Source organism: Bacillus sp. FSL W8-1127 (assembly GCF_038006725.1).
GTDB lineage: Bacteria > Bacillota > Bacilli > Bacillales > DSM-4216 > Bacillus_O > Bacillus_O smithii.
In genome coordinates this window covers 1,845,490-1,903,160 of record NZ_JBBOVU010000001.1, presented here as the reverse complement: position 1 = coordinate 1,903,160, position 57,671 = coordinate 1,845,490, and the positions used below count along the sequence as shown (strand labels likewise).

Annotated in this window: 49 protein-coding genes and 3 other annotated features (2 of these 52 only partly in view); of the genes, 40 read left to right on the top strand and 9 right to left on the bottom strand. The window is 42.0% G+C overall.

What is annotated here, in order from left to right:
• From NST12_RS09020 to NST12_RS08965, 12 genes are all read left to right on the top strand, one after another.
• Positions 1–577, top strand: the end of a protein-coding gene (locus tag NST12_RS09020) for a homoserine dehydrogenase (RefSeq protein ID WP_327797260.1). Its footprint begins 725 nt before the window's first position; 577 of the gene's 1,302 nt are visible here — the last part of the coding sequence; its start codon lies beyond the left edge, outside the window; its stop codon occupies positions 575–577.
• Positions 574–1,635, top strand: coding sequence for a threonine synthase (gene thrC / locus NST12_RS09015; protein ID WP_327797259.1), 1,062 nt, complete (start codon positions 574–576; stop codon positions 1,633–1,635). Before NST12_RS09020 ends, thrC begins: the two co-directional genes overlap by 4 nt.
• Positions 1,632–2,555 carry a homoserine kinase gene (gene thrB, locus NST12_RS09010; RefSeq protein ID WP_004439849.1) on the top strand — a complete coding sequence of 308 codons (924 nt, stop codon included), beginning with the start codon at positions 1,632–1,634 and terminating at the stop codon, positions 2,553–2,555. The genes thrC and thrB overlap by 4 nt, the downstream gene beginning before the upstream one ends.
• A 423-nt stretch (positions 2,556–2,978) precedes the next feature.
• Positions 2,979–4,229 carry an MFS transporter gene (locus tag NST12_RS09005; RefSeq protein ID WP_341100974.1) on the top strand — a complete coding sequence of 417 codons (1,251 nt, stop codon included), beginning with the start codon at positions 2,979–2,981 and terminating at the stop codon, positions 4,227–4,229.
• A gap of 290 nt (positions 4,230–4,519) precedes the next feature.
• Positions 4,520–5,872, top strand: coding sequence for an Nramp family divalent metal transporter (locus tag NST12_RS09000; protein WP_327797256.1), 1,353 nt, complete (start codon positions 4,520–4,522; stop codon positions 5,870–5,872).
• Positions 5,873–6,406: 534 nt separating this feature from the next.
• Positions 6,407–6,648, top strand: a binding site (T-box leader).
• A 44-nt stretch (positions 6,649–6,692) separates the two neighbouring features.
• Positions 6,693–6,929, top strand: a binding site (T-box leader).
• Between the two features lie 68 nt (positions 6,930–6,997).
• A complete protein-coding gene (gene trpE / locus NST12_RS08995) occupies positions 6,998–8,392 on the top strand; it encodes an anthranilate synthase component I (protein ID WP_341029690.1) in 1,395 nt (464 codons plus the stop codon).
• Positions 8,393–10,000, top strand: a complete 1,608-nt coding sequence (locus tag NST12_RS08990) for a bifunctional anthranilate synthase component II/anthranilate phosphoribosyltransferase (RefSeq protein WP_341029689.1) — start codon at positions 8,393–8,395, stop codon at positions 9,998–10,000.
• Complete coding sequence (trpC, locus tag NST12_RS08985; RefSeq protein WP_341029688.1) at positions 10,001–10,783, top strand: indole-3-glycerol phosphate synthase TrpC; 783 nt, start codon at positions 10,001–10,003, stop codon at positions 10,781–10,783.
• Positions 10,784–10,788: 5 nt separating this feature from the next.
• The gene (locus NST12_RS08980; RefSeq protein WP_004439831.1) at positions 10,789–11,403 is read left to right on the top strand and encodes a phosphoribosylanthranilate isomerase; all 615 of its coding nucleotides are present in this window, start codon (positions 10,789–10,791) and stop codon (positions 11,401–11,403) included.
• On the top strand, positions 11,400–12,602 hold the full coding sequence (gene trpB / locus NST12_RS08975) for a tryptophan synthase subunit beta (protein ID WP_341029685.1): 1,203 nt from the start codon (positions 11,400–11,402) through the stop codon (positions 12,600–12,602). The genes NST12_RS08980 and trpB overlap by 4 nt, the downstream gene beginning before the upstream one ends.
• The gene (trpA, locus tag NST12_RS08970) at positions 12,599–13,384 is read left to right on the top strand and encodes a tryptophan synthase subunit alpha (protein WP_048623441.1); all 786 of its coding nucleotides are present in this window, start codon (positions 12,599–12,601) and stop codon (positions 13,382–13,384) included. The genes trpB and trpA overlap by 4 nt, the downstream gene beginning before the upstream one ends.
• Before the next feature lie 194 nt (positions 13,385–13,578).
• The gene (locus NST12_RS08965) at positions 13,579–14,397 is read left to right on the top strand and encodes a YihY/virulence factor BrkB family protein (protein WP_004439822.1); all 819 of its coding nucleotides are present in this window, start codon (positions 13,579–13,581) and stop codon (positions 14,395–14,397) included.
• A 95-nt stretch (positions 14,398–14,492) separates the two neighbouring features.
• Here the strand turns inward: NST12_RS08965 and NST12_RS08960 are convergent, their stop codons facing one another.
• Positions 14,493–15,290 (bottom strand): ABC transporter ATP-binding protein, encoded by a 798-nt coding sequence (locus NST12_RS08960; protein ID WP_048623438.1) that lies wholly within the window; start codon positions 15,288–15,290, stop codon positions 14,493–14,495.
• A gap of 251 nt (positions 15,291–15,541) precedes the next feature.
• Positions 15,542–16,036, bottom strand: coding sequence for a hypothetical protein (locus NST12_RS08955; protein ID WP_048623437.1), 495 nt, complete (start codon positions 16,034–16,036; stop codon positions 15,542–15,544).
• A gap of 498 nt (positions 16,037–16,534) precedes the next feature.
• Here NST12_RS08955 and sucA point away from each other — a divergent pair, with 498 nt between their 5' ends.
• Together sucA and odhB are read left to right on the top strand one after the other, a co-directional pair.
• Positions 16,535–19,378: a 2-oxoglutarate dehydrogenase E1 component gene (sucA, locus tag NST12_RS08950; protein WP_048624459.1), complete on the top strand. Its 2,844-nt coding sequence runs from the start codon at positions 16,535–16,537 to the stop codon at positions 19,376–19,378.
• A 196-nt stretch (positions 19,379–19,574) separates the two neighbouring features.
• Complete coding sequence (gene odhB / locus NST12_RS08945; protein WP_341029681.1) at positions 19,575–20,843, top strand: 2-oxoglutarate dehydrogenase complex dihydrolipoyllysine-residue succinyltransferase; 1,269 nt, start codon at positions 19,575–19,577, stop codon at positions 20,841–20,843.
• A gap of 969 nt (positions 20,844–21,812) precedes the next feature.
• Here the strand turns inward: odhB and sda are convergent.
• Entirely contained in the window at positions 21,813–21,935 is a 123-nt protein-coding gene (gene sda, locus NST12_RS08940) for a sporulation histidine kinase inhibitor Sda (RefSeq protein ID WP_307190439.1), read from the bottom strand.
• A 274-nt stretch (positions 21,936–22,209) separates the two neighbouring features.
• On the opposite strand from sda, the gene NST12_RS08935 reads away from it, so the two are divergent.
• Positions 22,210–22,605 (top strand): NAD(P)H-hydrate epimerase, encoded by a 396-nt coding sequence (locus NST12_RS08935; RefSeq protein ID WP_341100969.1) that lies wholly within the window; start codon positions 22,210–22,212, stop codon positions 22,603–22,605.
• A 53-nt stretch (positions 22,606–22,658) separates the two neighbouring features.
• Here NST12_RS08935 and NST12_RS08930 read toward each other — a convergent pair whose 3' ends face one another.
• The gene (locus NST12_RS08930; protein ID WP_003355652.1) at positions 22,659–24,026 is read right to left on the bottom strand and encodes an ISLre2 family transposase; all 1,368 of its coding nucleotides are present in this window, start codon (positions 24,024–24,026) and stop codon (positions 22,659–22,661) included.
• A gap of 239 nt (positions 24,027–24,265) precedes the next feature.
• Between NST12_RS08930 and NST12_RS08925 the strand changes: the two genes are divergently transcribed.
• From NST12_RS08925 to NST12_RS08895, 7 genes are all read left to right on the top strand, one after another.
• Positions 24,266–25,384 carry an NAD(P)H-hydrate dehydratase gene (locus NST12_RS08925; RefSeq protein ID WP_341100966.1) on the top strand — a complete coding sequence of 373 codons (1,119 nt, stop codon included), beginning with the start codon at positions 24,266–24,268 and terminating at the stop codon, positions 25,382–25,384.
• A 4-nt stretch (positions 25,385–25,388) separates the two neighbouring features.
• A complete protein-coding gene (locus NST12_RS08920; RefSeq protein ID WP_270584741.1) occupies positions 25,389–25,598 on the top strand; it encodes a DUF6501 family protein in 210 nt (69 codons plus the stop codon).
• A 1,010-nt stretch (positions 25,599–26,608) separates the two neighbouring features.
• On the top strand, positions 26,609–27,976 hold the full coding sequence (locus NST12_RS08915; protein WP_003355652.1) for an ISLre2 family transposase: 1,368 nt from the start codon (positions 26,609–26,611) through the stop codon (positions 27,974–27,976).
• 239 nt (positions 27,977–28,215) lie between these two features.
• Positions 28,216–28,653 (top strand): Rok-like winged helix domain-containing protein, encoded by a 438-nt coding sequence (locus tag NST12_RS08910; protein WP_004439798.1) that lies wholly within the window; start codon positions 28,216–28,218, stop codon positions 28,651–28,653.
• A 417-nt stretch (positions 28,654–29,070) separates the two neighbouring features.
• Positions 29,071–29,943 (top strand): AAA family ATPase, encoded by an 873-nt coding sequence (locus tag NST12_RS08905; protein WP_048623434.1) that lies wholly within the window; start codon positions 29,071–29,073, stop codon positions 29,941–29,943.
• Between the two features lie 8 nt (positions 29,944–29,951).
• On the top strand, positions 29,952–31,862 hold the full coding sequence (locus tag NST12_RS08900) for a vWA domain-containing protein (RefSeq protein ID WP_048623433.1): 1,911 nt from the start codon (positions 29,952–29,954) through the stop codon (positions 31,860–31,862).
• 235 nt (positions 31,863–32,097) lie between these two features.
• Complete coding sequence (locus NST12_RS08895) at positions 32,098–33,801, top strand: ABC-ATPase domain-containing protein (RefSeq protein WP_048623432.1); 1,704 nt, start codon at positions 32,098–32,100, stop codon at positions 33,799–33,801.
• A gap of 30 nt (positions 33,802–33,831) precedes the next feature.
• Here the strand turns inward: NST12_RS08895 and NST12_RS08890 are convergent, their stop codons facing one another.
• A complete protein-coding gene (locus NST12_RS08890) occupies positions 33,832–35,193 on the bottom strand; it encodes an IS4 family transposase (RefSeq protein WP_341029346.1) in 1,362 nt (453 codons plus the stop codon).
• A gap of 390 nt (positions 35,194–35,583) precedes the next feature.
• Positions 35,584–35,811: a binding site (T-box leader), on the top strand.
• Positions 35,812–35,991: 180 nt separating this feature from the next.
• On the opposite strand from NST12_RS08890, the gene brnQ reads away from it, so the two are divergent.
• Positions 35,992–37,320 (top strand): branched-chain amino acid transport system II carrier protein, encoded by a 1,329-nt coding sequence (gene brnQ / locus NST12_RS08885; RefSeq protein WP_341029676.1) that lies wholly within the window; start codon positions 35,992–35,994, stop codon positions 37,318–37,320.
• Positions 37,321–38,220: 900 nt separating this feature from the next.
• Here the strand turns inward: brnQ and NST12_RS08880 are convergent.
• The 3 genes from NST12_RS08880 to NST12_RS08870 form a co-directional block, all read right to left on the bottom strand.
• Positions 38,221–38,499, bottom strand: coding sequence for an acylphosphatase (locus NST12_RS08880; RefSeq protein ID WP_003352441.1), 279 nt, complete (start codon positions 38,497–38,499; stop codon positions 38,221–38,223).
• A gap of 225 nt (positions 38,500–38,724) precedes the next feature.
• Entirely contained in the window at positions 38,725–39,486 is a 762-nt protein-coding gene (gene yidC / locus NST12_RS08875; protein WP_040340837.1) for a membrane protein insertase YidC, read from the bottom strand.
• 12 nt (positions 39,487–39,498) lie between these two features.
• Entirely contained in the window at positions 39,499–39,816 is a 318-nt protein-coding gene (locus tag NST12_RS08870; protein WP_048623430.1) for a hypothetical protein, read from the bottom strand.
• 259 nt (positions 39,817–40,075) lie between these two features.
• On the opposite strand from NST12_RS08870, the gene NST12_RS08865 reads away from it, so the two are divergent.
• Genes NST12_RS08865 through NST12_RS08855 form a run of 3 tightly spaced genes read left to right on the top strand, consistent with a single transcriptional unit; the run spans position 40,076 to position 42,481 of the window.
• Positions 40,076–40,303: a FeoA family protein gene (locus NST12_RS08865; RefSeq protein ID WP_003352438.1), complete on the top strand. Its 228-nt coding sequence runs from the start codon at positions 40,076–40,078 to the stop codon at positions 40,301–40,303.
• Positions 40,300–42,297 (top strand): ferrous iron transport protein B, encoded by a 1,998-nt coding sequence (feoB, locus tag NST12_RS08860; protein WP_341029674.1) that lies wholly within the window; start codon positions 40,300–40,302, stop codon positions 42,295–42,297. Before NST12_RS08865 ends, feoB begins: the two co-directional genes overlap by 4 nt.
• Positions 42,233–42,481: a FeoB-associated Cys-rich membrane protein gene (locus NST12_RS08855; RefSeq protein ID WP_315968600.1), complete on the top strand. Its 249-nt coding sequence runs from the start codon at positions 42,233–42,235 to the stop codon at positions 42,479–42,481. Before feoB ends, NST12_RS08855 begins: the two co-directional genes overlap by 65 nt.
• On the opposite strand, the gene NST12_RS08850 is transcribed toward NST12_RS08855, so the two are convergent.
• Positions 42,468–42,665 (bottom strand): hypothetical protein, encoded by a 198-nt coding sequence (locus tag NST12_RS08850; RefSeq protein WP_040340809.1) that lies wholly within the window; start codon positions 42,663–42,665, stop codon positions 42,468–42,470. The two genes, NST12_RS08855 and NST12_RS08850, sit on opposite strands and share 14 nt — an antisense overlap.
• Before the next feature lie 84 nt (positions 42,666–42,749).
• Here NST12_RS08850 and NST12_RS08845 point away from each other — a divergent pair, with 84 nt between their 5' ends.
• The 14 genes from NST12_RS08845 to yfmH form a co-directional block, all read left to right on the top strand.
• The gene (locus tag NST12_RS08845) at positions 42,750–42,989 is read left to right on the top strand and encodes a YlmC/YmxH family sporulation protein (RefSeq protein WP_040340808.1); all 240 of its coding nucleotides are present in this window, start codon (positions 42,750–42,752) and stop codon (positions 42,987–42,989) included.
• Between the two features lie 261 nt (positions 42,990–43,250).
• Positions 43,251–44,156: a dipicolinic acid synthetase subunit A gene (dpaA, locus tag NST12_RS08840; RefSeq protein WP_328202981.1), complete on the top strand. Its 906-nt coding sequence runs from the start codon at positions 43,251–43,253 to the stop codon at positions 44,154–44,156.
• Entirely contained in the window at positions 44,153–44,752 is a 600-nt protein-coding gene (locus NST12_RS08835) for a dipicolinate synthase subunit B (protein WP_328202979.1), read from the top strand. Before dpaA ends, NST12_RS08835 begins: the two co-directional genes overlap by 4 nt.
• A gap of 165 nt (positions 44,753–44,917) precedes the next feature.
• Positions 44,918–45,964 carry an aspartate-semialdehyde dehydrogenase gene (asd, locus tag NST12_RS08830; protein WP_270583314.1) on the top strand — a complete coding sequence of 349 codons (1,047 nt, stop codon included), beginning with the start codon at positions 44,918–44,920 and terminating at the stop codon, positions 45,962–45,964.
• A 32-nt stretch (positions 45,965–45,996) separates the two neighbouring features.
• Positions 45,997–47,244, top strand: a complete 1,248-nt coding sequence (dapG, locus tag NST12_RS08825) for an aspartate kinase (protein ID WP_341029668.1) — start codon at positions 45,997–45,999, stop codon at positions 47,242–47,244.
• Positions 47,245–47,264: 20 nt separating this feature from the next.
• Positions 47,265–48,137 (top strand): 4-hydroxy-tetrahydrodipicolinate synthase, encoded by an 873-nt coding sequence (dapA, locus tag NST12_RS08820; protein WP_003352428.1) that lies wholly within the window; start codon positions 47,265–47,267, stop codon positions 48,135–48,137.
• 525 nt (positions 48,138–48,662) lie between these two features.
• On the top strand, positions 48,663–49,832 hold the full coding sequence (locus NST12_RS08815; RefSeq protein WP_341029665.1) for an ISL3 family transposase: 1,170 nt from the start codon (positions 48,663–48,665) through the stop codon (positions 49,830–49,832).
• A 174-nt stretch (positions 49,833–50,006) separates the two neighbouring features.
• Entirely contained in the window at positions 50,007–50,216 is a 210-nt protein-coding gene (locus NST12_RS08810) for a hypothetical protein (RefSeq protein WP_048623422.1), read from the top strand.
• A complete protein-coding gene (locus NST12_RS08805) occupies positions 50,213–51,880 on the top strand; it encodes a ribonuclease J (protein WP_341029663.1) in 1,668 nt (555 codons plus the stop codon). The genes NST12_RS08810 and NST12_RS08805 overlap by 4 nt, the downstream gene beginning before the upstream one ends.
• A gap of 100 nt (positions 51,881–51,980) precedes the next feature.
• Positions 51,981–52,730, top strand: coding sequence for a ClpP family protease (locus NST12_RS08800; protein ID WP_341029660.1), 750 nt, complete (start codon positions 51,981–51,983; stop codon positions 52,728–52,730).
• Complete coding sequence (locus tag NST12_RS08795; RefSeq protein ID WP_048623421.1) at positions 52,727–52,948, top strand: YlzJ-like family protein; 222 nt, start codon at positions 52,727–52,729, stop codon at positions 52,946–52,948. The genes NST12_RS08800 and NST12_RS08795 overlap by 4 nt, the downstream gene beginning before the upstream one ends.
• 174 nt (positions 52,949–53,122) lie before the next feature.
• Entirely contained in the window at positions 53,123–55,432 is a 2,310-nt protein-coding gene (locus NST12_RS08790; protein WP_341029656.1) for an FtsK/SpoIIIE family DNA translocase, read from the top strand.
• 495 nt (positions 55,433–55,927) lie between these two features.
• Positions 55,928–57,208, top strand: coding sequence for an EF-P 5-aminopentanol modification-associated protein YfmF (yfmF, locus tag NST12_RS08785; RefSeq protein WP_270583310.1), 1,281 nt, complete (start codon positions 55,928–55,930; stop codon positions 57,206–57,208).
• Positions 57,208–57,671 carry the 5' portion of an EF-P 5-aminopentanol modification-associated protein YfmH gene (gene yfmH / locus NST12_RS08780; RefSeq protein WP_445662328.1) on the top strand. Its footprint extends 823 nt past the window's final position, so only the first 464 of its 1,287 coding nucleotides appear in the window; the start codon lies at positions 57,208–57,210; its stop codon lies off the right edge, out of view. Before yfmF ends, yfmH begins: the two co-directional genes overlap by 1 nt.

The window sequence follows — 57,671 nt, the reverse complement described above, 5'->3', positions numbered from 1 at the left end:
GCTCGGCTATACGATGAAATTAATCGGATATGCCCATCAAGTAGACGGAAAAGCGGAAGTCAGTGTCCAGCCGACGTTCTTGTCCAAAAACCATCCGCTTTCCTCCGTGAACGATGAATACAATGCGGTTTATGTTTACGGGGAGGCGGTGGGAGAAACGATGTTTTACGGACCGGGTGCCGGAAGTTTGCCAACCGCAACATCGGTCGTCAGCGATATCGTGGCAGTTGTGAAAAATATGCGCCTTGGAGTAAACGGGAAAAACACGTTGTTGCCGCAGTATGAAAAAAACTTAAAGAAAGCGGATGAACGTCTTGCCAAGTATTTTATCCGCCTTCATGTCCGTGATGAAGTGGGGGCTTTTTCGGAACTGACAAAATTATTTTCTGCTTATTCGATCAGTTTTGAAAAAATTCTCCAACTCCCGCTGGAGGAAAAAGGGCTGGCGGAAATTGTGATCGTCACGCATAAAGCAACGATGGAAAATTACCAAAGTGTATTGCAGCATATTCGAGATTTATCGGTCGTGAAAGGAATTCAAAGTTTTTATCGAGTGGAAGGAGACGGTTTAAAATGAAATGGGAAGGATTGTTAAAAAAGTATAAAGAATTTTTGCCGGTTACAGATCAAACCCCTGAATTAACCTTAATGGAAGGCAATACACCGCTTATTCCTTTAAAACGTTTGTCCCAACAATTAGATTGCCAGCTCTTTGTGAAAGTGGAAGGGGCGAATCCAACGGGATCTTTTAAAGATCGGGGAATGGTGGTGGCGGTAGCCAAAGCGAAAGAAGAGGGGAGCCAAACGATTATTTGCGCTTCGACCGGAAATACTTCCGCTTCGGCTGCGGCTTATGCGGCAAGGGCGGGATTAAAAGCGGTGATTGTGATCCCAAATGGAAAAATCGCTCTAGGAAAACTAGCTCAAGCGATGATGTACGGAGCCGAGATTGTGGCCATCGAAGGAAACTTTGATGAAGCGTTGAAAATGGTGCGTTCTATGAGTGAAAACTCTCCTATTACCTTAGTGAATTCGGTGAATCCATACCGGATTGAAGGACAAAAAACCGCAGCGTTTGAAATATGCGAACAATTAGGCAAGGCTCCGGATATATTGGCGATTCCGGTCGGTAATGCCGGAAACATTTCGGCCTATTGGAAAGGCTTTAAAGAATTTCATGAGAAACGGAAAACGGGATTGCCGAAAATGCATGGATTTGAAGCGGAAGGAGCAGCAGCGATTGTGCAAAATAGAGTGATTGAACATCCGGAGACAGTCGCGACCGCTATCCGAATCGGGAATCCTGCGAGCTGGGAAAAAGCAGTGAGGGCTCGCGATGAATCCAACGGGAAAATCGATTTTGTAACGGATCAAGAAATTTTAGAAGCATTTCAACTGTTGGCGAAAGAGGAAGGCCTTTTTGCCGAACCAGCTTCAGCAGCATCGATTGCCGGCATCATAAAACAGCGAAAAACGGGTGAAATTCCGGCCGGAAGCACTATCGTTGCCGTTTTGACGGGCAATGGACTGAAAGATCCTGAAACCGCTATTCAACGCATTCAAAAGAAACCGGTCGTCCTGCCGAATGAGGAAAAGGCCGTATTTGAATACATTGAAGGGGTTGTACATGCATGAGTTCTTCGCTGACGATCACTGTGCCTGCCAGCACGGCGAACTTGGGGCCGGGGTTCGATTCTATCGGCCTCGCTCTTTCTAAATATTTGAAAATTCAAGCGAGTAGAGGAGATCATTGGCATTTTGAGCATTTAAGCCCGGAGTTGAAAGAGCTGCCGAATGATGAATCTCATTTCGTTTGCCAAATGGCTCAAAAAACCGCAGCTATATTTAAAGCTCCTCTTCCCCCTTTAACGATCAAAATGCAAAGTGATATTCCGTTAGCAAGGGGATTAGGCAGCAGTGCGGCGGCGGTTGCAGCCGGCATTGAACTGGCCAATCAATTTTGCGGCTTATCTCTCTCAACCGAAGAAAAAATGCAAATCGGTACTCGAATAGAAGGGCATCCGGATAATATCGGCGCCTCGATTTACGGTGGCCTAGTCATCGGCGTCTATGATGGCGAGAAAACAAAATCGGTTCATATCTCCTCATTAGACGTGGATATTGTCGCTTTGATCCCTTCCTATGAATTGAAGACAGAAGAAGCTAGAAAGGTCTTGCCAAATGTATTGGAAAGAAAAAAAGCGGTTCAAGCGAGCGCGCTTTCCAATGTTTTTTTAGCGGCGTTGTTAACCGGGGATTACGAGTTGGCTGGAAATGTGATGGAAAAAGATCTCTTTCATGAACCATACCGAATCCATTTGATTGACTGCTTTGAAGAAATGAGGAAATGCGCCCGCAATAACGGGGCTTTTGGAACGGTCATAAGCGGGGCGGGGCCGGCGGTTCTTTCTTTTGCGGAAAAAGGAAAAGGCGAGAAATTGGCGCAGTCTCTTCAAGCCCGATTTTGGGACTGTGAAATCGAACTGTTATCCGTTGATCAAAACGGAATTCAAGTATCAGAATCAAGCTTTCATTCTGATCGTTTAAGTTCGTAAAAATGGGGCTCACTCGTTGCAAAAATGAGTGAGCCCCATTTTGGTGCGCATGATTATGGGTTATATTGCCACTGCGGAATCTAGGACAAAAGGAAAAAAGCGGCATAAAAACGGCCTTTGATTTTGTTCGTTGATTTGTCATCGGCTGGTTAAGCGATCCGAAGCTTCGTCCTTTTAGTAGGAAGTCCATCAATAGAATAAATAGGATCCGAAAGGAACGGGAATAAAAAGAAACCAGCCTTTTAAAGGGAAAACTTTCATCGAGGAGGCATTTGTTGTTTTAAATGAATAGCCTTTTGGACAGTCATGATGAAATCACTTTTTTATTTTCTTTTTATTCTTTATAATCTAAATTATTGTAAAATAATGTAGTCCATACTTTTTATTATGGTGAAACAAAATTTGTTTGAAAGAGGGAACAAAGTGAATCAAAATCAATCGTTTCGGCTGCTTTGGATTAGCCAATCTATCGCTAACTTAGGGGATTCATTCTATATATTAGCTATTGTGACTTTCATTTATAATCGAACAGGTTCAGCTGCTTTTGCAGGGCTTTTTCCCATATTGCGGGTATGTGCGCAGGCGATAAGCGGCTTGGCAGCACCTTTGCTTATGGATCGCTTGCGGCTTGGCACTCTTTTATGGATGGCTGAAATGGGTCAAACCATTTGTTTCGGATCGATGTGTATTCTCTATTTTTTCTTGCCTTCCCAATGGTTGATTCCAGCGATTCTGTTATTAGTATTCGCCATTTCGATGCTGCATGGCTGGGCCATTCCGGTTAGAAATGCACTTGTCCCTCGCCTGGTTCCTTCTCATTTATTAGTGAAGGCCAACAGTTTACTGGCTACCTCGGATCAAATTGTATTGCTGGTTGGCTGGTCATTAAGCGGGATTTTGGTTGCCGAATGGGGAGTCATACGAGTGTTGGAAATAACTGCCATCATGATGTTTTTCTCTACTTTGGCTCTCCTTTTTGTGAAAGATCCTTCCGCGAACGTTTCTGCCCAGCCAGAAAGTCAAAAACGATGGGATCGTATGAAAGAAGGATGGATCACGATCTGGGGGAATCCAATCCTCCGTACTTTATCTTATATGGAAATCATCAGTGGACTTGGAGAAAGTATATGGGCCGGATCCATTATTTTAGTGTTTGTGAAAGAAGTATTACACAAAGGAGAGGATTGGTGGGGTTTTATCAATGCCAGTAATTTTGCCGGAACCATCCTAGGAGGACTGTTCATTTGGAAACTGTCCAAAAAGATTGAAAATCGAATGTTGTTCACTATGTTGATCAGCTCTTTCAGTATCGGCGTTTTGACAATAGCCTTTACCTACTCATCCAATCCATGGTTTGCCTTAGGAGTAGCTTTGATTATGGGGCCGCCCTATCAGGCGCGAAGCATTGCACAAAGAACTCTTTTGCAATTTCATACACCTGAAGTATTATTACCGAAAGTGTTCGCTGCATTTGGAACCATCCTCTTTGTCACATTTGGATTTTCGGTTCTGTTAATGGGCTGGATGGCAGATCAATGGGGGATTCGTTTTGTTTACATGTCGACAGCCGGATTATATGTTTTATCAGCTTTTTTGACTCTGATGATGATGAAAAAAGCATCCAGGTCGATTCAAACGCAGAAAGAAGAAAGATATATGAATAAGATTGAATGATCGGACGGTTCAGTGGAGGTGAATAACATGATTGATTGAAAAAATATAGACAAAAAAGGGTGAAATGAAATGATGACAATATGAATTGCCTCTTGACGTTAGGCAAGCCTTGAGATACTCAAGATAAAAGTTTCCCTTGACTAAAATTCTTTCTGTAGTACAATAAACACGAGAAACTTTTTCTGTGTGTTTGCATATATTGGGTTCTAAATGTGGAGTAATTTTTTTACCTCAAAAGTTTCCTTTGTGCAAAATGTTTAGTACAAACCAAAAACGAGGTGATGATGATGATGGGTAATGAAGCGAAAAAATTGTCGCTGGCTGCGGATGAAGGCTGGAGAAAGAAAAGGACACAACCGACGTTGCCTGAAGTCTATCGAAGTTTGCGTATTCCAAAAACCGGTTCTTGGATAAAAAAGTTTCTTGCGTTTGCCGGACCAGGATACTTAGTAGCGGTGGGTTATATGGACCCAGGTAACTGGGCGACTGATATTGCGGGTGGTTCCCAGTTTGGATACACGTTGCTTTCTGTGATTTTGCTTTCCAATTTAATGGCTATATTGCTTCAATCATTAGCTGGCAAACTGGGGATTGTAACGGGTAGGGATTTGGCACAAGCGTGTCGAGATCATTATAGTAAGCCTGTGGCCATGATCTTGTGGATTTTATGCGAGTTGGCGATCGCGGCTTGTGATTTAGCGGAAGTGATCGGTTCAGCCATCGCTTTGAATTTATTGTTTGGAATTCCGTTGCTGTATGGTGTCATGATTACGGCCTTGGACGTACTCGTCGTATTGTTATTGCAGAATAAAGGTTTTCGTTATATTGAAACATTGGTGATTATTCTCATTCTAACCATTGGTGCTTGCTTTGCGACTGAATTTTTTCTTTCAAAACCAGATGTGGGGGGCGTATTAAAGGGGTTTGTTCCAAGCAAAGAGATCATAAGCAATCCATCCATGCTCTATATCGCAATCGGTATTTTAGGCGCAACCGTCATGCCTCATAATCTTTATTTGCATTCTTCTATTGTGCAAACAAGACAATACGAACAAACCAAATCGGGGAAACGGCAAGCAATTAAATATGCTACTTGGGATTCAACCATTGCTCTTTTCTTCGCTTTATTTATCAATGCTTCTATCCTGATTGTTTCGGCTGCTACATTTCATAAAGCAGGGATGACGAACGTGGCGGAGATTGGAGATGCTTACCACTTGCTTTCTCCACTGCTTGGAACAACGCTTGGAAGCATTCTGTTTGGGGTTGCCTTATTGGCTTCCGGCCAGAACTCGACGTTGACAGGTACTTTAGCTGGTCAGATTGTAATGGAAGGTTTTCTTAATATCCGACTTCCCGGCTGGTTAAGAAGGCTGATCACTCGATTGATTGCCATTATTCCGGCGGTCATTGTAACGGCCATTTACGGTGAAAGCGGTACGGCTCAATTGCTTATTCTAAGCCAGGTGATTCTTTCTTTGCAGCTCTCTTTTGCAGTCGTTCCTCTTGTTCAATTCACGAGCGACAAAAAGAAAATGGGGGAATTTGCTAACCCATTATGGTTAAAAGTTCTCGCCTGGATCGTTGCGATTGTGATTATCAGCTTAAACGCCTATTTATTGTTTCAAACATTCTTTCATTAAAGACCGGCTTCTAAATTTTCTTTTAAAAGCAAACTGATATACTCTCTTAATATTAAAATCTTTTTTACTAGATAACTCTAGCCATTCTCCTAAACATTTGAATCATCTCGAATTTTTGGGCACAAAAAAAGCCGCTTGATGGCAAGCGGCAAAAAAGAGAAAAGGATGAGGAAACCTACTACTTACTATAATCATAATCAACATATAGTATGAATGCTATATTCTATACTATATGTTGTGTTGATTGAATTGTAACAAATGAATGACAATATTTCAATGTTTTTTCAGATAAATATTGAAAAATTTTTCAATAAAAACTATTAAATTTACCTTTTGATTGTAAATATCCCTATAAGCGGATCTCATCTTGTCCATTTTCAAGTGAGATTCGATTTGAATGGGTCCTGATTATGCGGAAAAGTGGAAATTCAGCCGTTTAAGAGAGAATTTTCTGCTCATATTGGATTTAGGTTCAATTTCTGTTTGACATTTTAAAAGAGTTTTATTAACATATGTCTTAAGAAAAATGAACGGAAATCAGCGATGAGGAAGAAGAGTAGCTTATCGTTTCTGCTCAGAGAACCGGTGGCTGGTGTAAACCGGTGAGAAATGGTAAGTGAATGGGCTTCCGAGCTCCAAACCGAAATGCAGACAAAGTAGGCTTTGGCGGTTTCCACTCCGTTACAGTGGAGGATGGGTAAACGACTGCCCATCCGGTGAGTGGATTGCGTAAAAGCAATCAACAAAGGTGGCACCGCGGGCTCCTCGTCCTTTGTAGATGAGGGGTCTTTTTGTATTTCTCTTTATAAATTGAATAGAGGATAAATCGATGAGCAAGAAGAGTACGTTCAGCCGATTCGTTACAGAGAACCGGGCAAGGTGAGAGCCGGTGCGATACGCTGTTCGGAATGGCCTTGCGAGAGGCGTCCTGAACTTTTAGTAGGGATGCCCGGGTTTCCGCCGTTAAAAGGATAGAGCATCGGAAAAGTTCCTGTGCTCGAAAAGGGGAAGCTTTTGCTTCAATCGAGGTGGCACCGCGGCGTAGTTCGTCCTCCAACCATACAGGCATTCCTGTGTGATTGGAGGACTTTTTTCTTTTAGAAAAGATGAGGAAGGTGAGTCTAGTTGAGTGTAGTGCGAGAAAAGAATTTTGTTATGAAAGAAATTGAGGGGGATCTGCTGACCCCTGTGGCGGTGTTTAAAAAGTTAGATGGGCAGAAAAAGTTTTTATTGGAAAGTTCTTTTAAACATGAAGAGAGAGGCCGTTATTCATTTTTAGGCATGAATCCTTATATGGAATTCATTGCGGAAAATGGAAAAATAACGGTCCGTGATCTGATTGCCAAAGAAACGGAACAATCAGAAGGAGATCCTTTTAAAAAGCTGGAAAGCTATTTTCCAAAACAAGATGACGAGAACCTGCCTTTTCCTTTTATTGGAGGAGCTATCGGATACATTGGCTACGATTCCATCCGTTATGTTGAGAACATTGGAAACGTACCTCGAGATACAATTCAAATGCCGGATATGCATTTAATGTTTTATGAAAACGTCATTGTATTCGATCATCTTCTCCAAAAAGTGTATATTTTGGCAATGAGTTTAAGCCGTAAAAAGAAACCCGAAGAATTGGAGAAAGAAGTCCATCAATTAGAAAAGATGTTGGATCGTCCTGTTTCAGAAGATTCCATTGAAAGCAATGTGAAAGTTTCCTTTACCTCTAATGTGTCCAAAAGTGAATATTGCCGTATGGTGGAACGGGGGAAAGACTTCATTCGAAAAGGAGATATTTTTCAAGTGGTGCTATCCCAGCGCCTAGAGGCTCCATATAAGGGGAATCCTTTCGATTTATACAGAAAGCTTCGAAAGACGAACCCGTCTCCCTATATGTATTATTTGGACTTTTCGGACTATATTGTCGTGGGCATCTCTCCGGAAAGCTTAATCAAAGTGTCCGGACGCAAATTGATGACGAATCCGATCGCAGGAACCCGTCCGCGCGGCGCAACGGATGAGGAAGATAGAAGATTGGAAAAAGAGCTGCTTTCGGATGAAAAAGAATTGGCTGAACACCGTATGCTGGTGGATCTCGGTCGAAACGATATTGGAAAAGTAGCGGAAATTGGTTCGGTACGCGTGACGAAGGATCAAGTGGTCGAACGATACAAACATGTGATGCACATTGTTTCAGAAGTGACCGGTACGTTGAAGAATGAGGTTCATAGTTTAGAAGCATTGAAAGCGTGTTTGCCGGCCGGAACCGTTTCCGGAGCTCCCAAGATTCGAGCGATGCAAATCATCAATGATTTAGAGCCGGAAAAACGTGGATTATATTCGGGAGCGATCGGATATTTGTCCGCAAGCGGAGACTTGGATTTTGCCATTGCCATCCGCACGATGATTGTGAAAGACGAAAAAGCTTATGTTCAAGCCGGTGCAGGCATCGTCTATGATTCGATTCCTGAGAAAGAGTATGAGGAAACGCTTAATAAAGCAAAAGCATTGCTGGAGGTGGAGTAAATGATTTTATTAATCGATAATTATGATTCTTTTACTTATAATCTTTATCAATTAATCTCGGAATTAGGGAAAAATGTTCAAGTTGTTCGTAATGATGAGATAGTTGTCGAAGAGATTGAAAAAATGGAGCCGGAAGCGATTGTGATTTCGCCGGGGCCCGGTACACCGGATAATGCCGGCATATGCCTGGAATTAATCCGCAATTATTACCACAAAATCCCGATTTTGGGCATTTGCCTCGGACATCAAGCGGTCGCTGCCGCTTTTGGAGCGAAGATTATTCAGGCAAAAACGATTAAGCACGGAAAGACGTCGCTTATCCATCATACTGGTCAAAGCATTTTTTCCGGTTTTTCTGAACCTTTGGAAGTCATGCGCTACCATTCTTTAGCTGTTGATGAAAAGACGCTCCCTTCTAAATTCGAGATTTTAGCGGAATCTACGGATGATGGAGAAATCATGGCCATCAAACATAAAGAATATCCTCTTTATGGGCTGCAGTTTCATCCCGAATCCATCGGTACAAAAAACGGAAAAGAATTGATTCGTCGATTTTTCTTGGAAACAAAAAAGGAGCGGAAGATGAATCATTACTTAAAAAAGCTGTCAGAGCGGCAATCTTTGAATCAAGAAGAAATGAGATCGGCTTCTCGGGAATTGCTGTCAGATGAAATTACAGACAGCGAAGTGGCGGCATTTTTAATGGGGCTAAAAGCGAAAGGAGAAAACGCAGATGAAGTAGCGGCGCTTGTGGAAGTTCTCCGTGAACATGCGCTAGGCATCAAGAAAAAAATTCCGAACGTCATGGATAATTGCGGAACTGGAGGAGACGGAGCCCACAGCTTTAATATTAGTACGACCAGTGCTTTTGTGTTGGCGGGAGGCGGCGTGAAGGTCGCGAAACACGGCAACCGAAGCGTCTCCAGCAAAACGGGCAGCGCCGATGTTTTAGAATATTTAGGAATCTCGCTGGATTTGCATGAAGAGGAAGTCGAAGAGCTGTTGGAAGAAAATCATATTGCGTTTCTGTTTGCGCCGCACGTTCATCCGCGCATGAAAAAAATTATGAAAGTGCGCCGCGATTTAAAGATTCCTACGATTTTTAATTTAATTGGGCCGCTGACCAACCCGGTCGATTTAGATAGCCAGCTTTTGGGAATCTACCGAAGGGATATGCTTGAGATGATGGCAGATGTGCTGAATCGTCTCGGAAGAAAACGAGCTGTCGTTCTTAACGGCGCCGGCTTTATGGATGAAGCTTCTCTTTCTGGAGAAAATCATTTAGTTCTTTTGGAAAATGGCCATGTAGAAAAAATGACGGTGACTCCGGAAAAGGTAGACCTGCCTTATTATTCGAATGAAGCTATTGTGGGCGGTGAGGCCAAAGAAAATGCTGAAATTTTAATCGGTGTACTCAAAGGAGAAAAAGGCGCTTATCGTGATACGGTACTGTTAAATGCCGGTTTAGGCTTTTTTGCGAACGGAAAAGCGGATACCATTCAAGAAGGGATTCGACTGGCGAAAGAAAGCATCGATTCCGGAAGGGCATTATCGGCATTGCAATATTTGATCGACTACAGCGAAAAAAGAAAAAGAGTGGTGATCTAAATGAGCGGAACCATTTTAGACAGAATATTAGAAAAAAAGAAGGATGAAGTGAGAAAACTAAAGGAACAATTCGACGCTGGAAATGAAAGCAAATTTCAAAAAATCTCTTTCTATGATTCCTTTATCCATGCAGACAAAATGAATATTATTGCGGAAGTGAAAAGAGCTTCCCCCTCAAAAGGAAATATCAATCTGGATGTAAATCCTGCTAAACAGGCAAAACATTATGAGGCGAGCGGGGCGAATGCCATTTCCGTTTTAACCGACGAACCTTTTTTTAAAGGAACATTAGCAGACTTAAAAGCAGTTCGCGATGTAGTGGGTTTGCCGATTTTGTGTAAAGATTTCATCATCGACCCCATCCAAATAGATGCCGCCAAACAGGCTGGAGCCAATGTGATCTTGTTGATTGCGGCCGCTTTGGATGATGAGAAACTGAAGTCTTTGTACGAGTACGCCTACAAGCAAGATTTAGAAGTTCTACTAGAAGTGCATAACGAGGAAGAAATGGAGCGGGCGCTTGTTTTGAATCCTTCTGTCATTGGCGTCAATAATCGCAATCTAAAAACGTTTGAAGTAGACTTAGGGGTCACGGAACGACTGTTGTCTCGATTTGGAAAGAATCATGACCGCATTTTTATAAGCGAGAGTGGAATCAAGACGGCGAAAGACGTAGAGCGTGTGCAAAAAGCAGGAGCTAAAGCGATTTTGGTCGGGGAAACGTTGATGCTGGCAGATGACATTCAACTAACGATGAATCAACTAAAAGTCCATTTGAGGTGAAACCGATGTTTGTGAAAATTTGCGGAATAACGGATATAGAAACAGCGTTATTTGCCGCTGAATGCGGGGCGGATGCCATTGGCATGGTGTTTGCGAACAGCAAAAGGCGAGTTTCCTTAAAGAAAGCGAAAGAAATATCCAAAAGCTTGCCGAAAAGTGTTTGGAAAATCGGTGTCTTCGTCAATGAAGATCCTGATATTGTTCGAAACATCGCAAAAGAAGCAGATTTGGATTTTGTTCAGCTGCATGGGGAGGAGACTCCGGAATACTCGAGATCTTTAGGTGTTCCTGTCATTAAAGCCTTTGGGTTGAGCAAAGAGACAAACGAACGTGAGATGGCAGACTTTCCGGCTAGTTATTTGTTGGTAGACAGCCCAAAGGGAGCTTATTACGGAGGAAACGGAAAAACATTTGATTGGAGTTTAATAGAAGAAAAACGATTGAAAAAAGAAAATTTGATCATTGCCGGCGGGTTAAATCCGGAAAATGTTCAGCAAGCCATTCAAGCCATACAGCCATTTGGTGTCGATGTGTCAAGCGGCGTAGAGACGGAGGGGCGCAAAGACCGCCGGAAAATCAAATTGTTTATAGATGAAGCAAAAGGAGTGCAAAAAAGATGAGTACGTATGTTCAACCAGATGAAAAAGGATATTTTGGGCCGTTTGGAGGCCGCTTTGTTCCGGAAACGTTAATGAGAGCTGTCCAGGAATTGGAAATCGCTTATGAAGAAGCGAAAAACGACGAAAACTTTTTGCAAAAGCTGCGCTATTACTTAAAAGAATACGTAGGGCGACAAACGCCGCTCTACTATGCTAAAAATCTAACGGAAAAACTCGGAGGCGCGAAAATCTATTTGAAGCGCGAAGATTTGAACCATACGGGAGCCCATAAAATCAACAATACGATCGGGCAGGCGCTTCTTGCGTTGCGAATGGGAAAAAGAAAGGTGGTAGCAGAAACAGGAGCAGGCCAGCACGGTGTAGCGACGGCGACCGTTAGTGCCCTGCTAAATATGGATTGTATCATCTTTATGGGGGAAGAGGATGCTCGCCGCCAGAAGCTGAATGTGTTTCGAATGGAGCTTCTTGGCGCAAAAGTTGTCAGTGTGCGTCAAGGAAGCGGCACATTGAAAGACGCGGTTAATGAAGCGCTTCGCTACTGGGTGGCGAATGTGGAAGATACTCATTATATTATGGGATCGGTTCTTGGCCCTCATCCATTTCCAAAAATAGTACGCGATTTTCAAAGTGTAATCGGAAAGGAAACAAAACAACAAATCATCGAAAAAGAAGGAAAGCTTCCGGATGCTATTGTAGCCTGTGTCGGTGGGGGCAGCAATGCGATGGGGATGTTTTACCCATTTTTGGAAGATGAGTCCGTCCGCTTGTTCGGTGTCGAGGCAGCCGGAAGCGGACTAGATACCGGCAAACATGCTGCTACACTCACGAAAGGATCAGTCGGAATTTTACACGGGTCGAAAATGTATTTATTGCAGGATGAAAATGGGCAAATTCAGGAAGCCCACTCCATTTCAGCGGGATTGGATTATCCCGGAGTAGGTCCCGAACATAGCTTGTTAAAAGAAATCAAAAGAGTCCATTATACATCGGTGACCGATCAAGAAGCGCTGGAAGGATTTCAAACGTTGACGAAAACGGAGGGGATTATTCCGGCGTTGGAAAGTTCCCATGCGGTGGCGCATGCATTGAAATTAGCGCCGACGATGAAGCCGGAAGAAGTGTTGGTGGTTTGTTTGTCCGGACGAGGAGATAAAGACGTTGAAACGGTTCAAGCTGTGTTGAAAGGGGAAGAAAAATGACGGCTCTATCGATTGCAGAAGCATTTCATCAATTAAAACAAAACAACGAAAAAGCGTTTGTTGCGTATATCATGGCGGGGGACGGGGGTTTGTCCAGTTTAAAAGACAAGGTGCTCTTTTTGGAAAAAGCCGGTGCCAGCATGGTAGAAATCGGCATTCCTTTTTCTGATCCCGTTGCAGACGGCCCAGTTATCCAAGAAGCGGGAAAACGGGCGCTGAAAGAGGGAGTGTCGCTTGCAAAAGTGCTTGCTGAAATTGCCGCTTTTCGTTCTAGTGTCACTATTCCTTTGATTGTGATGACGTATATAAACCCTGTGTATGCATATGGAATCGAACGCTTTGTCAACGATTGCGCCAAAGCGGGCGTCAACGGAGTGATCCTTCCTGACGTTCCTTTTGAAGAACAGGGAATCCTTTCTCAAGAACTAAAAGAAAAGAATATCGATTTGATTCAACTCGTTACGTTGACGAGTCCAGAAGAGCGGAAAAAGAAGATTGCCCAAGCTTCCAATGGATTTCTATATGCGGTGACGGTGACGGGAATCACAGGGCAAAGAAACAAATTGCCGGAGGAATTGTCCGGGTATTTAGAACACTTGAAAAAGATAAGCCCTGTTCCGGTGCTAGCCGGTTTTGGCATTTCCAATCACCGTCAAGTAAAAGAAGTCGGTTCCTATTGCGACGGGGTCATTGTTGGAAGCAAAATTGTCGATCTGTTTCATCAAGGAAAAGAAGAAGAAATAATCGAACTGATTGGCAAGAAAACGGAATCGATTCTTTAAACGGAGATGCATCGTCTTAAATACATTCAAGCAGCGATTTCGAAAAATGGGGAGCTAATCCGTCAGACGGAAAAAAGACGAAGAAACGGTTTTAAGAGATCTGGGTTTCCAGGTCTCTTTTTTGTGGAAAAGTGGAAAATGGAGGTTTATTTTTCTAAAATAGGGAGAAAGACGAAAAAGGAGCCGGTGGAATCATGGATGAACGAAAAATTCCGTTGCTAGTAGCAAAACGATTTTTTAACGAACGGTATTATGACCAATCCGCCCAAACCGCTTATTATTTCATGTTGTCGTTTATTCCGTTTTTAATGTTTATGTTTTCGCTCATTCGCTTTTTCCCTATCAACCAAAACGACTTTTTGGAGATCATTGAGCCCTATGCTCCGAAAAATACTTATGCATTTATTCGCCAAACGGTCGATCAAATCATGAACCAACAACCATCCCATGTTTTTTCATATAGTTTGATCGCCTCTTTTTGGATTGCCTCCGTGGCCGTTCAGTCGTTAGTCCGTTCATTAAATGATGCCTACCATATACGGAGGCGTAAATCATTTTTAGGAGGCCTTGTCAACGATCTTGTTTTAACATTCGGCCTAATGGTGATGTTGACTTCTTCCTTGTTCTTGCCCATTTTGGAAAATATCGTTCTGAGGATGTTCGATCAAACGATTTCTTTTCCATTTAATTGGTATCCATGGTGGTATATTTTAAGATGGGGAATAGGAACGGTATTTCTTTTCGGTTTTTTTCTCTTTTTTTATCATGCTGTTCCGAGCAAGCGCGTTTTATGGAAAGAGGCTTTGCCAGGTGCGATTTTTGCAACTATTGGTTGGCAAGGAGCCTCTATTGGTTTCGCTTTCTACGTCAGTTTAGGGGGATATACCAAAATTTACGGTCAATTAGGAAGTATTATCGTTCTTCTTATTTGGTTTTATTTAACGGCGGCTGTCATTTTGATCGGCGGATTATTGAATGCAACCATTTTGGAGCATCCTGTTTCAGAAAAGTAAAGATAAAAGGTCCGAGCGCTCTGAAAAAAGTGATTGTAGCTGTTGCCGGGATTCAAGCTGCATTTTTGTTTTTCTTATGAGACCCTAACGAATGTTTATTGATACTGTTTTCGTTTGACCGTGAGCCAAGGACGCTCGTCTTCCCAATGGACGCGAACGGGAATGGAAAAAGCTTCTGACAACACGTCGTCGGTCAGTACATCCTCTTTTGCTCCCGCAGCGATGACACGACCGTTTTCCAGAACAAGGACGTGGCTGATCGTTGGGATGATTTCCTCGATATGGTGGGTTACGTAAATAAGGTGGAGCTTCTTTTCTATGATAGTTTCTTGAACGGCGTTCAGCAATTCTTCGCGAGCACGGATATCCAATCCGCTGCATGGTTCGTCTAAAATGAGGATTTCAGGATTAGCCATAAACGCTCTGGCGATAAGGACACGCATTTTTTCTCCTTGGGAAAGAGATTGGTAAGCGCTCCCTTTTAAATAGCCGATTCGGAATTGTTCCATGAAAGCATCAGCTTGATCCAAGTCTTCATGGCTGACTTGTTCGTACAATCCGATGGAAGCAAATTTTCCGCTCAAAACGATTTCTTCTACTGATTCATTTTTCAAAACATCATCAAAGCGACTAAGCGAATGGCTGACGATTCCGATTTTTTTTCGCAGTTCGGGGATATTCGTTTCGCCAAAACGTTCCCCCAAAACGACAACTTCTCCTTTCGTAGGATACTGGTAGCCGCAAACAATATTCAATAAAGACGTTTTTCCAGAGCCGTTTAACCCGAGCACCGCCCATTGTTCTCCGGATGAGATCTCCCAGTTGATCGAGTCCAAAATGGTTCGGTTTCCTCTTTGCCAACTTACATTTTTAAGCGAGACGAGTTTTTTCATCGTTTTTCCCCTTTTCCAACCTTCATTCAAAAAAATTGTAGCAAAAAAGATTTGTAATTAAAAGAAAATTCCGTTAAATAAAAGGGGTTCCTCCAACGGTAAAGCATATTCAAATACTTTAAGAAACAGGGCCAACTAACTGTTTCACATGATTTGTCATTTACTTTCTAAAGTAAATATATGGGAGAACAATAACAAAAGGTTCAGAAAAACTTTTCAGTGACCGAAAGATGAAGAGATATTGAAGAATACTACGGAGATTCTTCCTTGTTATTTGGCAAATGAATTTCGGAAATTTGCCAATCTTCCATCCGCAAGAAGCAGATTTCTAAAATACCGTCTTGAAATTCAGCTTTAGCTCCTTTGCGTTTGACAAGCGCTGGTAAAACAATTTCTTGTCGTTCCCCCATTTCCGGGACATTATAAATGATCGCTTTTTGGGAAGTATGATGAATTTTCAAATGTTGCAGCCACTCTTCCTTGAGTCGCAGCCGAAGGAATACATAGTCAAACGTTTCAAAAACCTCGATAGGGATTGGAGGAGAGGGAGGAGATGTTTCTTTTTCTGGAGAAGGAGGATCTTGCTTTTCGAATTGTGAAGAGAATGGATGGGTTTGCTGCCAATTAGGAGGGATGGTTTTCTTCATCATTTCTTGTATAAACTGTTCTACGTCGGCTGGGTTGAGTTGTTTCATCCAGTCATTAGGGAGGTTTTCATTCGAAAAAAACCAGTTCCACGGAAACATGCCAATCCCCCTCGAATTCCATATTCGTTCTTCATATCTTATGTCTTGAGCCTAGGAAACGTTCAGATGGTGTTGATTGAGGAGCGGGTAAAAAAGGAAAAAACGGAATAAAGCAGAAAAAAAGATAGCCAATTTTATTTGTTCTATAAAAATTAATAATTTTGTCAAAAAGGATTGATTTTTAAAGAAAGAGTAGTAAGATGGTACATGAAAAAAATTAAACTTATTTCAGAAAAAAGGGAATAGAAGGTGAAAAAATTATTTCAGAATAATCAGGATGTTGTTACGAATTTCACAAATTGATCAATATGAAAATGAGAAGATCATTGGTCAAATCAATGAAGACAATTAGACGAAAAAGAAAGGATATTCTTTCAATTTTTACTTTAGCGTGGTAAAATGGACTTGTAAGCGTTTTTAATTATTTTTGGAATAATTTATGAATGTGGGATGACGAGAAAATCAATAACAGGACGTTACGGTTGGAGGTTTTGCATGATGAACACACAAACATCAAACCAAAGGGGACCGTGGAACCGCTTTTCTGGGCCTAACCTCGGTTATATCATGGAGATGTATGAAAAATATTTAGAAGATCCAGAAAGTATTGACTCGGATCTTAAAGAATTATTCAACCAGTGGGGAGCTCCGGTTGTCGAAGAGGGATGGGAACAATCTGCACCTAGAACGGGAACGTTTCGTCCGGCTCCGCAAGGACAAGTGGATTATCACAAAATTGTTGCTGCTGTGAAGCTGGCCGATAATATCCGCTTTTACGGTCACCTCGCGGCGGATATCAATCCTTTAAATGATCGAAATAAAGATTCACGTCGAATTGAATTAGAAGAATTTCAACTGACGGAAGAGGATTTAAAAAATATTCCGGTTGAATTTATTTGTCCAAACGCACCTTCTCATGTCCAAAACGGACTCGATGCCATCAATCATTTAAAGAAAGTTTATACGGATAAACTTGCTTTTGAATTTGCCCAAGTTCATGAAATGGAAGAAAGAAATTGGCTTCGTCAAAAAGTGGAATCAGGAAGCTTTTATCCATCTTTAAATAAAGAAGAAAAGATACAATTATTAAAGCGCTTAACGGAAGTGGAAGGCTTTGAAAAGTTTTTGCACCGTACGTTTGTTGGTCAAAAACGGTTTTCTATTGAAGGCTTGGATGTGATGGTTCCACTGATTGACGAGTTAATTCGAAAAGCAGTATCAAAAGGGGCAGAAAGCATCAATATTGGCATGGCCCACCGCGGACGTCTGAATGTGCTGGCTCACATTCTCGGTAAACCTTACGAAATGATTTTTGCTGAATTTCAGCATTCTCCTAGCAAAAAATTAATACCTTCTGAAGGATCCATCGGAATTACATACGGTTGGACTGGTGACGTAAAATACCATCTTGGCGCCGATCGCCGTGTAAAAGAAAGCAACCAAGGACAAACACGGATCACGTTAGCCAACAATCCAAGCCACTTAGAAGTGGTAGATCCGGTTGTAGCAGGCTATACAAGAGCTGCGCAAGAAGATCGAACTCAACCTGGCTACCCAAAACAGGATGTAAAAAAATCTTTGACGATTATGATTCATGGAGACGCCGCTTTTCCGGGAGAAGGCATCGTGGCTGAAACATTGAACTTAAGCCGATTGCCTGGTTATCAAACAGGTGGTTCGATTCATGTAATCGCCAACAATATGATCGGATTTACAACAGAAAGCTACGATTCTCGATCCACACGATATGCTTCTGATATTGCGAAAGGCTTTGAAATGCCAATTGTACACGTGAACGCAGACGATCCTGAAGCTTGTCTAGCGGCGGCCATTTTAGCTTTTGAATATCGAAATACGTTCCATAAAGATTTTGTAATCGATTTAGTTGGATACCGGCGTTTTGGACATAATGAAATGGATGAACCGATGGCGACAAACCCAACCTTATATAAAATCATACAAAACCATCCAACAGTCCGAGCCATATATGCCGATCAGTTAGTTAATGAAGGGTTGATTCAAAAAGATCTGGCTTCAAAATTTGAAAAAGAAGTTGTGGATAAACTGAAAGCAGCGTATGAAAAAGTGCCGAAGAAGGATGAAAACCCGGATATTGTGATGAATCCGCCTATACAGGTGGAAAACCTTCTGCCTAATCCACAAGAAGAAATTGACGAAAATATATTGAGAGAAATTAACCAACAATTATTAGAATGGCCGAAAGATTTTCACGTATTCAACAAATTAGAGAAAATTTTAAAACGCCGTGAGGGAGTTTTTGAAGGCAAAGGGAAAATCGACTGGGCCCATGCAGAAACATTGGCGTTCGCAACCATTCTACGAGATGGAACACCTATCCGTCTTACAGGCCAAGATTCTGAGCGCGGTACGTTTGCGCAGCGGCATCTCGTTCTTCATGATATGGAAACAGGTGAAAAATATATCCCGTTGCACCATATTAAAGGTGCGAAAGCTTCATTTGTCGTTCACAACAGTCCTTTGACAGAAGCAGCTGTTGTAGGATTTGAATACGGATATAACGTGTTTGCGCCTGAAACGCTCGTTTTATGGGAAGCTCAATTTGGAGATTTTGCCAATATGGCCCAAGTGATGTTTGATCAATTTATTTCTTCCGGAAGAGCGAAATGGGGGCAAAAATCGGGACTTGTGATGCTTTTGCCGCACGGATATGAGGGCCAAGGCCCTGAGCATTCCAGCGGACGTGTTGAACGTTTCTTGCAGCTGGCTGCCGAAAACAACTGGACGGTTGCAAACTTGACGAGTACAGCTCAATATTTCCATATTTTACGACGTCAGGCAGCCGTTTTGAGAAAAGAAGAAGTAAGACCGTTAGTGATCATGACGCCAAAAAGCTTACTTCGCCATCCTTTGGCTGCATCTACCGTAGAAGAGCTTGCCCATGGCCATTTTAGTCCAATATTGGAGCAAAGCGGCTTAGGTGAAAAACCAAATAAAGTAGAACGTATTGTTCTATGCAGCGGAAAAATTGCGATTGATTTGGCTGAGCAATTGGATAAAGAAGAAAATCTTGATTGGCTTCATATTTTGAGAGTGGAAGAATTATACCCATTCCCTAGAGAAGAAATTAAAGAAGTGTTATCACGTTATCAAAATGTCAAAGAACTTGTATGGGTTCAAGAAGAACCGCAAAACATGGGTGGATGGTCTTATGTGGATCCTCGTTTAAGAGACATAGCTCCAGAAGGAGTGGAAGTTCGCTATATTGGACGGAGAAGACGTTCAAGCCCGTCTGTTGGAGATCCTGTCGTCCATCGAAAAGAACAAGATCATATTATTAAACAAGCGTTAACAAGACCATAAAACACTTTCATGCCGGTCTTTCCCCTATGGCCTATTTACGGGGGAAGATTGCGGATGCCTCCTAGGAATAAAACTTTGACTGGATGGTTTTGTCATAGATCCAGGAGGCATATCGTTTCCATTCTCCTTTTTTAGGATGATGGTGGTTCTTTTGAATAAAAAAGCTTTGGAAGGAAATTAGGAGGAGGACATCACAGTGGCTGAAATTAAAGTTCCCGAATTGGCAGAATCGATTACTGAAGGTACTATCGCACAATGGCTTAAAAAGCCTGGAGATACGGTTGAAAAGGGAGAATATATAGTTGAACTAGAAACAGATAAAGTAAATGTAGAAGTGATCAGCGAAGAATCAGGAGTTATTACAGAATTAAAAGCGAATGAAGGAGATACGGTAGAAGTTGGTCAAGTGATAGCTGTGGTGGAAGAAGGTGCTGCTGCTCCTGCTCCAGCCCCACAAGAACCAAAAGCAGAAGAACCAAAAGAAGCTCCAAAAGCAGAGGCACCAAAACAAGAAGTAAAACAAGAATCTGTAGCGATCAAAGACGATGGTCCAAAAGAACGGCCGATTGCTTCACCAGCCGCTAGGAAATTGGCCCGCGAAAAAGGAATCGACTTGTCTCAAGTCCCTACTATCGATCCGTTAGGCCGCGTTCGCAAACAAGACGTAGAATATTTTGCCAACCAACCAAAAGCCGAAGCGAAACCTGCGCCTGCGGTTTCGCAAGCAGCGCCTCAACAAAACACAGCAGCAGTTCAGGATGAAAAACCGGTCGTTCGAGAGCGTATGAGCCGCCGTCGACAAACCATTGCGAAACGCCTTGTTGAAGTGACCAATACCGCTGCCATGCTGACAACCTTTAATGAAGTCGACATGACGGCTGTAATGGACCTCCGCAAACGGTATAAAGAAAAATTCATTCAAGAATATGATGTACGTCTAGGATTTATGTCTTTCTTTACAAAAGCCGTCGTGGCGGCATTGAAAAAATATCCTTATGTCAATGCAGAAATTCAAGGCGACGAAATTTTACTCAAAAAATATTATGATATCGGCGTAGCCGTTTCAACAGATGACGGTTTGATCGTTCCAGTTGTCCGCGACTGCGATCGTAAAAACTTCGCAGAAATCGAAAGAGACATTGCAGATTTAGCTGAAAAAGCACGCAATAAAAAATTATCGCTTAACGATCTGCAGGGCGGAACCTTTACGATTACAAACGGCGGAGTATTTGGTTCACTCATGTCCACTCCTATCATTAATGGTAATCAAGTGGGAATTTTAGGAATGCACACGATTCAACTTCGACCAGTTGCCATTGATAAAGATCGGATTGAAAACCGCCCGATGATGTATATCGCCCTTTCATACGATCATCGAATTATTGATGGAAGAGACGCTGTCGGATTCTTGAAAACTGTAAAAGAACTTTTGGAAAATCCAGAATCCCTGCTTTTAGAAGGCTGATCTCTTTTAAAAAATCGATTAAGGCTGAATTTTTATGCGCAGTTTATGAAAGGAAATTCGTTTACTCTGTTTATGCGACCAGACAAAAGATGCCGCCATGAGAGCGGCATCTTTTTTGAATGTGCGCCCGGCATGTACATGAACTATAGGGTGTAAGTCCCGAACCCCGAAGACAGAAGTAGAGGTTAGCCAAGAGCAAGGGTGTCCGTGGTGACGCGGAATCTGAAGGAAGCTGGAGGCAAAACACCGGTCCGAGGAACACGAACCTCATATAAGGCTAGGTATGATTGAGTGAGTTTGCATAACAAAACAAAGCTCTTTCTGTCGAAGGTCATATCGAGTAAATGAGGCGGATAGATGGTGTGAAAGTGCATGTACTTACCCGGGGAGGTCTGGCGGATATGTGAAGTACTCTTCATAACCTACTTAGTGATAAGTAGCTGAACCGTCAGAAGTCAGCAGAGGTCATAGTATTAGTTGGTCTAGAACAACTAAGAAGGACCGAACAATTAAGAGAGAATAGCCCTTGGTATTCAGTGAGTCATGATGAACACAGAAAACGTAGTACCTCACTTGAGGGAGGAAGCGGTGAATCCCGTGGGAGACCTCTTGGAGGGTGGAGTGACCACTGGCATAAAGAGAACAGCTATTCACGGAAGTTATAAAGACTTGCGTCAATTATCTTAATTGAACCGCCGTATACGGAACCGTACGTACGGTGGTGTGAGAGGACGGGAGTTAATCGCTCCCTCCTACTCGATTCATTCATATTTTTTGATTTATGCTTTGCCATTGTGACAGCTTGGGGTCACTCCGTAACGTTTTGTTTTCTGGTTCGAAGGCTTGTGCGGCACAAGAACACCATCTTTTTTTGTGAAAAATGGTGAAGGAACAACTTGAGATGTGACAAATAAAAAAGATGGCCCGTGAAAGACCATCTTCTCATTCCGTTTATTCCATATTGCTGCACTAGTATCGTGCAGGATTTAATCCCCTCCGTTTGACTTCCTTCTTTAATAATTCAATCCATTCACGTTCCTGACCTTTTTTTAATGCGTCGCGATAGGCTGCCACCAATTGTTCATTGCTCATGATTTTCAATGACAAAACCCCTCTCGGAAAGGATTTATAATATAGAATCATCTATATTGTCTGATATTTTAACAAATTATGATTTCGTTTGCAAAGGAAAATTCGGGGAAATTTTGAAAAATAAAAGGTGGAAAAAAATCGAAAAAGCAAAAAAGTACAAGCGATTTCTATGCCGCCAAGGCGTCTTTTTCAGTCGAACTCCTTGTATTGAACAGAAAAAGGGGTCATATGGTAAAATGAGAATATCAGGAACGAACGGAAAGGAGTGATGGCAATGCATATTTATACAAGCGAAGAGATTCGACGAGTGGACTCATTGGCAGAATCCAACGGCATGTCGCCGTTTACATTAATGGAAAATGCTGGAAGAGAAATATTTCGATTATTGCTTCCACACATTCATAAACAAGATCGAGTTCTGATTTTATCAGGGCGAGGCAACAACGGAGGAGACGGCATCGTCCTTGCACGCTATTTAAAGCTAAATGGAATTAAGGCCGACTTGGTCTTTCCTGTGGGAATGCCTAAAACGGCGCCGGCTATCCAGCATTTTGAATATTTCCGTTCGCTCGGATTGAGTCAGTCAAGACTTTGTGGGAATTTTTTTGGTTCGCTGAAAATAGATGTAAGTCATAGGTTAGCGAACCATTTTTTTGAATTTCATCCGTAAGCGCTTTCGGACTCTCATCCCTTGCCATGACAGACGAATATGTATACCTTTTTTTACCATCCCTTGAATTCAGACAGGGCATGATAGATCGGAGTCCCGGACGATTGCTGTAAATATGGCACGTTATTCCGCGTTACCTCTGGAAGAAGACGGCGGATGCGTTGTTTCGCCTTGTTCACGATCGTCTGTTTGGTAGATGCCGTTTCCTCCGCCGGATGCGACGATTCTTCTCCTAAACGATGTCCGAAAAGACGAATCCCATCCATCCGGGCAATCATTGCCTTGAAAAACGCCCTGAGTCCCTTGTCTGTCCAACTGCGGCGGTATTTCACCCGATACGCCAGCTGGCTCATCACGCTTTCAGCCCTCCCCATCGGATACATGCCCGTTGTGTCCACTCCTTGCTCCTTCAGCCATTCCCGGTAATCACGGATGCATCCCGGCATCGATTCGATCCGGTGGATCAAGGCAGCCAGCTGTTGTTCTTTCGCTTCGTCCCCCAGCGTGCCGAGGGCGCTGTTCAGTTCCACAAGCAGCTTCTCTTCATCCTGCTTCGCCAGCTTTTGCCGAATCGCCTGCCACCGTGGATGGCCCGAGAGGCATTGGCGCAACTCACGCGCCACGTGGAATCGATCCAATTGGAAGCAGACCCGTCCTTTGAAATACTCCCGGCACGCGGTAATCCATGGAGCGCCGTCCCCGTTGATGACAAGAAGATCCCGACACGGATCATAGGCATATTCGTTCATCAAAAATTCCTCGAAGCCTTCCCACACCTCCCCCTTGCCTTCATGGACGTAATGGCGCTGATTCACGAATTCGATCCGTGAGCCGTTACGCTTCCATCCTTCGTGAACGGTCAGGATTTTGTCTTCCTTGGCCCGTTTTCCCTTCCCTTGGAGAGAGACAAACAGTCCATCGGCCTCCACAAACAGCACCCGTCCATATCGCTGGTCAACCGGGCAGTGCAGCGGAACTTCAGCCTCGAGCACCAACTGGCGGATCGTCTCATGGCTCATCACCGGATACCCGACCATCTGGGCAAGCGTATGAGCCGCTTTGCGATAGGAAGAGCACTCCACAGCCAATCCCATCGCCGTTTCTTCTAGACAAGGGCTGATTGACTGCGATCCATCAAACGCTAAAAAGGAATCAAGCAAAAACGTGTAACGGTTTTGTTCTCGGTCTAAATAGTAGTTTCGCTCAAAGGTAACTTCGCCAAACAAGGTTTGAATCGTGGTGCGTCGTTTGTCTTTCAAGTGGTACCGGCGCTTGTCCCGGGTTTCCGCCAATTGTCGGTCGATGTCCTCCAACAGAGCCGTAAACAGCTCGGTGAAGGCGTTTTGCAAGGCTCGAAACAAATCAAGTTCGATCTCTTTCCATGTCAACGAATTTGTGGTAAGATGTTGTTGAATATTCATAGGACTCTCTCCTCCTGTTTGATGGTGTGAACAATGATCATCTTACCAGGGAGAGAGTCCTTTTTTCATGTTTCCTGCTTGGGATCCTACCGCGCTTTGCTTGGTGGCCCCGATGAGGGGGATTGCGAACCTACGTTCCCAACCCCCTCATCGGGGAATTCTAAGAATTTCTCCCACAAACATTTTACTCACACCTCGGATTTGATCAAAGCCCATTTCAACCTGAATTAAAATATGATATGATCATTGACGGAATCTTAGGCGTCGGGGCCAGGCTTCCGATGAAAGAAGATGTAAGGAAAATTTTAAAATGGATAAATGGACAATCTGGGAAAACAGTGGCGATCGATATTCCAACCGGAGTCTTGGCGAATGAAGGGAAATGTGATCAAAATGCTTATCGGGCGGACATGACCATCGTTCTGCACGGATATAAGCCATCGTGTTTTTTGTTCCCGTCTTCCGACTATTACGGAAAACTATACATAGCGGATATTGGATTGCCTCATGAAAGCAAGTGGAAAGTGTGGACAAAAGCGGATGTACTGAAAAGTTGGCCTAAATCGAAGACGAATTCTCATAAAGGGACTTATGGCAACGGTTTATTAATAGCCGGCAGCGATTCGATGCCCGGCAGCGTCGCACTGGCTTCTATCGGAGCGATGAGATTCGGAATCGGAAAACTTTCGGTTGCCACATCGAAACATGCTTCGCTCTTTGTGGGGGCTCAAGTTCCAGAAGCGACTTTTATTTATGAGCCTTTACAAGATATAAAAAAGATGGAAATAGAAAAGAAATTTTCTTGCCTGGCTGTGGGTCCCGGATTAGAACCGGATGATCCATTGGAACAATTGATCACGGAGTTGCTGCCAATGGATATACCTAAAATATTGGATGCCGGTGCCTTGCGTGGTCGCGATTACAGTAAATCCCAAAACCACGTGATTGTGACGCCCCACCCAGGTGAATTTTCACGAATGACCGGTCTGGAAACGAAGTTTATTCAGGAGAACCGTCTTCAAGTGGCTTCTCAATATTCAATGAAACACCGGGTAATAGTCGTGCTGAAGGGGCAGTACACGGTGATTGCGTTTCCTGACGGATCAGGATTGATTAATCTTACAGGAAATCGAGCTCTCTCCAAAGGGGGGAGCGGAGATATTTTGACCGGTATGTTGTTAGCCAGCGTAGGAATTCATTCGAACGTTCAAGCTGCTGTGGCAAATGCTGTATACCTTCATGGGGCTTGTGCTGATCTTTGGGTTCAATCGAACGGCAGCGCTGCGATGACCGCCCATGATTTTCAACGGCTGCTCCCTGTTGTTTGCAAGGAAATGGAAAAAGAATTGGAGGAATGAAGACATGATTCATCTGACGTGGAGAGAAAGACCAACTTTAAAAAGAGTGAAGTGCACCAATACCAATGCTAAAAAGTATATGGTCAACAATGTGTTGACAGTGGGAAAGATTTATGAAGTGAAAAATGAAACAGAAGAATTTTATTTCGTGGTGGATAATACAAACAAAGTGGCAGGATTTTACAAACATTATTTTGAAGAAGTAGAGGCATAAGGGATTGTCCCCAAATCCATTTTTAAACACGGAAACCCGTCGAGATAAAATCATTTTCTCGTCGGGTTTTCTCTATTTCGGGATTTTTTTTGAAGCAAATAGTGGTCCTTTTCCGCCAGTTTCAAATCGGCTGATCGAACAGCCACATTATCAGAAGATATTCACGGAAAGCTTTGACGATTCTCCGTCGCGAATCAATGTTTGTTTTAATCAATAAAAATAGCTACTCAAGAAAATCGCCTCCATTTTTATTGTTAGCAGGACATAATGGAAAAGGCGATATTTTTTCATTTGGCTAAGTTACGTTTTATTGATGATTGCGAAATGGACGAGACTCCCACGGGAACAGCGAGCAAATCGAGACCCACAGAGAGGAAGCTCGAGGATCGCCCGCGGAAAGCGAATGAATTTCGCATCATCAAATAGACTTGTGCAAGCCGTCAACGCCTGCAAGCAGCCCAAATCATGAAGAATCGTTGCAAAACGCCCTTGAACAGGCAGCACGAGCTTGTGATCAAGTAAAAGAAAGCCTCGCAAACCAACAAAATGAAAATACTGCTATGTAACCCGGTGAATAACGGGTTTTTCGCTGCTATAAAATTTATAAAATCATAAAAAGTATTTAGAAAGATAATAATTAGCAGCAATGATTAAATGAGTCCATAAATGAGTTTCCCTTGTAAAAAATAAGGTGAAGAAGAGGATCGAAAAGAAAGTCTCATAACGAAAAAAATAAAATATGAGAAAAAAGAATAGTTTCTTTAATAATAGAAATGAATAATTATAAATTTTTAATAGTCACGAGTGCATTTTTTTGTGTGAGTAAAATGTTTGTGGGAGAAATTCTTAGAATTCCCCGATGAGGGGGTTGGGAACGTAGGTTCGCAATCCCCCTCATCGGGGCCACCAAGCAAAGCGCGGTAGGATCCCAAGCAGGAAACATGAAAAAAGGACTCTCTCCCTGGTAAGATGATCATTGTTCACACCATCAAACAGGAGGAGAGAGTCCTATGAATATTCAACAACATCTTACCACAAATTCGTTGACATGGAAAGAGATCGAACTTGATTTGTTTCGAGCCTTGCAAAACGCCTTCACCGAGCTGTTTACGGCTCTGTTGGAGGACATCGACCGACAATTGGCGGAAACCCGGGACAAGCGCCGGTACCACTTGAAAGACAAACGACGCACCACGATTCAAACCTTGTTTGGCGAAGTTACCTTTGAGCGAAACTACTATTTAGACCGAGAACAAAACCGTTACACGTTTTTGCTTGATTCCTTTTTAGCGTTTGATGGATCGCAGTCAATCAGCCCTTGTCTAGAAGAAACGGCGATGGGATTGGCTGTGGAGTGCTCTTCCTATCGCAAAGCGGCTCATACGCTTGCCCAGATGGTCGGGTATCCGGTGATGAGCCATGAGACGATCCGCCAGTTGGTGCTCGAGGCTGAAGTTCCGCTGCACTGCCCGGTTGACCAGCGATATGGACGGGTGCTGTTTGTGGAGGCCGATGGACTGTTTGTCTCTCTCCAAGGGAAGGGAAAACGGGCCAAGGAAGACAAAATCCTGACCGTTCACGAAGGATGGAAGCGTAACGGCTCACGGATCGAATTCGTGAATCAGCGCCATTACGTCCATGAAGGCAAGGGGGAGGTGTGGGAAGGCTTCGAGGAATTTTTGATGAACGAATATGCCTATGATCCGTGTCGGGATCTTCTTGTCATCAACGGGGACGGCGCTCCATGGATTACCGCGTGCCGGGAGTATTTCAAAGGACGGGTCTGCTTCCAATTGGATCGATTCCACGTGGCGCGTGAGTTGCGCCAATGCCTCTCGGGCCATCCACGGTGGCAGGCGATTCGGCAAAAGCTGGCGAAGCAGGATGAAGAGAAGCTGCTTGTGGAACTGAACAGCGCCCTCGGCACGCTGGGGGACGAAGCGAAAGAACAACAGCTGGCTGCCTTGATCCACCGGATCGAATCGATGCCGGGATGCATCCGTGATTACCGGGAATGGCTGAAGGAGCAAGGAGTGGACACAACGGGCATGTATCCGATGGGGAGGGCTGAAAGCGTGATGAGCCAGCTGGCGTATCGGGTGAAATACCGCCGCAGTTGGACAGACAAGGGACTCAGGGCGTTTTTCAAGGCAATGATTGCCCGGATGGATGGGATTCGTCTTTTCGGACATCGTTTAGGAGAAGAATCGTCGCATCCGGCGGAGGAAACGGCATCTACCAAACAGACGATCGTGAACAAGGCGAAACAACGCATCCGCCGTCTTCTTCCAGAGGTAACGCGGAATAACGTGCCATATTTACAGCAATCGTCCGGGACTCCGATCTATCATGCCCTGTCTGAATTCAAGGGATGGTAAAAAAAGGTATACATATTCGTCTGTCATGGCAAGGGATGAGAGTCCGAAAGCGCTTACGGATGAAATTCAAAAAAATGGTTCGCTAACCTATGACTTACATCTATTTTCAGCGAACCAAAAAAATTCCCACAAAGTCTTGACTGACTCCATTTTTTTGTTAGTATAACTTTGACGCAATTTATTATATAGAATAGAAAATGGACTAATTTACATTTAGAAATAACGGAGGGAGCAGGGGGATGCTTTTTAACGAAAGAATGGCATTGAAAATTCGTTTGGAACAATTAAATAATGTGGAAGTGAAGATTTTTCAGGAGATCCGAAAAGAACGGGAAGAAATTACAAACAGATTAAGAGAATTGGATGCGATGGAAAAAAATCTTCAAGGTGATTGGCCGGTAGAAGCATACTCCCCAAATGAAGCAGCCAACGCTGTTGATTCTGAAAAAAGAATCTTAGGGAGAAGAGAAGAAGTAAGCGAAATGAGAAAAGTGGCAGTCTCCATTTTGAAAGCGCAAAATGAACCGATTCGAGGAGTTGACTTGCAAAGACAGATTGAGGCCGTCACTTCTAGGAAAATCGCGAATATGACTACTTTTATGAAAGCGCTTATGAAAGAAGAACCGCATGTTCAAAAACTGGGAAGAGGATTGTACATTTACGATTATGAAGACTGATTGTTTATACATATGATTCAATTGATCGGTAAAACGGACGATGATGCCAACAGCTTAGGCTGATTACGGATGTAATCAGCTTTTTTGTTGTGGTCAAATATAATGGTCTTATGATTTTAAAGAATCTCCTGTATCATCTTTTAAATAGAATGCACGTTTGCCGACCGATCTCTTACCGTTTTAAAGCGGGCCTTACAAATAGTCTTGTTTCTTTTGGCAAGGTATAATAAAGTGTAAATTGGTTTATTCACGTCTTTTTCTTTTCAGCGTCTAGATTGAATGGAAAATATTTCAATTTAGAATGTATCAACGCTTTTTTGATAGGTGATGAAAGCAAGATATCCATCACTTAAATCTGTTATTGGTCATTTAATGAATGAAACTGTGCAAAATGCTTCATAGAAAGGATCGAGATAAATGAGTTCTATAGAATATTTGCCGCAGCCGGTTCAAGAAGAAATTCACAAACGGTCACAGCGGTTTAAAAATAAGGAACAGCAGACAAAAATACGATACAATGCCGAAGATCCGGCTATTTTTGTTGACGCAGCCATCGCATTGGCAATGGGGAAAAATATATTATTGAAAGGACCGACTGGTTCAGGGAAGACAAGACTGGCAGAGACGTTGGCGTCATTATTTTCGCAGCCGATGCACAGCATCAATTGTTCGGTGGATCTCGATGCAGAAGCAATGCTTGGATTTAAGACGATTCAGGAAAAAAACGGAAAACAAGTCATTGAATTTATTCCAGGCCCCGTTATCCAAGCGATGACAAAAGGGCATTTATTATATATAGATGAAATTAATATGGCCAAACCGGAAACACTTCCGATATTAAACGGAGTTCTTGACTACAGACGAACCATTACAAACCCTTTTACCGGCGAAGTCGTCAAAGCGGATCATGATTTTGGCGTCATCGCTGCCATTAATGAAGGATATATCGGAACGACGCCATTAAATGAAGCTCTCAAAAACCGATTTGTCATGATTGAAGTACCTTATATTAGCGGAGAAACGTTAAAAAAGGTGTTGCTTGATCAAAGCCTCCTGAAAGAGGAACGAAAGATTGATCAATTTGTGGCCCTTTCTTCCGATTTAATCGAGCAAGCCAAAAACGGAATTATTTCAGAAGAGGCGGCTTCCATTCGAGCATTGATTGATGCCTGTGATTTAGCCGTTTTTCTGCCGCCGATTCGCGCCATTAAGCGAGCGATTATAGATAAATTGGAAGATGAGAGAGAAAAAGCAGCGGTTCAAAACATCGCTGAGACGATATTCGGGTAGGGATGGATATGGAGCGGTTTATCCAATTTAACGATGAAAAAATCGATTCATTTTTATATATGCAACTGACCGACTTGGCGAAGACGTTATCGAAAAATAAAGAAATGGAAGTGGAATTCGGTCCGTTTTCCTACCTTGATAGAGGCCAACAAAAAGTTTTTGTAAGCTATTTTTGGGATCATCGGCCGGCGTTTGATAAAGTCAATGGACTGAAGAGCGATGTGTATTTAAGAGCCATTGGCAGCTTGCATTATACGGACTATGAACAAGTCCGACAGTATGTAAGAGAGGTAAAAAAGACATCCATTTCTTCTTTTGCCAAACAACTGTTAGTGCTTGCTGAAGATTTGCGTCTTGAAGATATTTGCACGCGTCTTAGACCGGGTACAAAACGTTCTTTTGCCATCCGTCGAAAATTATATAAACAGCATTTTCGAACACAGATGAATGCCAATTTAGTCAAGAGTGTCCTGACAGATGCTTTGTTTTGCAAGATTTATCTTATGCTGAATGCAGAGTCGCCTTTGGAAGCTGCCGGGAGTCTTGGTGAAAAGCTGGATTCGGTATTTCCGTTTATTGAACAAACGTTATTACCTATTTTGGATGCGAATTCTACAAGCGACGTTAGCCGCCGTTGTTTGCAAGTGGTAGAAGTTCTTGATGAACTGTTGGAAAAAGACATGCTGAATGAGTATTTTCACCTGCCGGAAACTGTTTTCCAATTAGAAGATGAGTTATCCTGGAAGGACGTAAAAAGAATGGATCCGTTGGAATGTCATAACCGGACTGAGAAAAAGAATGATGATGAAGACTTGATGGAGGAACAGTTTCAAACTTGGCATCGGGAAACAAAAGACAAAGGAAAATCGTTTCTTCAGTTTGATTTAGACCAAGGTTCAAAGAGCGATCTGCTGGGAGATGGTGTTCGCGAAGGAGATGTGGAGGACCAAGCTCTCGGCATCGTCCAAGGATCATCGCAAAAATCCTCTCGCCATGATTTTTTCTCGCTTGAGGCCGAACAAATGCGGGATACGAAAAAACAAACAGGTAAAGCCGAATATGGAAAGGAAAATCGTTTTGCCTATCCAGTGTTTAAAAGAGCAGCCATTCCGCGTCAGGAAGAGATTCTCCATTATCAACAACTGAAATCCTCCATCGCTCCTCTTAAGAAAAAGCTAAAAAAATTGATTACAGAAATATTGGAGCGTAAAAATAGTCATCCTCGGAACCATTTGCATTTTGGACGATTGGACAAAAATCTTCTTCGCTATTTTTTGGAGGAACAGCCAAGACTCTTTTATAAAAAGCACCAGCCCTCATGGGAGATTGATGCTGCTTTTGCCCTTCTGGTCGATTGTTCTGCTTCCATGGAAGATAAAATGAACGAGACAAAGGTGGGAATTACACTGTTTCATGAGGCGCTAAAATCCGTGAAAGTACCTCATGAGATCGCCGGTTTTTGGGAAGATGCGAATGAAGCCATTCCCGAGCGTCAGCCCAATTATTTGCAAACGGTGATCGATTATTCCTCCTCTTTAAATCCAGCAAGCGGACCCGAAATTTTGCAATTGAATGCTGAAGAAGACAACCGGGACGGTTTTGCCATTCGCATCATGACAGAACGAATCCTTCGTCGTTCTGAAAAACAAAAATTTCTGCTTGTTTTTTCGGATGGGGAGCCGGCTGCCTTGAATTACGCTCAAAATGGAATCATCGATACCCATGAAGCCGTTGTGGAAGCCCGAAAACAAGGGATCGAGGTGATCAACGTGTTTCTCTCCAAAGGCGGGATTGAGGAAGGGCAAAAAAAGACGATTGAAAACATTTATGGGAAATATACCGTTCTTGTCTCTAATGTGGAAGAATTGCCGGATGTCTTGTTTCCGTTGTTGCGAAAACTGCTTATTCAAAGCATTTAATTTCAACGTACACATGTGCGCCAGATCTTTCTAGTTATTTTTAGAGTTACGGTTGACATGAAAGTTTCTTCTTTAAATCGATTGAAATGCCTATTAAGATGGAGGCGAAATACTTGCTATTGGCAAAAAGAATTCCTTCTTGAATCATCAATCAATCGGTATAAAAAGCGGATTTGGCGCGCAGCTGATATCTTGTTCATGTCCAATTTTGGCTAGAGAAGAGGGAGATAATCAGATGGAACATATGAAACAAATATTGCGACAAATAGATGGAAAAGGCTATTCTTCCTACCAGCGATTACGCGGAGAGTACCGTTTTCCGGATTATACGCTCATCGTCGACCATGTCCAAAAAGACCCGTTTGCGACTCCGACGAAAATCCGGTTAATCGTTCCACTTCAAAAGTTGAATTTAAAAAAGGATCATTACAGTCCGAAGAGACGAAAGATCTATTGTGAAGATTTATTGGCGCGGAGAATAGCCCATTCATTAAAGAAAAGACGACAGACAGGAATGGGATCTGGAAAAAGCGGACAAATTCGTATTGACGTTCCGGGACAAGAAATTTTAGAAAGAACCGCTGTTCAGATTCATCAAACGCTTTCTATTTGCTTAACAGTGGGGCTGCCGGCGCGTGGCAGAACGATTTTAGGAAGAGAAGCGGAAACCATTTTCTTTCAAGATCTTCCGAAAATCGTGAAAGAAGCAGTCTATTCCGCTTCAAAAGCTGATTTTGACCAAGTGGTTCGATTATGTGACCAGCAATTTGCCATCCGCAAATGGATGAAAGAACATGATTATATTGCTTTTATTGCCAACGGATCGATTTTGCCGCGCGAGAGCGGGATAAGCGATTTGCCGGTGTCGAAAGAAAAGGCCATACCCTTTAAGAGTCCGAAAGAACTGGAAGTGAGCATTTCGCTTCCTCATCGTACGGAACCCATTGTGGGGATGGGAATTAAGAAAGGGGTGACATTGATCGTCGGCGGCGGTTTCCATGGCAAAAGCACGCTGCTTCAAGCAATTGAAAAAGGAATTTATAACCATATTGAAGGGGATGGCAGAGAGTTTGTCTTAACGGATGAAACCGCCGTGAAAATTCGGTCGGAAGATGGAAGAAGCGTGGCGTCGGTCAATATCGAACCTTTTATTCAAAATCTTCCTTTTGAAAAAGATACATTGCATTTTAGCACCGAAAATGCGAGTGGAAGTACGTCGCAAGCCGCCAATATTATGGAATCATTAGAAGCCGGTGCCAAAGTTCTTTTAATGGACGAGGATACTTCTGCGACTAATTTCATGATCCGTGATGCCAGAATGCAGGCCCTTATTTCGAAAGAACACGAACCGATCACGCCATTTGTAGATAAGGTACGTTCATTATTTACACAACATGGAGTGTCCACCATTCTCGTATTAGGTGGTTCAGGAGACTACTTGGATGTGGCCGATGTTGTCATAAAAATGGATCACTACTTGCCGTTTGATGTAACCAAGCAAGCAAAAGAAATTGCCAAACGTTTTTCTACTCAGCGTATTCGAGAAGGTGGAGAAACATTTGGAGAATTTCAAAGCCGCATCCCGTTGCCTCAATCGCTAAACTGCAGGAAAGGAAAAAAAGAGAAGGCAGCGGCAAAAGGAAAATACGAAATTCTGTACGGTCATGAATCCGTCTCTCTTCAAGCGGTGGAACAAATTGTCCATCCTAGCCAGACAGCTATGATCGCAGAAATTCTCCATTGGATAGAAAAAAAGGGATTTTTGAAAAAAAGAATGACTGTTTCTGAACTCCTGTTGATCGTGGAAAGAAAAATGAATGAGGAGGGGCTTGCTTCTTTTTCAAGCTTCCCGAAAAACCCCGGTGAACTAGCACGGCCGAGAGCATTGGAAATTGCTGCTGCTCTCAATCGGATGCGATCATTAAAAATTCATTGTTGAATCATAGAATATTTTTAAATAATATATTACTCAACTTTCGCACACAGTAATATTTAAGCATTGCTTGATATAATTAGGTATAGTGGCCAACCATTTATTCATTTGATTTTTAAAGATGTCCATGTTCAAAGAAACCTCGGCTTCCGCCAAAGTTTGGAAAAGGTCAATAAGTGATTGAAGGGCAGTAATAAAATCTATGTCTTTTACATCTTCGCAAAGGATGTAAAAAAGGTTGCCAATCGTCTTAGGATCCTCCTCTTTTCGCATTTGCCAAGCAATGAGAATATATCGTGTAAAAACAATGGTTGTATGGCTAATTAACATGTCGTAGGAACGTCCCTGGAATTCTTTCTCTAAATTTAAAAGGGATTTATTGCATTTGAAGAAGACTTCAATGTCCCAACGCATGCCGTAAATACGAATGATCTCTTCATTTTCTAATGTTGTATCTGTGCTGAGAATGGCAAGCCATTCGCTCCGTTTATTACGGTTTCGTACAAATAGAATTTTTACTGGAATTCCATTGTCTAAAGTAGCATAAACGGATCCGCGAATGTCTTTTTTACCCATGTGAGGTTTTGCCAATTTGTAAAGTTGATTCAGTGTGAAACGTTCACCATTGTAAACGTATCGCTGCTTTAATTGCTTCACCAAGCCAATGACAAATAACCCTTTGTTCGTAATCTTCTCAATTAAAGGCGCTTGTGTAAACCAGGAATCCATGAGAACATAGTCAGCTATAATCCCTTTTTCAAGCGCATGATCAAGTAAAGCTGAAGCCACGTCCGGTTTTGATTTCAGAGCTTCCTGGCGACGCTTATAGCCAGATGTTCGTTTATCAATATTGGTATTGATTTCTTGCAGGCGATTTTCCTTTTTCGGTGAACTTAGAAGAGCAAAATCAACGGGAATAAAAGTAAAACTATCGGTCCAGCCAAGGGTAAGCATTTGAAACCCTTTCAAGTACTGATGGGTAGAGTGATCAAAAACCTTAGCCAACAGTTCAACCGACTTACTACGGTTTCTTGAAAAGACAGAATCATCAATCACAAAAGCTGTGACACGATCTTTTGAAGTTAATGGTTGAAGCAGACGGATCATTTCACTGCTTAATGAAAGCAGAAACTTTCTCCAATGATAGGTTGGTGTATTTAAAAAGCGATAGACTGTATCCTTTCCGGGCAGATCCTGAGATCGTTTACTCATAAAAGCACGAAACCAGTTCTTATATTGGAAGACTAAAAGAAAAATCAGTTTGAAAACAGTAAGACAAGAATACCCGGAAAGTTTCGTAATATTCGCTTTTCTTAAATGATATCCAATATTTAATTCGGAAAATCCTTGTTTAATTTCTTTTGGTAATTGCGCAAAGTAGTCTTTATTCGTTATCATAGTGGTGACACCTTTCTTTTGGATTTGGTTTCGTCACCAATATTTTACCAAAAGAATAGGTGTCTTTCTTTATGTTTTAAAAAATGTCAAATGATAATTTTGTACTTCCAAAACCCATTTACATCAAGCATTTAAACAAGATTTTGGACTGCGAAAGTTGAGTATATTAGAAAAGGCATATTGGTAAAAAAATTGAACAATAGCCACTTGAATTATATGAATCGAAAAATTTAGCTTTTGAAAAAATTCAAAAAATTGTATTGACAATAATTTTAATGATTGTTATGATGATAAACAATTAGTGAAAGTCGATGAAAAGAAGAGTAGGTATAATGCGAACCATGGTTTTGTCACAAAACGGTTCGATTTATCTGCCCTTTATTATTCCGGATAACCATAATATAAAGGGCAGATAAATATCTGTTCACCAGAGAGTCGGGATAGGTGGGAGCCGATGAACAGACTTATACTGAAGATCCTCTTGGAGACGCCATGCTGAAAGAGAACAGTAAGCATTGCCGGTTTCTTCCGTTACCAAGACTAGACGTATGATGCGTCTTCTAAAGTGCCGTATATATACGGAATTAGGGTGGTACCGCGATTCGACTCGTCCCTTCAACTGGACGAGTTTTTTTATTGAAAAAATATTCTAATAGAGTACTGGAATCAGGCAGCCAGCTCATCGAAAGGAGAAAATAAAATTTTGCTTTGGCGTCTGACTTGTCGGAGTAAATGTTTTTTTAATCCAGTACCACTAATTCATCATTCAGATTACAACATAGAGAAAGGGGAAACGTTATGAAAAGAAAAGAGTTATGGGTTGTAGGGCTTATGCTTTTCGCGCTGTTTTTTGGAGCGGGAAATTTAATTTTTCCTCCTTTATTAGGAATCCAATCAGGACGGTCTTTTTGGTCAGCCATTGCTGGATTTATCATCACGGGAGTAGGGCTGCCCATTATAGCAGTGGCGGCGGTTGCGTTGTCCAGAAACGGGGTCCTTTCGATTGCTGAAAAGGTCCATCCACGTTTTGCGCTGTTTTTTGCCGTGGTGATTTATTTAGTAATTGGACCGTTTTTTGCCATTCCGCGCGGTGCGAATGTTGCATTTGAAATGGGTGTCAAACCATTTTTATCGAACGAAGCAGGTTCCATTAGCTTATTTTTATTCAGCATCATCTTTTTTATCTTGATCCTTTGGTTAAGTTTAAATCCATCGAAAATGGTCGATCGAGTGGGCGAATTATTGACTCCGCTCCTGCTTGCCTCTATCGCTGTTTTATGTGTGACGGGTTTCTTAAAGTTGGATGGTTCCATTCAGCCGCCGTCTGCTGAGTACTCGCATGCCCCTTTAGCAAAAGGGTTTATGGAAGGGTATTTAACGATGGATGCCATTGCCGCTTTAGCATTTGGCATCGTGGTCGTCAATGCACTTAAGGAAAGAGGAATTAAAAATGGCAAGAAAATGGTGGCGATGACGGTCAAAGCCGGAGTAATCGCTGGTTCGGGATTGGCGCTTGTTTATATTGGAACAGGTTATATCGGGGTTAAAATGGCCACACACGGTTCTTTCGAAAATGGGGGAGAAATCCTGTCCAAAGCAGCTAGCCTTCTTTTTGGGGCAGGAGGTAAAGTTCTTCTCGGCATCATTGTGGCGCTGGCTGTATTAACGACTTGTATTGGATTAGTGGTGGCATGTGCCCAGTTTTTTGCGGAACGATTGCCTGCTGTTTCATATAAAAAATTTGTCATTTTGATTACGATTATCAGTTTTTTGATTTCGAATATAGGCCTTAATCAAATCATCTCCATTTCCGTTCCGATTCTAAGCATGATTTACCCTTTGGCCATCGTATTAATCGTTTTGTCTTTCATAGATCATTATTCCAAAGGCATTTCTGAACGTGTTTATCAAGGGGCCATTCTTTTTACGGCCGTTATCAGTTTATATGATGGTTTGAAAGCATTCGGATTCAATTGGGAATGGCTGAATCATTCCTTGTCTTGGGTTCCGTTGTTTTCCGTAGGATTAGGGTGGCTTTTGCCTTCGATTCTCGGAGGAATCATCGGATGGGTCTTATCTTCTTCTCGTACTGAGAAAAAATGGACACCTGCTAAAATGAAACAGTAACGTTCACACAAAACAGCATCATTTCGTTTTTGCTATATAAACGGACCATATAGAAAGAATGGCTGCCGACAAAGTCGACAGCCATTCTTCATGTGCGCCCGGCATGTACATGAACTATAGGGTGTAAGTCCCGAACCCCGAAGACAGAAGTAGAGGTTAGCCAAGAGCAAGGGTGTCCGTGGTGACGCGGAATCTGAAGGAAGCTGGAGGCAAAACACCGGTCCGAGGAACACGAACCTCATATAAGGCTAGGTATGATTGAGTGAGTTTGCATAACAAAACAAAGCTCTTTCTGTCGAAGGTCATATCGAGTAAATGAGGCGGATAGATGGTGTGAAAGTGCATGTACTTACCCGGGGAGGTCTGGCGGATATGTGAAGTACTCTTCATAACCTACTTAGTGATAAGTAGCTGAACCGTCAGAAGTCAGCAGAGGTCATAGTATTAGTTGGTCTAGAACAACTAAGAAGGACCGAACAATTAAGAGAGAATAGCCCTTGGTATTCAGTGAGTCATGATGAACACAGAAAACGTAGTACCTCACTTGAGGGAGGAAGCGGTGAATCCCGTGGGAGACCTCTTGGAGGGTGGAGTGACCACTGGCATAAAGAGAACAGCTATTCACGGAAGTTATAAAGACTTGCGTCAATTATCTTAATTGAACCGCCGTATACGGAACCGTACGTACGGTGGTGTGAGAGGACGGGAGTTAATCGCTCCCTCCTACTCGATTCATGAGAGGCGTTGTTTCTGCATGGAACAGGTTTACGGGAAAGACGTATGATCGCCATTCGAGGGATCCCAAGAATCGTTAAATGCAGGAGGAAATGACCTATCTGTATGATCCTGTTGCAACAAACAGATTGTCATTTTTTGTGAGTTCAAGAGATTCTTTTTGAATTAGTATTGGATGGTAAATTTCTTTTCATTTTCTTTCGGTTCTTTTTCGACAACTTCGATTTGATCTACTCTTCCGTGGGGGCTGGCTCCTTTTTTGATGAAAGAAATCAACTCGGACAGAGGCATTTCATCCCCTTCGGCTTCTATTTCGACAGATCCATCCATTTCGTTTCGCACCCAGCCTTTCAGACCTAATTGTTGGGCTTTTTGTTGTGTGTAATAACGGAATCCTACACCTTGAACTTTTCCGTATACTTTAATAAAAAGTCGTTTCATCATAATCTGATCCTCCTCGTCATTGCGGGGTTTTTTTGTGAAAACATCCTCCTAAAGAATAGAAAGGTAGAAAATTCAATTTCATAGTTTTCCGAAAATAGCACCTTGACCGAGAATTTATTTTTATTTTATCACAGGATAAAGGCTGATTGGGATCGGGAAAGCAATGAAAAACGGACTGACTTTACTAGCAGTCAGCCCGTTTATAAGTTCAAAATGAATCGTTTTTTATTGTCCTTCACGTGCTTTTTGTTTTTCGTAAAATTTCTTCGACAACCATGTTTGTCCAATTAGAAACAATCCGCTGACAGCCCAGTAAAGCGGCAGTGCAGCCGGGGTTGAGAACGAAATGAACAAAATCATCAACGGAGACATTAGCCCCATGATTTGCATTTGTTTTTTCTGGTCTTCCGGAACACCTATCATGGAAACACGGAATTGGAAATAGTACATAATTCCGGCGATAATGGCCATGGGAATATCAGGATGTCCTAATTTAAACCATAAAAAGTCCGCTTTTTTAATATCCTCAGAAATTCGGATTGCATAATAGAGAGCCATCCAAATCGGCATTTGGATCACAATCGGAAGGCAGCCCATTGAAAAAGGATTGATTTCGTGTTTTTGATATAGCTGCATCATTTCTTGCTGCAGCTTCATCTGCTCTTCTTTTGTTTTAGCCGATTTTATGCGTTTCTGAATTTTTTCCACTTCCGGTTTAATTTTATCCATTTTTTCTTTCATTTCTTGCTGTTTTTTCATGGTGTTCAACATAAGCGGCATCAATATAATTCGCACAAGCAACGTGATCACGATGATCGCTAAAGCATAATTTCCGCCCAAAAAGGAACCGATGGCATGAATCAATTTTACGAATGGTTCTACAAAGTAATCATGAAAAAAATGTCCCTTTTGTTGGGCGCTGGAACATCCGGATAAAAGAACAGAAGAAAAAAGAATAAAGGTCAATAACGAAAAGTATTTTTTCAACATACATCCTCCTCAATAAGAAAAATTCCAAACAGATGCGGCAGAAAGAGAAGGAATATAATGATCTTCGTTATCACGCGCCGATTCTTTTCGGCAAACAGACTTCGGCAACCAAGACACAAACCGAACGGCAGGGAGAATGGTATTTTGCTTGATGGAAAGCAATACCGTTTCTTGAGTTGTCCGTTCAGCTATTGTGTAGCATGTTTTCTTCGAAGAGTACTTGACAATCCAATGAAGAGTCAACGCGAACACAAAATGGAGAACCAAGCTCATATAGAGAGAGTAAAAGGCAAGATCCGTCAAATTATCACTCATAATCGTTATCATGGCGACTCTCCTTTTGCAAACTAAAAAAATTATACATGAAAATTCATTTGTATTCAATTAATTATGAAACATGCTGCTTGAAAGATCCCTATTCCTTTTAAAGAAAATTTCAAAAAAATGATTTTCCCTATGTTTCTTATTCGTGTTAAAATGAATTGAGAGTTATTGAGAAGTATTATCATTCTTAATTCGATTTTGTAATTTCATGAGAATCAAATGGATGAAAAGTGCTCGTTCATTTTAAAGGAAGGGTTTGGTTATGACGCTAACTGAATTGAAAGAAGGAGAAAGCGCTTATATCACTACTTTAGAAGGAGTACAGCAACTTGTGAAAAAGCGTTTATTGCATATAGGGTTAGACGAAGGATCATATGTGACATTACACCGCATTTTGCCGATTGGAGGACCATGTCTATTAGAATGCTCCGGTCAAATGATTGGAATTCGTCGCAAAGATGCCAGGAAAATTAAGGTGAAAAAGATATGAGCCAGACAGCACTCATCGGAAATCCGAATACCGGAAAAACTTCTTTGTTCAACAGCTTGACCGGTTCCTACGAACACGTGGGAAACTGGAGCGGTGTGACGATTGAGAAAAAGATTGGCAAGTTAAAAACAGAAGATGGATTTTTAATCGATTTACCGGGAGTATACTCACTTCATCCTCTATCAAAAGACGAAGCGGTTGTCATTCGATATATGCTTCATGAACATCCGCAAACACTATTAAATATTGTAGATGCATCGTTATTGGAACGGAATTTGCAGTTGACAGTCCAACTTCTGGAATACGGAAAACCGCTTATTCTTTGCCTAAATATGGTCGATGTTGCAGAGCGGAGAGGTTTGAAAATTGATGACCGGCTTCTTTCCAAACGATTGGGTGTGCCTGTTATCCCCGTCATTGCTCGAAAAGGAGAGGGATGTCAGGAAATTAGCGTGTTATTAAATCAAACGATTCAAACAAAGCCTATTGCTATTTTCTATGGTGATATGGTAGAAAGGGCCATTGATTCGATCGTTCGTTTGTTGCCGGAGAATCTGCCTTTTTCGGCGCGGTGGCTGGCTCTGCATTTGCTTGAACAAAATCCATATGCGATGGAATTTGCTCAAGAATGGATTTCAGAAGAAGAGCTGAAACAGCAGATTGAGGCGGTCAGTCAGGAGCTGAAAAAACATGGCGACTCCACGGTGAGCCGTTCGATATTCAATACAAGAAAAAATTGGATCAGTCAAATCGTCAACGAATGCGTCGTCATGGAGGAGAAAGCATCCGCCGTCAACTGGACAAAACGAATAGATGACGTTCTTACTCATAAAATTTTGGGGGTTCCGATCTTTCTCGCTTTTATGTATTTATTGTTTATGATGACGTTTAATTGGATCGGTACTCCGCTTTCGGACATGTTGGACCGTTTTTTTAACGGTCCGCTTACAAAGTGGATGAAACAATTGTTGGTTTCGATCCATGCCGGGCCGTTTGTGCGGGCGTTGGTGCTTAATGGAATTGTCGGAGGAGTCGGTGGAGTTTTAGTGTTTATACCGCAAATTTTTGTGTTATTTTTCTTTATTTCTTTCCTTGAAGATTCCGGGTATATGGCTCGAGCGGCGTTAGTGATGGACCGATTGATGGAAAAAGTCGGACTAAACGGCAAAGCTTTTATTCCGATGGTCATTGGTTTCGGTTGCAACGTCCCCGGCGTGATGACCGCGAGAACGATCGAACAGCCGAAAGAACGGCTGCTTACGATTTTACTGACGCCTCTCATGTCCTGTTCGGCAAGGCTTCCCGTCTATGCCTTGTTTACGGGAGCGTTTTTTGATCATCATCAAGGGGAAATCGTGTTCTCATTATATGTACTTGGAATCTCGGTCGCATTCTTATTGGCAAAATTGTTCTCCAGCACCGTTCTAAAAAACGAAGCTTCCATTTTTGTCATTGAACTTCCGCCGTATCGAGTACCACAATGGAAAACGCTATGGCTCAGTACTTGGGATAAAGGCAAAGGCTTTGTACGCAAGGCGGGTACGTTTATTTTTGGAGGCTCGGTGTTTATTTGGCTGCTTTCTTATATGGGTCCCGGAGGCATTGGGGTTTCTATGGACGAAAGCTTTTTAGCGAAAATTGGCGGTTTAATCGCTCCTTTGCTTGTTCCGCTGGGATTTGGTACTTGGCAGGCGGCTAGCAGTTTACTAACAGGTTTTCTGGCAAAAGAAGTGGTCGTGTCGACGATGAATATTATTTACCATGCGGCAAACACCTCGTCCTTAAAAGGCGTTATTACGGGGAACTTTACTCCGTTATCCGCTTATAGTTTTATCGTATTTATTTTGCTGTATGTCCCATGTGTGGCGACGGTTGCTGCCATTCGACACGAAACGGGTTCGAAAAAGTGGACGTTCTTTTCGATCGGATATGGATTGGCTATTGCCTATCTATTATCTTTCATCATTTATCAAGGCGGACAACTATTCATCTAAAGGAAGTGAAGGCGTGATGATCATCAGTAGTTTCATTGGGGCAGTGGTTTTCGGCTATGCTGGATACACTTTATATCGATATATTCAAAGAACGAAACAAGGCGGGTATTGTGCTCACTGTTCTCTAAAAGACAAATGCACAACGAAATGTGAAACGGTCAAGAAAGAGTCTATCTCTCATTGACGTTATACCAGGAATAAAAAAACACGTATGGACTTTTTATTTCATGCCATTGAAATTGTATCGGAATATGGGCGATAAAGATGATAATGGACAGAATCCGCTTAATGGCGGGTTCTTTTTTAATAAACATTTCTTCTATCAAATATAAAAGGATCAAATCTTTCAAACGTTTTGAGCGCGACAAAAAGGTTTCTTCCACTTTCGTTTCCAGTTCTAAATTTTTATTTCGGCTGATACATTGTAGTAAAAGGGATTAAAGGTGATGAATATGCGACTTAGCGAATTAAGCGGAAAAGAAATCGTCGATTTGAAAAAAGCAGAAAGACTTGGTGTCTTAGGGCAAACGGACTTGGAATTTAACGAAAAAACCGGCCAAATCTATGAATTGGTTATTCCAACCGGTAAACGGCTGGTTAAAAAACAGAATGCCGAGATTCGCGTGCCATGGCAACGTATCAAAACGATCGGCTCTGATATGATTATATTAGAAGTGCCTGAACAGTCTTAATAGATTACAAAAAGGTCTGGTTCAAATCCTTCGGGTGAACCAGATCTTTTTTTGTTTATGAAAGGAAATGCCTCCGTTTTAGACTGCATGCTGACACGCATTCTCTAGTGGGTGAAAATGAGTTTCTTTTATAAAAACACCGGAAAACGAAAAAGCTGTCCTGATTCTCCGCAAAATTCCTCCTCATTACACCTATTGATACCCATCTTCATACAATAAAAAAGTAAATATAGAGCTTATGATCATCAAAGGGGGTTCAATATGTTAACAGGCATGCAAATTGCAGTAATCGGCGGAGATGCCCGCGAATTGGAAATCATCACAAAATTAACAGAATTAGACGCCAAATTGTTTTTAGCCGGATTTGAACAATTGAATCATGCTTATCCCGGGGCTGTGAAAGAGAAAATGGAGGACATTCCTTTTTTCGAAATTGATGCCATCATATTGCCTGTAGCGGGAACCAATCATGAGGGAGTGGTTGAAACCATTTTTTCTGATGAGCGGGTTGTCCTTACAAAAGATATGCTCCAAGCCACTCCCCAACATTGCACCGTTTATTCAGGTATTAGCAATCAATACTTGAACGATTTAACCAAAAGAACAAACCGAAAATTGGTCAAATTATTTGAACGTGATGATGTCGCTATTTATAACTCGATTCCAACCGCTGAAGGAGCGATTATGATTGCTATTCAAAATACAGATTTCACGATTCACGGTTCGAATGTCGTCGTTCTCGGCTTTGGCAGAGTCGGGATGAGTGTAGCAAGAGCCTTTGATCAATTGGGGGCAAATACGAAAGTGGGGGCAAGAAAAAGTGAGCATTTAGCAAGAATATCTGAAATGGGAATGACGCCTTTCCATCATAAAGATTTAAAAAATATGGTTCGTGATGCGGATATTGTCATCAATACTATTCCGCATTTAGTAGTAACGGCTTCCGTAATTGCCAACATGCCATCTCATACCATAATCATCGATCTAGCTTCCAAACCGGGAGGAACCGATTTTCGCTATGCGGAAAAACGAGGGATAAAAGCCATATCGGCACTCAGTCTTCCGGGAATAGTCGCTCCCAAAACAGCCGGGCAAATTTTGGCCAATGTGTTGGCAAAGCTTTTAAAAGAAGATGTTTTTAAACGAAGGGAGAATATTTCCTTATGACGTTAAAAGGAAAACGAATTGGTTTCGGATTGACAGGATCGCACTGCACGTATGATGAGGTGTTTCCGGAATTGGAAAAACTGACGAAGACAGGAGCAGAAGTGGTGCCGATTGTAACATATACCGTCCAAAATACATCCACGAGATTTGGTGAAGGAGAAGAATGGGTAAAGAAAATAGAGAAAGTAACAGGCAATAAAGTCATAAACACTATTGTGGAAGCGGAACCGCTCGGACCGAAAAAACCGCTCGATTGCATGATTATTGCACCGATGACGGGAAACTCGATCAGTAAATTTGCCAATGCATTGACAGATTCACCGGTGCTGATGGCGGCTAAAGCGACTCTGCGAAATCAAAAACCGGTTGTTCTTGGTATATCTACGAATGATGCTCTTGGATTAAACGGGGTGAATATTATGCGTTTAATGGCATCGAAAAATATCTTTTTTATCCCGTTTGGTCAAGATGATCCTGTCCAAAAGCCGACTTCTATGGTAGCACGTATGTCTTTGTTGCAGGAGACAGTAGAAAAAGCTTTGGAAGGAAAACAACTTCAGCCAGTGATTATTGAAAGGTTCCATGACAGCGTGTAAGTAAAATCTCCTCATTTTCAACAACTTTTTTAAATTAGTATTCTCATTATCTTTTAATGTGATAAAATAATAACAATTCAAGGAATATGTTATGTCTTAAGGAGCTGTTCGTTTCCCTTACGTTTACGACGCGTAATAAGGAGAAACTGGAAGGAGAAGATTAGATTGACGAACAATGGTTTTCACGTAGCAGTAGTTGGCGCAACAGGTGCAGTAGGACAACGAATGATTGAAACGTTGGAAAAGCGAAATTTTCCAATTCGGAGACTGACACTTTTATCTTCTTCCCGATCAGCGGGAAAGACCCTTACGTTTAAAAATGAGGAGATTACTGTTCAAGAAGCTAAGCCGGAAAGTTTTGAAGGCGTAGATATTGCATTGTTTAGCGCAGGAGGAAGCGTCTCAAAACAGCTCGCCCCGGAAGCTGCTAAAAGAGGAGCAGTTGTCATAGACAATACAAGCGCTTTTCGGATGGATCCGGAAGTTCCGTTAGTGGTACCTGAAGTGAATAAAGAAGATTTAAAGAAACATAAAGGAATTATTGCCAATCCAAACTGCTCCACTATCCAAATGGTAGTCGCGCTTGAACCGATTCGCCAAAAATACGGGCTGAAAAAAGTAATCGTTTCTACTTACCAAGCTGTATCAGGAGCGGGAGCCAAAGCCATCAACGAATTGAATGAACAAACGAAAGCCATTATCAATGGAGAAGAATTTACACCGGCCGTTTTGCCCGTTGCTTCAGATCCAAAACATTATCAAATTGCCTTTAATGCCATTCCGCAAATTGATAAATTTCAGGATAATGGCTTTACGTTTGAAGAAATGAAAATGATCAATGAAACAAAAAAAATCATGCATTTGCCTGAGTTGAAAATTGCCGCAACCTGTGTGAGATTGCCGGTAGCTGTCGGGCACTCTGAATCCGTTTATTTCGAAATTGAAAAAGAAGGAGTCACAGCCCGCGACATACAAGAGTTGATTAAGACTGCACCAGGAGCGGTTTTACAGGACGATCCAGCTGAACAAATTTATCCGATGCCTGCTGATTCCGTCGGAAAGAATGAAGTGTTTGTAGGACGAATCCGCAAAGATTTAGATGAAGAGAAGGGCTTCCATATGTGGGTCGTTTCTGATAACCTATTAAAAGGAGCAGCATGGAATTCTGTCCAAATCGCTGAAACTTTAATTGAAATGGGATTATTGAAGTAAACAACTTGAATGGAATGCCGAGGTGTAGTCAATTGAAAATAGTGGTACAAAAATTCGGCGGGACATCTGTACGTGATGAAAAGTCACGATTAAGCGCAAAAAGACATATTCAAAAAGCAATTAATGAAGGATATAAAGTAGTCGTTGTCGTTTCCGCCATGGGGCGCAAAGGAGAGCCGTATGCGACTGATACGCTCCTTTCCCTGGTGGAAGGGGCGCGGACTAAGCTAAGCAAACGCGAACAAGATTTGCTAATGTCGTGCGGAGAAATCATTTCTAGCCTTGTCTTTACGAATATGCTTCTCGAGCACGATATTTCCGCTGTCGCTCTTACAGGGGCGCAGGCCGGCTTCTTGACAAACAGCGATTATACCAATGCGAAGATTCTGGAAATGAAATGTGATCGGGTTAAAAAGGAACTGGAAACTCACGATGCGGTTGTAGTCGCCGGATTCCAAGGTGCTGACAAATACGGTGAGATCACAACTATCGGACGTGGCGGTAGTGATACGTCTGCGGCTGCACTTGGAGCTGCATTAGGCGCAGAATGGATCGACATATTCACGGACGTGGATGGGATTATGACGGCTGATCCTCGTATTGTCGAAAATGCTCGGCCTTTATCGGTTGTTACTTATAATGAAGTATGCAATATGGCCTATCAAGGAGCAAAAGTCATTCATCCGCGTGCAGTAGAAATTGCCATGCAGGCGAAAGTGCCAATCCGCATTCGTTCCACATACTCCGATGAAGTAGGAACGCTTGTCACAACGCTGAGCAAACAGAATAAAGGCACCGATATAAAAGAAAGGCTAGTGACTGGAATCGCTCATGTCTCTGATATAGCACAAATCAAAGTGAAAGCGAAAAAAGATCAATATGATTTGCAGTCTGAAGTGTTTAAAGCGATGGCTAATGAAAAAATCAGCGTTGATTTTATCAATATTTCGCCGACAGGTGTGGTATACACTGTGCAAGAAGACATGGCCGATCGGGCTGTGACCATTTTGAATGAACTTGGTTATGAGCCTACTGTCGAAAAAGGATGCGCGAAAGTTTCGGTTGTAGGAGCCGGAATGACGGGAGTTCCTGGAGTTACAGCGAAGATTGTGACCGCTCTGTCTGAAGAAGGAGTACGGATATTGCAATCAGCGGATAGCCATACCACCATTTGGGTGCTTGTCAAAAAAGAAGATCTTGTTAAAGCAGTAAATGCTTTGCACAGTGCTTTTCATTTAGAAGATGAACAAAATGAATACGAAGCAACCATCAACATTTAAAAAAAAGAGGGGGAAAAAAGATGGTTTCTTTAGGTCGGATTTCGACCGCAATGGTTACACCCTTTGATTCAAAAGGAAATATAGATTTCCGAAAAACAACTCAGCTGGTCGAATATTTGATTGAAAATGGGACGGATTCTCTTGTTGTTTCAGGCACGACGGGAGAATCGCCCACTTTAACAACGGAAGAAAAAATCGCTCTGTTTCAACACGTTAAAAAAGTAGCAAACGGGCGCGTACCGATCATTGCCGGTACTGGCTCCTACAATACACAAGCTACTGTTGAGTTGACGAAAAAAGCAGAGGAAGTCGGAGTAGATGCAATTCTGCTCGTGACCCCATATTATAATAAGCCGAATCAAGAAGGGTTGTACCAACATTACAAAACAGTTGCAGAAGCAACTTCTTTGCCGATCATCCTTTACAACGTACCGGGGAGAACAGGTGTTACGTTGCAGCCTGAAACGGTGATTAGGCTGTCTCGTATTCCTAATATAGTGGCAGTAAAAGAAGCGAGCGGAAACTTAGATGCAATGGCAGAAATTATCGCCAATACAGACGATGATTTTGCCCTTTACAGTGGAGATGATGCTTTGACGCTTCCTGTTTTAGCGATCGGAGGAAACGGAGTTATCTCGGTTGCTTCCCATATTGTGGGAAATGAAATGCAGGAAATGATTACGGCCTTTTTCGACGGTGATCTTTCCAAAGCGGCAAAACTTCATCAAAAACTTCTTCCTCTTATGCGAGGGCTGTTTGCTGCGCCGAGTCCTGTTCCGGTCAAAACAGCACTGCAAATGAAAGGAATGGATCCGGGACCTGTACGTCTTCCGCTTGTGCCGTTAACGGAAGAGGAACGAAACAAACTGGCAGAATTGCTCAATCGTTTATAAAAACTTCCGCTTTTTTATTTCTGGAATAGAGAGATTACGTGAACTGCAGGAGTCCTTCATTCGGGGAATGGACGTGTTTTTCAATCGGAATGTTTTCGTTTTTTGTCTCTTTAATAATTGGGATATGAAATATAAGAACAACATCGTTTGAACGTGAAGAAATGTTGCTCGTACCATGTGTGCTTAGGACGTGAAATATACTTGCGGTGATGAAAATAAGGAGAATCGACCATCATTTGGTCAAAATCAAAGTAGATTCGTTCGTCACCCTGAAGAAATGGGAATATCCCGTAAGATAGATATCGTTCTCGATAAAGGTTTGGTCCTCACATTTTCTGATATAAAGAACACGAGCTTAACCAGTTCCTGTTTTTTATATGGAAACGTGAAGGATCAAACCTTTTCATTTTTTGGTTCTATACTAAATGTTGGGGTTAAGAGACTTTTCAGGGAAAATAAAAGCACTTACGAAGATCTCCCTTTAAAATGATAGTTGGCGACTACATCGAAAGGGAGATTTCGTAAATGCATTCTCATTTTATCACAAAACTGCTTGGGTTAGAAGATGTTGAAATCACTCATGTAGAGGATCAAATCACTCACTTTGAAATCCATATTCAAACGCCTGTAAAAGTTCAAAAATGCCCCTGCTGTCAGAAGGAAACTTCCTCTGTCCATGATGATCGAATTCAAAAGATTCGTGATGTAAAGGTCTTTGAAAAATATTGTTTTCTCATCTTGAGAAAGCGCCGATACAGATGTAAGTCCTGTGGAAAACGGTTCTACGAACCCTATTCTTTTCTAGAGCGTTACCAGCGCCACACGAAACGACTCCTCCAAGCTCTTTTGGTTAAAGTGAGGGAGTATAACTTTAAGCAGGTTGCCAAGGAAACAGGACTTGGGCATTCCACCGTCATTCGGCTCTTTGACAAGTACTATTCCTATGACAATAAGGCCCTCCCGAAAGTTCTGGCCATTGATGAATTGAAAGGGACTTCTGAAACGGGCAAGTACCAATGTATCATTGGCGATCCTGTAAACCGAAGGGTTTACGATATCATTCCTAACAGGAATCTATCCACCCTAAAGGAATACTTCCGTACACTTCCAAGGGAGAAAATACAGATGGTGGTCATGGATATGTGGCAGCCCTACAAGACGCTCGCTTTGAAAAGTTTTGATAAACCGATTCTGGTGGTCGATCGATTCCATTATGTTCGGCATAATGTCTGGGCATTGGAACGGGTAAGGAAGAGAGTCCAGAAAAACTTTCAAGAGAAGGATCGTAAATCCATGAAGAAGTTGCGTTATCTGCTTCATAAGCCACATGCCCATTTGAATGCAGATGAAATGGAACAGCTGAACTATTTCTTTTCACTGGCCCCTGACTTAAAGAAGGCCTATATCGTAAAAGAGACCTTCCATAAGTGGCTGAAGGAAAGTGACAAAACAAACGCCAAAAGAAACCTTGAGCACCTCTATAAGGTCATAGAGGAATCGGGACTCGAAGAATATCAATACATGAAAAGAACGTTCAAAAACTGGGAAAAGGAGATCTTAAATTCCTTTCTCTTCCCCTACACCAACGGATTTATTGAGGGGATCAACAACAAGATAAAGGTCATTAAACGAATGTCATATGGCATTCGGAATTTTAAGAGACTAAGAAATAAAGCTTTATGTTCACTCATCTAGTCAACTACAAAAAAGGGGGCACTTCGATAAGTGTACCCCAACAATTGACATAGAGCCCATTTTTTCTAGACAACAAGATTTCTCTTCCTATAAACTCAATAATAAAGGGGATATGAATCCTTTTTTCACGGATTAATCCGAATAGACAGAATAACTCATATAAAGGTAATTCTTATGAATTCTGCTTCAACACATAAAGCGTTTGGGTTGGAAGTGGGACCTTTTCATTTTTTTGCATTAAAAATTAAAGCTTGGAGCATTCAAAAAGTTTGTCGAATGAAAGTAGAAAGAATAGTGTTGGATTTTAAAAATGGCATCCGATATAATATTACTAATGGCAGCGGGCGGATTAGAGAAGTCAACATAGGAGGATTTAAACATTGAGTAAAAGAAAAAATGAGAGTATTAAAGTGATCCCATTGGGAGGAGTAGGAGAAGTCGGGAAAAACATGATCGTGATCGAAGTGGATCATGAAATTTTTGTCATCGATGCCGGCTTGATGTTCCCTGAAAATGAAATGCTCGGAATCGACGTTGTCATCCCAGATATTACATACTTGGAAGAAAACAAAGACAGAGTGAAAGGCATCTTTCTTACACACGGTCATGAGGATGCTATTGGTTCACTAGGCTATGTGCTTCGGAAAATCAAAGCACCTGTTTATGGAACGAAGTTAACATTAGCTTTGGCCAAAGATCGGCTTCGTCAAGAAAAAGGGATTGAATCGGTTAAATTTTATACGATCCATTCCGATTCCCGTTTGCGGTTCGATACGGTCGACGTGACTTTTTTCCGAACGACGCACAGCATCCCTGATTCTGTCGGGATTTGCATCCATACGTCCGAAGGCGCTATTGTTCATACGGGCGAATTTAAGTTTGACCAAGAAGCAAAAGGTTTTTATAAACCGGATATTGGAAAGATGGCCGAAATTGGCGAAAAAGGAGTATTGCTGCTTCTATCGGATTCCACAGAAGCAGAAAGACCGGGACATACAGTATCGGAAGGTGTGATGGCTCGACACTTGTCTGATGCCTTTCATTCTGTCAAAGGTCGTATTATTGTAGCTTCCTATGCATCCAATCTGATCAGGATTCAGCAAGTATTCCAAGCAGCATATGAGAATCATCGGAAAGTCGCGGTTTCAGGAAAAAACCTGCAACGGGTTTATGAAATTGCTTTGAAACTCGGCTATTTAGATGTGAAGGATAATATGCTGGTCGATATTACAGAAATCAATCAGCATCCTGATAACGAACTTGTCATATTGACGACGGGCATTCAGGGAGAACCGATTGAGGCCTTGCAAAAAATGGCGAAAGGCACTCATAAATTGGTCAATATAAAAGAAGGAGATACGGTGTTTATTACCGCTAATGCAACGCCGGGGCTGGAATTGTTAATGGCCAAAACGGTGGATCTCTTGTTTCGAGCGGGAGCTAATGTTTTAACCAATCACCGCGAAGTTCACGATTCTGGCCATGGCAGCCAAGAAGATTTGAAATTTATGCTGAATCTGATGAAACCGCAATTATTTATCCCTATACAAGGCGAATATCGGATGCTGATTGCCCATGCTAAATTGGCCGAAAATGTTGGATTGAAGCAACGTCAAATTTATATTCCTGAAAAAGGGGAAGTCATTGAAATCAAGAATAAAACTTTCAAAGTCGGCGGACGAGTGCAAGCAGGCAATGTTTTAATCGATGGCATCGGGGTTGGCGATGTTGGCAATATTGTATTGCGCGACCGCAAACTGTTATCACAAGATGGAATATTTATTGTAGTCGTCACGTTGGATAAAAAACGGAAAAAGATTGCCTCCGGTCCAGAAATTATTTCCAGAGGTTTTGTGTATGTAAGGGAATCGGAAAAGTTGATTGAAGAATCGACATCGTTAATTTCGCAAATCGTTGAAAAGAATATGGAAAACGACGTCATTGAATGGTCGAATATTAAACAAGCCATTCGTGATCAATTAAATACGTTTTTATTTGAAAAAACGAAACGCCGTCCGATGATATTGCCGATCATTATGGAAATATAATCGATAAAATCACCGATGAAATTCGGTGATTTTTTTATGAGTATGAAAACGAAACGATCGTGAATAATAAAAGTATCACCGTTAAAAGGAGTTGCAATCCATGGCAGAGCTTGAAGGAACGAATCCAGAACCGTCCAAGCAAGAGGAGGAGAATGAGCAAAATACCTCTTCCACTTTAATGGAAAAAATTCAGCAACTTGGACAAACGAATGTCCCGGAGCTTTCCAACGATTCGAATATTCACTGCCTGACAATCGTCGGCCAGATCGAAGGACATATCCAATTGTCTCCTCAGAATAAGACGACCAAATACGAACATTTAATTCCGCAGCTTGTTGCGATCGAGCAAAACCCTAAAATCGAAGGGCTGCTCGTCATATTGAATACAGTCGGCGGGGACGTGGAAGCTGGGTTGGCCATTGCTGAAATGCTTGCGTCTTTATCGAAGCCAACGGTTTCCGTTGTCCTGGGCGGTGGGCATTCCATCGGGGTGCCTATTGCGGTAAGCTGCGATTATTCTTTTATCGCGGAGACGGCCACGATGACGATACATCCTATTCGTTTAACGGGTCTTGTTATCGGAGTTCCGCAAACGTTTGAATACTTGGATAAGATGCAAGAACGAGTCATCAAGTTCGTGACAAGCCACTCTCATATTCAAGAAAAAACATTCCGGGATTTGATGTTTGCCACCGGAAATCTTACTCGTGATATTGGAACGAATGTTGTTGGCCACGATGCAGTGGAAACAGGGTTAATCGATGAAGTAGGCGGATTAGGATCCGCCATGAAAAAACTGAATGAATTGATTGAAGCGAAGAAAAAGGCTGACAAAGGGATGATCCAATGATTTTGTATACCCCGATTCCAAAAGAACTCATTTTTCCAGCTTTACAAGAAGAATTTCAAGCCGTTGAAACGGTAACGTGGCAGGGAATTCCGTTGATGGTGCAGAAAGAAGAACAACAAATGCGTATCCTTCGTGTTTTAAGCACAAATCCAAACGATTATTTAAATCAGCAAATTGTACCGGGGCAGTATTTGCCATATCCACCAAAACAATATTAGGTAAATGCGAACAAATATGCTATAATGATAGGTGAAAATTAGCAGCCGAACTGAAGGCTGCTTTCTTTGTTCGTTTTTTACAAATAATCCATAATGATCTCGATCATCCGAAAGAATGGTTTATTGGGATTTTTCGGAAAATGACATACTCTGTTTAATCTAGGTGATGGTATCATGCCAAAAAAGAAAAGAAGAGCAAGACGAAAGTCGTCTCAAAAAGTTCAAGAGACATTGAAATATGAAATTGCGGGCCTTTTGCTGATTGCATTCAGTATTATTGGACTTATTCCATTGGGCGTTGGAAACTATTTTGTGTATGTTTTTCAATTTTTGCTGGGGAGATGGTATAAACTAGGATTCCTCATGGTCATTGTGTATGCTGGATTTTTAATGATCAAACGGACAAGACCCACTTATTTCAATCGGAGGCTCCTCGGATTTTATATTATCGTAGCTAGCTTGCTGCTGTTTGATCATATCGCTTCCTTTGAAAGCAGAGGATCTGTCAATCCTAGTATTATTTCTAATACTTGGGAAATTTATTTGAAGGAAAAAGGTCAAGAGTTTCCAGCAGATCTTGGCAGCGGGATGATTGGAGCGGTGCTTTTAGCTGTTTCGTATTTTTTATTCGAAGCGTTAGGAACGAAAATCTTGTCATTGGTTCTTCTTATCATCGGTTTTATGCTTTTGACCAACATTTCGATTGGCGACATTTGCGGAAAATTGCTTTTCTCTATTTTGAGATTTTTAAAAGAACAATGGCAGGCCTTTTTGCAAGACATAAGAGACTGGCAGTCGGGACGTAGAGAAAGACGGAACCAATCCAATCAAGGGAAAAAAGCGAAGCCTACTGAAGATGAAAATGACGGCAGCGTCGTGATTTTAGACCATAACCAAAACGAACCGACTCATCCAGTCATTACGGATTTTTCGGATAAAGTGGCGAACGAAGAAAACGATGATCCAACTCATTCGATCGTCAACGGAGGACCGGAAACAGAAGGAGAATCGGATGTTTATTCTGGTCCTCCAATGAACTTTAGTGAAGTAGAAAACGAAGATTATCAGCTGCCTCCTATATCTCTGTTAAAGAGACCTAAAAAGACCGACCAAAGCAACGAATATCGTTTAATTCACGAAAATGCGGCTAAATTAGAAAGGACGTTTCAAAGTTTCGGCGTCAAAGCAAAAGTCACTCAAGTACACTTAGGACCAGCTGTGACAAAATATGAAGTTCATCCAGATATTGGAGTCAAGGTCAGCAAAATTGTCAGCTTAAGCGACGATCTTGCATTGGCATTGGCGGCGAAGGACATTCGAATGGAAGCTCCAATCCCCGGAAAGTCGGCGATCGGAATCGAAGTCCCGAATTCAGAAGTAGCGATGGTTAGCTTGCGGGAAGTGCTCGAAAGCAAAAATAACGATCGTCCCGATTCCAAATTATTAATCGGACTTGGACGCGATATTACCGGTGAAGCAGTGCTTGCGGAACTTAATAAAATGCCCCATCTGCTGGTTGCGGGGGCAACCGGAAGCGGTAAAAGCGTGTGCATTAATGGGATTATTACAAGTATTCTCATGCGTGCTAAGCCGCATGAAGTCAAATTAATGATGATTGATCCGAAAATGGTAGAGTTAAATGTTTATAATGGAATCCCTCACTTGTTGGCTCCTGTGGTGACCAACGCGAAAAAAGCTTCTCAAGCTCTAAAAAAAGTGGTGGGTGAAATGGAACGCCGCTATGAACTGTTTTCACACAGCGGTACGAGAAATATCGAAGGCTACAATGAACACGTAAGGCGGCATAATAGCGAAACGGGGGATAAACAACCGCTTCTTCCTTATATTGTAGTGATTGTAGACGAGCTGGCAGATTTAATGATGGTGGCTTCAAGCGATGTGGAAGACTCGATCACCCGACTTGCCCAAATGGCACGCGCGGCTGGAATTCACTTAATTATCGCTACTCAAAGACCATCTGTAGATGTCATTACCGGGGTGATTAAAGCTAATATTCCTTCACGAATTGCTTTTGCTGTTTCCTCTCAAACGGATTCGCGAACCATTTTGGACATGGGTGGCGCTGAAAAATTGCTTGGACGAGGAGATATGCTTTTTCTTCCTGTTGGTGCTTCTAAGCCAATACGGGTTCAAGGAGCTTTTCTTTCAGATGAAGAAGTCGAAGAAGTGGTGAATTTTGTCATATCGCAACAAAAAGCGCAGTATCAAGAAGATATGATTCCAGATGATTTGCCGGAAACATCGTCAGAAGTAGAGGATGAATTGTACGATGAAGCTGTTCAATTAGTTGCGGAAATGCAAACTGCTTCCGTTTCTATGCTGCAGCGGAGATTTCGAATTGGATATACGAGGGCGGCAAGATTAATTGATGAAATGGAAGCAAGAGGAGTTGTCGGCCCTTATGAAGGCAGCAAGCCACGGGCTGTGCTGATACCAAAACCATCTGAACAACAAACCTCTTAAAAAGGCTGCAAACGCAGCCTTTTTTCATTTTTAAGGAACTTTTGTATTGGGCAAATGAAGTCATTGATGAAATTAATTAGACTGCTCGATCGCTTTTGCTCCTGTGTTTTATGGCGCTCAGCACATATTTAAAAAAGCCTGACCATTACAACTGAAATGCGATTTTTCCACCAAACACCTCAAAGCTGCATTCTGAACTAAGAAAATGTAAATGAAGGGACTTTTGGAAAAAGGACGGCATAATAGTTATCATAAAAATATTATGTAAACTAAATAAGAGGAAAAACTTGCTAATCACCGTTAATAACATGTATAGTTGAATTGGCTTTTCATAAAATAAAGCGAGACGAATGGGTTTTTACCGCATGGTGGGTTTAGCAGAAAAGGCTGACAATCTTTAAGGGCAAATGTCGCTGCCATCCTGAATGATGTTTTAGAACGATGAAAAACAAAATGCCTTTGATGAAGATGGAGATAAAAAAGGAGGAAATAGAGATGACAGTGGTGGATGAAATAGTCAAAAAGAAAAAGGGCTATACCCTTCATTTTGTCAAAACCGATCAATACAAAACGAATACAATTGTGTGGAAGATGAAAGCACCTCTTGAAAATGAGACGGTTACTTTAAGAGCCCTTCTCCCTAACGTGCTGCAAAACAGCTCCAAGAAATATCCGACAACCACATCCCTCCAATCTTATTTGGAAGAGCTGTATGGGGCTAATTTTTTTGTGGATGTTGGCAAAAAAGGCGAATACCACATTATGAGTTTTTCCATTGAACTCGCCAATGAAAAATTTTTAAAAGAGAAGACGCCATTATTACGTACAGGACTTGATTTTTTAGCTTCTATTTTATTTGCACCCAATGCAGAAAACGGCCGATTTCATGAATCATCCGTGACGAGTGAAAAACGGATTTTAAAACAGCGATTGCAATCGTTGTTTGACGACAAAATGCGTTATGCTAGCCAACGTCTCATAGAGGAAATGTGTGAAAATGAACCATATGCGTTGCATCCATATGGGCGCTTGGACGATGTCGATTCCATTTCTTCAGAAAGTCTGTATCAATATTATGAGAGAGCGCTCCGAGAGGACGAACTGGATTTATATGTCGTTGGTGATGTGGATTTCGAGGAAGTGGAAGGTGCTTGCGACCAATTGTTCTTACTGTCGGATCGGCAGCCAAAATTAGTGAAAAAACGCTCGATTCCTTCGCGTTCGGAAGTAAAAGTAGTGAAAGAGCAGCAATATGTAAAGCAAGGAAAATTAAATATTGGATACCGAACTCATGTGTCATTCGGCGATCCCGATTATTTTGCGCTGCAAGTATTTAATGGAATATTCGGGGGATTTTCTCATTCAAAACTGTTTTTGAACGTTCGGGAAAAAGAAAGCTTAGCTTATTATGCTTCCAGTCGTCTTGAAAGCCATAAAGGGCTAATGATGGTTATGTCCGGCATCGAAAGTAAAAATTATGAAAAAGCGGTGGCCATCATCCGCGAACAGCTTGAAGCGATGAAAAACGGAGACTTTTCCGAAAAGGAAATCGAACAAACGAAAGCGGTCATTCATAATCAATTGCTGGAGACCATTGATACTCAGCGAGGTTTAATTGAAATGCTTTACCATAATGTGCTGGCGAAGAAAAATGTCACAGTGGAAGACTGGCTTCAAGGAATTGTGGAAGCATCTGATTCAGAAATTGTCAAAGTGGCCGAAAAAATTGAAATGGATACCATTTACTTTTTATCTGGACAGGAGGGGCTTAATTGATGGAAAAAATTCAATTTGATCAGCTCCAAGAAGAATTGTACTATGAAAAAATGAGCAATGGACTTGACGTTTATGTTCTCCCGAAACAAGGATTTCACAAAACTTATGCGACTTTTACAACGAAATACGGTTCTGTGGATAATGAATTTGTTCCGCTCGGTAAGGATCAATTCACCCATGTTCCGGATGGAATCGCCCATTTTCTTGAACATAAATTGTTTGAAAAGGAAGATGGCGATGTCTTTCAGCAGTTTAGCAAACAAGGAGCGTCTGCCAACGCTTTTACCACTTTCACAAGAACCACTTATCTTTTTTCCAGCACCTCCAACGTGCAGCAAAATTTGGAAACGTTGATTAATTTTGTTCAAGATCCTTATTTTACCGAAAAAACGGTAGAAAAAGAAAAAGGGATCATCGGTCAAGAAATTACCATGTATGAGGACAACCCCGATTGGCGTGTTTA

What these genes read in the sequence shown, in the direction of transcription:
- thrC (WP_327797259.1), top strand. Translation starts at nt 574, where the DNA reads ATGAAATGGGAAGGATTGTTAAAAAAGTATAAAGAATTTTTGCCGGTT.
- thrB (WP_004439849.1), top strand. Translation starts at nt 1,632, where the DNA reads ATGAGTTCTTCGCTGACGATCACTGTGCCTGCCAGCACGGCGAACTTG.
- NST12_RS09000 (WP_327797256.1), top strand. Translation starts at nt 4,520, where the DNA reads ATGGGTAATGAAGCGAAAAAATTGTCGCTGGCTGCGGATGAAGGCTGG.
- NST12_RS08990 (WP_341029689.1), top strand. Translation starts at nt 8,393, where the DNA reads ATGATTTTATTAATCGATAATTATGATTCTTTTACTTATAATCTTTAT.
- trpC (WP_341029688.1), top strand. Translation starts at nt 10,001, where the DNA reads ATGAGCGGAACCATTTTAGACAGAATATTAGAAAAAAAGAAGGATGAA.
- NST12_RS08980 (WP_004439831.1), top strand. Translation starts at nt 10,789, where the DNA reads ATGTTTGTGAAAATTTGCGGAATAACGGATATAGAAACAGCGTTATTT.
- trpB (WP_341029685.1), top strand. Translation starts at nt 11,400, where the DNA reads ATGAGTACGTATGTTCAACCAGATGAAAAAGGATATTTTGGGCCGTTT.
- trpA (WP_048623441.1), top strand. Translation starts at nt 12,599, where the DNA reads ATGACGGCTCTATCGATTGCAGAAGCATTTCATCAATTAAAACAAAAC.
- NST12_RS08965 (WP_004439822.1), top strand. Translation starts at nt 13,579, where the DNA reads ATGGATGAACGAAAAATTCCGTTGCTAGTAGCAAAACGATTTTTTAAC.
- NST12_RS08960 (WP_048623438.1), bottom strand. Translation starts at nt 15,290, where the DNA reads ATGAAAAAACTCGTCTCGCTTAAAAATGTAAGTTGGCAAAGAGGAAAC.
- NST12_RS08955 (WP_048623437.1), bottom strand. Translation starts at nt 16,036, where the DNA reads ATGTTTCCGTGGAACTGGTTTTTTTCGAATGAAAACCTCCCTAATGAC.
- sucA (WP_048624459.1), top strand. Translation starts at nt 16,535, where the DNA reads ATGAACACACAAACATCAAACCAAAGGGGACCGTGGAACCGCTTTTCT.
- sda (WP_307190439.1), bottom strand. Translation starts at nt 21,935, where the DNA reads ATGAGCAATGAACAATTGGTGGCAGCCTATCGCGACGCATTAAAAAAA.
- NST12_RS08935 (WP_341100969.1), top strand. Translation starts at nt 22,210, where the DNA reads ATGCATATTTATACAAGCGAAGAGATTCGACGAGTGGACTCATTGGCA.
- NST12_RS08930 (WP_003355652.1), bottom strand. Translation starts at nt 24,026, where the DNA reads ATGAATATTCAACAACATCTTACCACAAATTCGTTGACATGGAAAGAG.
- NST12_RS08925 (WP_341100966.1), top strand. Translation starts at nt 24,266, where the DNA reads ATGATCATTGACGGAATCTTAGGCGTCGGGGCCAGGCTTCCGATGAAA.
- NST12_RS08920 (WP_270584741.1), top strand. Translation starts at nt 25,389, where the DNA reads ATGATTCATCTGACGTGGAGAGAAAGACCAACTTTAAAAAGAGTGAAG.
- NST12_RS08915 (WP_003355652.1), top strand. Translation starts at nt 26,609, where the DNA reads ATGAATATTCAACAACATCTTACCACAAATTCGTTGACATGGAAAGAG.
- NST12_RS08910 (WP_004439798.1), top strand. Translation starts at nt 28,216, where the DNA reads ATGCTTTTTAACGAAAGAATGGCATTGAAAATTCGTTTGGAACAATTA.
- NST12_RS08905 (WP_048623434.1), top strand. Translation starts at nt 29,071, where the DNA reads ATGAGTTCTATAGAATATTTGCCGCAGCCGGTTCAAGAAGAAATTCAC.
- NST12_RS08900 (WP_048623433.1), top strand. Translation starts at nt 29,952, where the DNA reads ATGGAGCGGTTTATCCAATTTAACGATGAAAAAATCGATTCATTTTTA.
- NST12_RS08895 (WP_048623432.1), top strand. Translation starts at nt 32,098, where the DNA reads ATGGAACATATGAAACAAATATTGCGACAAATAGATGGAAAAGGCTAT.
- NST12_RS08890 (WP_341029346.1), bottom strand. Translation starts at nt 35,193, where the DNA reads ATGATAACGAATAAAGACTACTTTGCGCAATTACCAAAAGAAATTAAA.
- brnQ (WP_341029676.1), top strand. Translation starts at nt 35,992, where the DNA reads ATGAAAAGAAAAGAGTTATGGGTTGTAGGGCTTATGCTTTTCGCGCTG.
- NST12_RS08880 (WP_003352441.1), bottom strand. Translation starts at nt 38,499, where the DNA reads ATGATGAAACGACTTTTTATTAAAGTATACGGAAAAGTTCAAGGTGTA.
- NST12_RS08870 (WP_048623430.1), bottom strand. Translation starts at nt 39,816, where the DNA reads ATGATAACGATTATGAGTGATAATTTGACGGATCTTGCCTTTTACTCT.
- NST12_RS08865 (WP_003352438.1), top strand. Translation starts at nt 40,076, where the DNA reads ATGACGCTAACTGAATTGAAAGAAGGAGAAAGCGCTTATATCACTACT.
- feoB (WP_341029674.1), top strand. Translation starts at nt 40,300, where the DNA reads ATGAGCCAGACAGCACTCATCGGAAATCCGAATACCGGAAAAACTTCT.
- NST12_RS08855 (WP_315968600.1), top strand. Translation starts at nt 42,233, where the DNA reads ATGGATTGGCTATTGCCTATCTATTATCTTTCATCATTTATCAAGGCG.
- NST12_RS08845 (WP_040340808.1), top strand. Translation starts at nt 42,750, where the DNA reads ATGCGACTTAGCGAATTAAGCGGAAAAGAAATCGTCGATTTGAAAAAA.
- dpaA (WP_328202981.1), top strand. Translation starts at nt 43,251, where the DNA reads ATGTTAACAGGCATGCAAATTGCAGTAATCGGCGGAGATGCCCGCGAA.
- NST12_RS08835 (WP_328202979.1), top strand. Translation starts at nt 44,153, where the DNA reads ATGACGTTAAAAGGAAAACGAATTGGTTTCGGATTGACAGGATCGCAC.
- dapA (WP_003352428.1), top strand. Translation starts at nt 47,265, where the DNA reads ATGGTTTCTTTAGGTCGGATTTCGACCGCAATGGTTACACCCTTTGAT.
- NST12_RS08815 (WP_341029665.1), top strand. Translation starts at nt 48,663, where the DNA reads ATGCATTCTCATTTTATCACAAAACTGCTTGGGTTAGAAGATGTTGAA.
- NST12_RS08810 (WP_048623422.1), top strand. Translation starts at nt 50,007, where the DNA reads ATGAATTCTGCTTCAACACATAAAGCGTTTGGGTTGGAAGTGGGACCT.
- NST12_RS08800 (WP_341029660.1), top strand. Translation starts at nt 51,981, where the DNA reads ATGGCAGAGCTTGAAGGAACGAATCCAGAACCGTCCAAGCAAGAGGAG.
- NST12_RS08795 (WP_048623421.1), top strand. Translation starts at nt 52,727, where the DNA reads ATGATTTTGTATACCCCGATTCCAAAAGAACTCATTTTTCCAGCTTTA.
- NST12_RS08790 (WP_341029656.1), top strand. Translation starts at nt 53,123, where the DNA reads ATGCCAAAAAAGAAAAGAAGAGCAAGACGAAAGTCGTCTCAAAAAGTT.
- yfmF (WP_270583310.1), top strand. Translation starts at nt 55,928, where the DNA reads ATGACAGTGGTGGATGAAATAGTCAAAAAGAAAAAGGGCTATACCCTT.